36 protein-coding genes (1 of these 36 cut by a window edge) are annotated in these 57,671 nt (G+C 70.4%); 10 read left to right on the top strand and 26 right to left on the bottom strand.

Going from position 1 to position 57,671, the window contains the following annotated elements; translation table 11 throughout:
• The 3 genes in view from ACZ6YV_RS16510 to ACZ6YV_RS16500 are tightly spaced (at most 14 nt apart) and all read right to left on the bottom strand, a layout consistent with a single transcriptional unit that may run on beyond the window.
• Positions 1-5,801 carry the 5' portion of an SDR family NAD(P)-dependent oxidoreductase gene (locus ACZ6YV_RS16510; protein ID WP_465510376.1) on the bottom strand. Its footprint begins 4,009 nt before the window's first position, so only the first 5,801 of its 9,810 coding nucleotides appear in the window; it begins with the start codon at positions 5,799-5,801; the stop codon falls past the left edge of the window.
• Positions 5,802-5,815: 14 nt separating this feature from the next.
• Positions 5,816-6,037: a hypothetical protein gene (locus ACZ6YV_RS16505; protein WP_465510375.1), complete on the bottom strand. Its 222-nt coding sequence runs from the start codon at positions 6,035-6,037 to the stop codon at positions 5,816-5,818.
• On the bottom strand, positions 6,037-12,429 hold the full coding sequence (locus ACZ6YV_RS16500) for an SDR family NAD(P)-dependent oxidoreductase (protein WP_465510374.1): 6,393 nt from the start codon (positions 12,427-12,429) through the stop codon (positions 6,037-6,039). Before ACZ6YV_RS16500 ends, ACZ6YV_RS16505 begins: the two co-directional genes overlap by 1 nt.
• A gap of 322 nt (positions 12,430-12,751) precedes the next feature.
• Between ACZ6YV_RS16500 and ACZ6YV_RS16495 the strand changes: the two genes are divergently transcribed.
• The 5 genes from ACZ6YV_RS16495 (at position 12,752) to ACZ6YV_RS16475 (ending at position 21,381) form a co-directional block, all read left to right on the top strand.
• Positions 12,752-14,443, top strand: a complete 1,692-nt coding sequence (locus tag ACZ6YV_RS16495) for a flavin monoamine oxidase family protein (protein ID WP_465510373.1) — start codon at positions 12,752-12,754, stop codon at positions 14,441-14,443.
• Between the two features lie 19 nt (positions 14,444-14,462).
• Positions 14,463-15,875 (top strand): class I adenylate-forming enzyme family protein, encoded by a 1,413-nt coding sequence (locus ACZ6YV_RS16490; protein ID WP_465510372.1) that lies wholly within the window; start codon positions 14,463-14,465, stop codon positions 15,873-15,875.
• Positions 15,876-15,902: 27 nt separating this feature from the next.
• Positions 15,903-16,841 (top strand): ACP S-malonyltransferase, encoded by a 939-nt coding sequence (locus tag ACZ6YV_RS16485; RefSeq protein WP_465510371.1) that lies wholly within the window; start codon positions 15,903-15,905, stop codon positions 16,839-16,841.
• A 29-nt stretch (positions 16,842-16,870) separates the two neighbouring features.
• Positions 16,871-18,394 (top strand): MFS transporter, encoded by a 1,524-nt coding sequence (locus ACZ6YV_RS16480; protein ID WP_465510416.1) that lies wholly within the window; start codon positions 16,871-16,873, stop codon positions 18,392-18,394.
• Positions 18,395-18,597: 203 nt separating this feature from the next.
• Positions 18,598-21,381 (top strand): helix-turn-helix transcriptional regulator, encoded by a 2,784-nt coding sequence (locus tag ACZ6YV_RS16475; protein WP_465510370.1) that lies wholly within the window; start codon positions 18,598-18,600, stop codon positions 21,379-21,381.
• A 6-nt stretch (positions 21,382-21,387) separates the two neighbouring features.
• Here the strand turns inward: ACZ6YV_RS16475 and ACZ6YV_RS16470 are convergent, their stop codons facing one another.
• From ACZ6YV_RS16470 to ACZ6YV_RS16450, 5 genes are all read right to left on the bottom strand, one after another.
• Positions 21,388-24,111: an AAA family ATPase gene (locus ACZ6YV_RS16470; RefSeq protein WP_465510369.1), complete on the bottom strand. Its 2,724-nt coding sequence runs from the start codon at positions 24,109-24,111 to the stop codon at positions 21,388-21,390.
• Between the two features lie 9 nt (positions 24,112-24,120).
• On the bottom strand, positions 24,121-26,871 hold the full coding sequence (locus ACZ6YV_RS16465) for an AAA family ATPase (protein WP_465510368.1): 2,751 nt from the start codon (positions 26,869-26,871) through the stop codon (positions 24,121-24,123).
• Positions 26,868-29,564, bottom strand: a complete 2,697-nt coding sequence (locus tag ACZ6YV_RS16460) for a helix-turn-helix transcriptional regulator (RefSeq protein ID WP_465510367.1) — start codon at positions 29,562-29,564, stop codon at positions 26,868-26,870. The genes ACZ6YV_RS16465 and ACZ6YV_RS16460 overlap by 4 nt, the downstream gene beginning before the upstream one ends.
• A 481-nt stretch (positions 29,565-30,045) precedes the next feature.
• The gene (locus tag ACZ6YV_RS16455) at positions 30,046-30,711 is read right to left on the bottom strand and encodes a response regulator transcription factor (RefSeq protein ID WP_465510366.1); all 666 of its coding nucleotides are present in this window, start codon (positions 30,709-30,711) and stop codon (positions 30,046-30,048) included.
• 528 nt (positions 30,712-31,239) lie between these two features.
• Positions 31,240-31,575, bottom strand: a complete 336-nt coding sequence (locus ACZ6YV_RS16450) for a hypothetical protein (protein ID WP_465510365.1) — start codon at positions 31,573-31,575, stop codon at positions 31,240-31,242.
• Between the two features lie 287 nt (positions 31,576-31,862).
• Here ACZ6YV_RS16450 and ACZ6YV_RS16445 point away from each other — a divergent pair, with 287 nt between their 5' ends.
• Positions 31,863-32,357 carry a beta-class carbonic anhydrase gene (locus ACZ6YV_RS16445; RefSeq protein ID WP_465510364.1) on the top strand — a complete coding sequence of 165 codons (495 nt, stop codon included), beginning with the start codon at positions 31,863-31,865 and terminating at the stop codon, positions 32,355-32,357.
• Here ACZ6YV_RS16445 and ACZ6YV_RS16440 read toward each other — a convergent pair.
• Both ACZ6YV_RS16440 and ACZ6YV_RS16435 read right to left on the bottom strand, forming a co-directional pair.
• Positions 32,344-33,129, bottom strand: a complete 786-nt coding sequence (locus ACZ6YV_RS16440) for an SDR family oxidoreductase (RefSeq protein ID WP_465510363.1) — start codon at positions 33,127-33,129, stop codon at positions 32,344-32,346. The genes ACZ6YV_RS16445 and ACZ6YV_RS16440 overlap by 14 nt on opposite strands.
• Positions 33,126-33,878, bottom strand: coding sequence for an SDR family oxidoreductase (locus ACZ6YV_RS16435; protein ID WP_465510362.1), 753 nt, complete (start codon positions 33,876-33,878; stop codon positions 33,126-33,128). The genes ACZ6YV_RS16440 and ACZ6YV_RS16435 overlap by 4 nt, the downstream gene beginning before the upstream one ends.
• Positions 33,879-34,018: 140 nt before the next feature.
• Here ACZ6YV_RS16435 and ACZ6YV_RS16430 point away from each other — a divergent pair, with 140 nt between their 5' ends.
• Entirely contained in the window at positions 34,019-34,633 is a 615-nt protein-coding gene (locus tag ACZ6YV_RS16430; RefSeq protein WP_465510361.1) for a TetR/AcrR family transcriptional regulator, read from the top strand.
• Positions 34,634-34,791: 158 nt separating this feature from the next.
• Positions 34,792-36,177 (top strand): MFS transporter, encoded by a 1,386-nt coding sequence (locus ACZ6YV_RS16425; protein ID WP_465510360.1) that lies wholly within the window; start codon positions 34,792-34,794, stop codon positions 36,175-36,177.
• On the opposite strand, the gene ACZ6YV_RS16420 is transcribed toward ACZ6YV_RS16425, so the two are convergent.
• Positions 36,136-37,095, bottom strand: coding sequence for a helix-turn-helix transcriptional regulator (locus ACZ6YV_RS16420; protein WP_465510359.1), 960 nt, complete (start codon positions 37,093-37,095; stop codon positions 36,136-36,138). The genes ACZ6YV_RS16425 and ACZ6YV_RS16420 overlap by 42 nt on opposite strands.
• A gap of 132 nt (positions 37,096-37,227) precedes the next feature.
• On the opposite strand from ACZ6YV_RS16420, the gene ACZ6YV_RS16415 reads away from it, so the two are divergent.
• On the top strand, positions 37,228-37,692 hold the full coding sequence (locus tag ACZ6YV_RS16415) for a nucleoside deaminase (protein WP_465510358.1): 465 nt from the start codon (positions 37,228-37,230) through the stop codon (positions 37,690-37,692).
• Here ACZ6YV_RS16415 and ACZ6YV_RS16410 read toward each other — a convergent pair.
• The 3 genes from ACZ6YV_RS16410 to ACZ6YV_RS16400 all read right to left on the bottom strand — a co-directional run bounded on the left by ACZ6YV_RS16410 (position 37,689) and on the right by ACZ6YV_RS16400 (position 41,153).
• Positions 37,689-39,185, bottom strand: a complete 1,497-nt coding sequence (locus ACZ6YV_RS16410; RefSeq protein WP_465510357.1) for an FAD-dependent monooxygenase — start codon at positions 39,183-39,185, stop codon at positions 37,689-37,691. The genes ACZ6YV_RS16415 and ACZ6YV_RS16410 overlap by 4 nt on opposite strands.
• Positions 39,182-39,796: a PadR family transcriptional regulator gene (locus tag ACZ6YV_RS16405; protein ID WP_465510356.1), complete on the bottom strand. Its 615-nt coding sequence runs from the start codon at positions 39,794-39,796 to the stop codon at positions 39,182-39,184. Before ACZ6YV_RS16405 ends, ACZ6YV_RS16410 begins: the two co-directional genes overlap by 4 nt.
• A 91-nt stretch (positions 39,797-39,887) precedes the next feature.
• Positions 39,888-41,153 (bottom strand): GGDEF domain-containing protein, encoded by a 1,266-nt coding sequence (locus ACZ6YV_RS16400; protein ID WP_465510355.1) that lies wholly within the window; start codon positions 41,151-41,153, stop codon positions 39,888-39,890.
• A gap of 227 nt (positions 41,154-41,380) precedes the next feature.
• Between ACZ6YV_RS16400 and ACZ6YV_RS16395 the strand changes: the two genes are divergently transcribed.
• On the top strand, positions 41,381-42,331 hold the full coding sequence (locus ACZ6YV_RS16395) for a chitinase (protein WP_005152102.1): 951 nt from the start codon (positions 41,381-41,383) through the stop codon (positions 42,329-42,331).
• A gap of 272 nt (positions 42,332-42,603) precedes the next feature.
• Here ACZ6YV_RS16395 and ACZ6YV_RS16390 read toward each other — a convergent pair whose 3' ends face one another.
• The 12 genes from ACZ6YV_RS16390 to ACZ6YV_RS16335 form a co-directional block, all read right to left on the bottom strand.
• Positions 42,604-44,172 (bottom strand): amino acid ABC transporter substrate-binding protein, encoded by a 1,569-nt coding sequence (locus ACZ6YV_RS16390; RefSeq protein WP_465510354.1) that lies wholly within the window; start codon positions 44,170-44,172, stop codon positions 42,604-42,606.
• 19 nt (positions 44,173-44,191) lie between these two features.
• Complete coding sequence (locus ACZ6YV_RS16385; RefSeq protein WP_465510353.1) at positions 44,192-46,222, bottom strand: hypothetical protein; 2,031 nt, start codon at positions 46,220-46,222, stop codon at positions 44,192-44,194.
• A 180-nt stretch (positions 46,223-46,402) separates the two neighbouring features.
• The gene (locus tag ACZ6YV_RS16380; protein WP_465510352.1) at positions 46,403-46,942 is read right to left on the bottom strand and encodes a hypothetical protein; all 540 of its coding nucleotides are present in this window, start codon (positions 46,940-46,942) and stop codon (positions 46,403-46,405) included.
• A gap of 124 nt (positions 46,943-47,066) precedes the next feature.
• Positions 47,067-47,336, bottom strand: a complete 270-nt coding sequence (locus ACZ6YV_RS16375; protein ID WP_101606846.1) for a hypothetical protein — start codon at positions 47,334-47,336, stop codon at positions 47,067-47,069.
• Between the two features lie 85 nt (positions 47,337-47,421).
• Positions 47,422-48,063 carry a TetR/AcrR family transcriptional regulator gene (locus ACZ6YV_RS16370; protein ID WP_465510351.1) on the bottom strand — a complete coding sequence of 214 codons (642 nt, stop codon included), beginning with the start codon at positions 48,061-48,063 and terminating at the stop codon, positions 47,422-47,424.
• Positions 48,060-48,911 carry an SDR family oxidoreductase gene (locus ACZ6YV_RS16365; RefSeq protein ID WP_465510350.1) on the bottom strand — a complete coding sequence of 284 codons (852 nt, stop codon included), beginning with the start codon at positions 48,909-48,911 and terminating at the stop codon, positions 48,060-48,062. The genes ACZ6YV_RS16370 and ACZ6YV_RS16365 overlap by 4 nt, the downstream gene beginning before the upstream one ends.
• Positions 48,912-48,922: 11 nt before the next feature.
• Positions 48,923-50,089, bottom strand: coding sequence for an acyl-CoA dehydrogenase family protein (locus tag ACZ6YV_RS16360; RefSeq protein WP_465510349.1), 1,167 nt, complete (start codon positions 50,087-50,089; stop codon positions 48,923-48,925).
• Positions 50,086-52,038: an ATP-binding protein gene (locus tag ACZ6YV_RS16355; RefSeq protein WP_465510348.1), complete on the bottom strand. Its 1,953-nt coding sequence runs from the start codon at positions 52,036-52,038 to the stop codon at positions 50,086-50,088. The genes ACZ6YV_RS16360 and ACZ6YV_RS16355 overlap by 4 nt, the downstream gene beginning before the upstream one ends.
• Positions 52,039-52,043: 5 nt before the next feature.
• Entirely contained in the window at positions 52,044-53,642 is a 1,599-nt protein-coding gene (locus tag ACZ6YV_RS16350) for an acyl-CoA carboxylase subunit beta (protein WP_465510347.1), read from the bottom strand.
• The gene (locus ACZ6YV_RS16345) at positions 53,639-54,787 is read right to left on the bottom strand and encodes an acyl-CoA dehydrogenase family protein (protein WP_465510346.1); all 1,149 of its coding nucleotides are present in this window, start codon (positions 54,785-54,787) and stop codon (positions 53,639-53,641) included. Before ACZ6YV_RS16345 ends, ACZ6YV_RS16350 begins: the two co-directional genes overlap by 4 nt.
• Positions 54,784-56,478: an acyclic terpene utilization AtuA family protein gene (locus tag ACZ6YV_RS16340; protein WP_465510345.1), complete on the bottom strand. Its 1,695-nt coding sequence runs from the start codon at positions 56,476-56,478 to the stop codon at positions 54,784-54,786. The genes ACZ6YV_RS16345 and ACZ6YV_RS16340 overlap by 4 nt, the downstream gene beginning before the upstream one ends.
• A complete protein-coding gene (locus ACZ6YV_RS16335; RefSeq protein ID WP_465510344.1) occupies positions 56,475-57,269 on the bottom strand; it encodes a TIGR03084 family metal-binding protein in 795 nt (264 codons plus the stop codon). Before ACZ6YV_RS16335 ends, ACZ6YV_RS16340 begins: the two co-directional genes overlap by 4 nt.
• Positions 57,270-57,671 lie beyond the last annotated feature (402 nt).

Below are 57,671 nucleotides of genomic sequence, written 5' to 3'. Positions count from 1 at the left end.
TGCGCCTCGATCGGGTCACCCAGCCGCGTGCCCGTGCCGTGCGCCTCGACCGCGTCGATGTCTGAAGTGGACAGACCGGCGTCGGCGAGCGCCGCGTGGATCACGCGCTGCTGTGAGGGCCCGTTCGGCGCGGTGAGACCGTTGGACGCGCCGTCGGAGTTGACCGCTGAGCCGCGGACCACGGCCAGCACCGGGTGCCCGTTGCGCCGGGCGTCCGAAAGCCGTTCCAGCACGAGCACCCCGGCGCCTTCCGACCAGCCGGTGCCGTCGGCGTCGGCGGAGAACGACTTGCAGCGCCCGTCCGGGGAAAGCCCGCGCTGGCGGGAAAAGTCGAGGAACGTCTCCGGCGTCGCCATCACGGTGACCCCGCCGGCGAGCGCCATGTCGCACTCCCCCGCCCGCAGCGACCGGGCGGCCAGATGCAGGGCGACCAGCGAAGACGAACACGCCGTGTCGACCGACACCGCCGGGCCTTCCAGTCCGAGCGTGTACGCGATCCGCCCGGACAGCACGCTGGCGGATGTGCCGGTGCCCAGGAAGCCAGCGACGCTGTCGGGGACGCTGGCCAGTTTCGCGGCGTAGTCGTAGTACATGATCCCGGCGAACACGCCGGTGGCGCTGCCCTTCAGCGACGTCGGGTCGAGCCGGGCACGTTCGAGGGCTTCCCAGCTGATTTCGAGCAGGAGCCGCTGCTGCGGGTCCATCGCGAGCGCTTCACGAGGCGAGATCCCGAAGAACTCGGGGTCGAATTCGCCCGCGTCGTGCAGGAATCCGCCGTGCCGGGTGTAGGTCTTGCCGGGCAACCCGGGCTCGGGGTCGTAGATACCGTCGAGGTCCCAGCCACGTCCACTGGGGAACGGCGAGATCGCGTCGGTACCCGCGTCGACGAGGTCCCACAGGTCCTCCGGCGACCGGACCCCGCCGGGATAGCGGCAGCTCATCGCGACGATCGCGATCGGCTCCTCGGCGGCGCCGCGGCGGGTCACCACCGGACGGGCCGGTTCCGGGGCGCCGAGCAGTTCGGTGCCGAGGAAGGCGGCCACCGCCGCCGGGCTCGGATGGTCGAAAACGAGGGTCGCCGGCAGCCGCAGACCGGTCTCGGCGGTGAGTTCGTTGCGCAGTTCGACCGACGTCAGCGAGTCGAAACCCAGTTCGGTGAACGGTCGCGACGGCTCCACCGTCTCCGCACCCGCCCTGCCGAGGACGGCCGCGACACGAGCCCGGACCAGGTCGATCAACAGCGCTTCGCGGTCGGCCTCGGACAGCCCTGCGAGCCGTCCCGCCAGGCCGGTGTCGGTGCGCCGGACAGCCTCGCGACGGGTCCGGACGCGGACCAGACCGCGCAGCAGGGGCGGGACCCCGGCGTTCCGGACGGCTGCGAGGTCGAGCCGCACCGGAACGAGGACGGCACCGCCCTCGGCCACGGCGGCGTCGAACAGCGCCAGCCCTTCTTCCGGTTCGAGAGCGCCGAAGCCGTCCTTGCCGATCCGGTCCCGGTCGGTGTCGCTCAGCGCGGCACCCATCCCGTCCCGCCACAAGCCCCACGCCAGCGACTGGGCGGGCTTCCCGTCGGCGCGACGCTGCCGCGCGAGGGCGTCCAGCTCGGCGTTGGCTGCCGAGTAGGCCGCCTGCCCCGGTGAGCCGAACACCCCGGCGATCGAGGAGAACAGCACGAAGAAGTCGAGGTCGCCGGTGAGTTCGTCGAGCACGTGCGCGGCGGTCGCTTTCGCCCGGAAGACGCCGTCGAGCCGCTCGGGCGTGAGCGACGTGACGACACCGTCGTCGAGGACGCCCGCCGCGTGGACGACGCCGGTGACCGGCGGTTCGGCGCTGCTCAGAAGCTCCCGCATCTGGTCGCGGTCGGCGACGTCGCAGGCTTCGATCCGGGCCCCGAGTTCTTCGGCGAGTTCCTTGGCGCCGGGCGCGGCCTCGCCGCGACGGCTGACCAGCAGCAGATGCCGGACGCCGTGTTCGGTGACCAGATGCCGTGCGAGTCGGGCGCCGAGCCCGCCGGTACCGCCGGTGATCAGGACCGTGCCGGAAGTGTCCAGTGTGGACTCACCGGTTCCGGCCCTGGCCAGGCGTGGCGCGAACAGCGATCCTTCGAAAGCGTGCACCTCGGGTTCACCGGTGGCGAGCGCGGCGTCGACGTCGGCGTGGCCGCCCCGGACGAGGACGATCCGGTCCGGATGCTCGGCCTGCGCGGCCCGGACCAGGCCTTCGACGGCGCCTTCGTGCCTGGTCAGCACCACCAGCGGGTCGGCTTCGTCCGTGGCCAGGAAGTCCTGCAGCGCGACGAGGGTGGCGTCGAGCGATTCGGCTTCCAGGACCGCGGCGGGCCTGGTGTCCGACGAACCGGCGGGGAGCGGAACGTCCTCGACGCGATAGAGGCCGTCCCGCGCCGAGGCCGTGGCCGTCACGGCGCGGACGCTGAGCCCGCCGATCGTGGCGACCGGCGCGCCCGTCCCGTCAGCCAGGTCGAAGGCGATCGAACCGTCAGTGCCCGGCCGGGCGTGCACGCGCAGTTCGGTCGCGCCCCGTGCGTGCAGAACGACGTCACGCCAGGCGAAGGGAACCGAGCCCTGGGCTTCGCCGGGGACGGCGGTGGCCTGGAGCGCGGCGTCCAGCAAGGCCGGATGCAGGCCGAATTTCGCCGCCTGCCCGGGATCCGGCAGGGCGACCTCGGCGAAGATCTCGGTGCCGCGGCGCCAGACCTTGCGCAAGCCCTGGAACATCGGCCCGTAGGCGAGCCCGGCGGCGGCGAGCCGGTCGTAGGCGTCTTCGAGGCCCAAGACTTCGGCGTTCTCCGGCGGCCAAGGCATGTCCATAGTGGACACCGCCGGGTTGCCGAGGAAGCCGGTGGCGTGGGTGGTCCACGGACGTTCCGGCAGCCGCGAATGGATCGACACCGGTCGTCGGCCGTGTTCGTCGGCGGCGCCCGCGACGACCTGGACTTCGGGCGCGGTACCAGATTCGAGGACGAGCGGTTCCTGCAGGATCAGCTCTTCGACTCCCGTGCAGCCGGCTTCGTCGCCCGCGCGGACGGCGAGTTCGGCGAACGCGGTGCCGGGGACGAGCACGCGGCCCGCGACGACGTGGTCGGCCAGCCACGGGTGCCTGTCGAGAGAAAGCCGTCCGGTGAGCAGGACACCGTCGTCGGCGGCGATGGACACCGCGGCGCCGAGCAGCGGATGGTCGGCGGCGGCGAGCCCGGCGGCGGTGACATCCGCGTCGCTTTCCTGGCCGAGCCAGAAGTATTCGTGCTGGAAGGCATAGGTCGGCAGCTCGGTGAATCGCCCGCTGCCACCGAGGTAGGCGGGCCAGTCGACGGCGACACCGCGCGCGTGCAGCGCGCCGAGCGCGGTGACCAGCTGCCGCGGTTCGTCGTGGCCACGGCGCAGCGCGGGAATCCCGCCGTCGACGAGCGCGCTGAGCACGGCATCCGGCCCGAGCTCGAAGAACTTCGTGACCCCGGCGGCCGTCAAGCGCTCGACCGCGTCGGAGAACCGCACGGTCTCGCGGACATGGGCGACCCAGTAGGCCGGGTCGGTCACGGGCGACATCATCGCGATACGCGGCGGCGAGAACGTCAGTTCTTGGACAACCGCGGCGAACTCGTCCAGCATCGGCTCCATCAACACCGAATGGAACGCGTGCGAAACGTCCAGGCGCTTGGTCTTCCGGTCACTGAACCGGGCCGCGAGCGCGAGCACCGGCCCTTCGACGCCGGACAACACCACCGACGACGGGCCGTTCACCGCGGCCAGCGAAACACCTTCGGGTAGCTCCCCGAGTTCATCCTCGGACGCCTGCACCGCGACCATGACGCCGCCCTCGGGCAACGCCTGCATCAACCGGCCACGCGCCACAACGAGCTTCGCGGCGTCCTCCAACGAGAACACCCCGGCCACGTGAGCCGCCGCGATCTCACCGATCGAATGCCCCGCCAGGTAATCGGGCCGCACGCCCCACGACTCCACCAACCGGAACAACGCCACCTGCAAAGCGAAGATCGCGGGCTGTGCGAACTCCGTCCGGCCGAGGTCTCCGAGCTCCGGCAGCAGCGCACGCACTTCGTCGTACGCCGCCGCGAACACCGGGAACGCCTCGTACAGCTCGGTTCCCATCCCGAGACGCTGCGAACCCTGACCGGTGAACAAGTACGCGAGCCCGCCTACGGTGACCCGGGTGGCGGTGACGTCGGACAGACCCGCCGAGAGGGTCTCCCAGTCCGTACCCGTGACAACGGCTCGATACGGCAGCGCCGCCCGGGTGGTCAGCGTATGGGCGACGTCGATCGGCTCCACGGTTCCGGCGACCGACAGCAGCCGGGACGCCTGAGCGGCCAGCGCGGGTTCCGTGGCCGCGGACAGCAGCAGCGGCACGATGGCGGGCGCGCCCTGGACAGCGACGGTTTCCGCCGGAGGGGCCTGTTCCAGCACGACATGCGCGTTGGTCCCGCTGATCCCGAACGACGACACCGCCGCCGAGCGAGGGCGGCCGGTCTCGGGCCACGGGGTGCGTTCGGTCAGCAAAGAGACCGGTCCGTCCGCCCAGTCGACCTCGCGGCTGGGCGTTCCGACGTTCAGGGTGGGCGGCAGGACGCCGTGGCGCATCGCCTCGACCATCTTGATGATCCCGGCGACCCCGGCCGCGGCCTGCGCGTGCCCGAAATTGGACTTCACCGAGCCGAGGAACAGCGGGTGCTCACGATCGCGGCCGTAGGTGGCCATCAGCGCTTCGGCCTCGATCGGATCGCCCAGCCTGGTTCCGGTGCCGTGCGCCTCGATGACGTCGATGTCCGAAGTGGACAGTCGCGCGTCGGCGAGCGCGGCGCGGATCACGCGCTGCTGCGAAGGACCGTTCGGCGCGGTGAGACCATTGGACGCGCCGTCGGAGTTCACCGCGGAACCCCGCACCACGGCGAGGATCCGGTGTCCGTTGCGCCGGGCGTCGGACAGCTTCTCCAGGACGAGCATCCCGACGCCCTCCGCCCAGGCGGTGCCGTCGGCGTCGTCGGAGAACGATTTGCAGCGCCCGTCCGGCGCCAGGCCACGCTGGCGCGCGAAGTCGACAAAGATCCCTGGCGACGCCATCAGGTTGACGCCGCCGGCGAGGGCGAGGGTGCACTCCCCCGCGCGCAGGCCACGCACCGCGGCGTGCACGGCGACCAGGGAAGACGAGCAGGCCGTGTCGATCGAGACCGCCGGGCCCTCAAGGCCGAGCTGATACGCGATCCGTCCGGAGTGGACACTGCACGTGGTGCCGGTGAGCAGGTAGCCGTCCACCGTGTCACCCGGGTTGTGCAGGCGCGGCCCGTATTCCTGCGCGGAAACGCCGACGTAGACCCCGGTGGGGCTGCCTCGCAACGCGGCCGGGTCGAGACCGGAGCGTTCGACGGCCTCCCAGCCGACCTCCAGCAGCAGCCGCTGCTGCGGTTCCATCGCCAGCGCCTCGCGCGGCGAGATCCCGAAGAACTCGGCGTCGAATCCGGCCGCGCCGGGCAGGAAACCGCCGGTGCGCACGTAGGTGGTGCCGCGGTGGTCGGGGTCGTCGTCGAACAGGCCGGAGGTGTCCCAGCCGCGGTCGGCCGGGAACTCGCCGATCCCCTCGCGGCCCGATTCGACCAGGTCCCACAGCGCGGCGGGCGTGTCGGCCCCGCCGGGGAACCGGCAGGCCATGCCGACGATCGCGACCGGCTCGTGCCGTCCGTCCTCGGCGTCACGCAGCCGTTCCCGCGTCCGGTGCAGGTCACCGGTCACACGCTTCAGCAGGTCGAGGAGCTTCTCTTGGTCCGCCATCACACCCTCGCAGGTCAGAAGATCTCGTCGGTGAGGAAGTCGAAGACCTTGTCGACCGCGGCGTCGAAGAGGAGGTCGTCGAACTCGTCGTCCTTGTCGCCGGCCGCGTAAGCCAGCAGCAGCTTCTTCAGCGGCTTGGCGACCTTCTTGCGGTCTTCGGGGTCCAGGTCGCTCAGTCGTTCGCTGAGCCGCTCGATGTCGGCCAGCACCTTGACGACGGCTTTCTTGTCCGCCATCAGGAAATCCCCAGTTCGGTGGCCAGGAAGTCGACGACTTCGTCCGCTGTCGCGTCTTCCAGCCGTCCGCCGACGTCGGTCCCCGGCGTCGTGATGCCGTCGAGCAGGGCCCGCAGGCGTCCGGCGACCGCCGCCCGGCCGTCGTCGTCGCCGACCCCGGTCAGGCGTGCCTCTAGCTTGTCGAGTTCGGCGAGCACCGCGTCGGCCGCGCTGAGCGACGGCGGTGCCAGTTCGGCCAGCAGATGCGCGGCCAGCGAGGCGACGGTCGGATGGTCGAACACGGCGGTGGCCGACAGGCGCAGTCCGGTGACGCCGTTGATCCGGTTGCGCAGTTCGACCGACGTCAGCGAGTCGAACCCGAGGTCCTTGAACGCGCGTGCCGGGTCGATCATGCCGCCCGCCTCGTGGCCGAGGACGGCGGCGGCGTTGTGCCGCACCAGATCGATCAGCAGGGCCGTGCGTTCTTCGTCGGGCAGGGCCGTGAGCCGCTCGGCGAGACCGGCGCCGCCCGTCGTCGCGGGCCCCGCCGCGCGCCGGGTGGCGACCTTCGCGAGACCGCGCAGGACCGGCGCCACTTCGGTGGTCCGGGCGTGGGCACGCAGCGCGGCCCGGTCGACTTCGATCGGCAGGACGGTGGTGAACCCGCCGTCGAGGGCGGCGTCGAACAGGGTGAGCCCGGCCTCGGCGGTCAGCGGCGGCAGCCCTTCGCGGGCCATGCGGTCGACGTCGTGCTCGGCCAGCCCGCTGCCCATTCCCTCCCGCCAGAGCCCCCACGCGAGCGACACGGCGGGCAAACCGTGCGCGCGACGACGGGCGGCCAGCGCGTCCAGGAACGTGTTCGCGGCCGCGTAGGACGCCTGGCCCGCGGAGCCGACGATCCCGGACACCGAGGAGTAGAGCGCGAACAGCGCGAGGTCGTGGCCGAGGGTCAGCTCGTGCAGATGCCAGGCCGCGTCCACCTTGGGGCGCAACACTTTCGCGAGCCTCGCGGGGGTCAGCCCGGTCAGCACGCCGTCGTCGAGGACGCCCGCGGTGTGCACGACACCGGTCAGCTCGACGCCGTCCAGCAGCGCGGCGAGCGCGTCCCGGTCGGCGACGTCGCAGGCGGCCACTCGGACTTCGGCGCCCAGCCCGGTCAGCTCGGCGGCGAGTTCGCTCGCGCCCGGCGCGTCCGGGCCACGGCGGCTGGTGAGCAGCAGCTTGCGGACTCCGTGTGTGGTCACGAGATGCTTCGCGACGAGCGCGCCGAGTCCGCCGGTGCCACCGGTGACGAGCACCGGCCGCTCCGGGTCGAGTGCCCGCGGCACGGTCAGTGCGACCTTGCCGATATGCCGGGCCTGGCTGACGAACCGGAACGCGTCCGGCGCGTGCCGGACGTCCCAGGTCCGCACCGGCAGCGGAGTGAGCGCGCCCTGGTCGAACAGGGTGATGAGCTCGGCCCAGATCTCGGCGGTGCGCGCCTGGCCCGCTTCGATCAGGTCGAAGGCCCGATAGGCGACGTCTTCGGGGGCGCGGACGTCGGTCTTGCCCATTTCGAGGAAGCGGCCACCGGACGCGGTCACGTCGAGGGAGGCGTCGACGAACTCGCCCGCGAGGGAGTTGAGCACGACGTCGACACCGCGTCCGCCGGTCGCGATCCGGAAGTCCTCGGCGAAGTCGAGGGTTCGCGAGGACGCTATGTGGTCCGCGGGCAGTCCGGCCGCGCGCAGGACGTGTTGCTTGCCCTCGCTCGCGGTGCCGAACACCTCCGCCCCCAGGTGACGCGCGAGCTGCGTCGCGGCCATCCCGACCCCGCCCGCGGCCGAATGGATCAGGATCGATTCGCCCGTCTTGACCCCGGCCAGATCGACCAGCGCGTAGTAGGCGGTCAGGAAGACCAACGGCACGGTCGCGGCCTGCTCGTCGGTCCAGGCGTCCGGGACCCGGGTCAGGAACGGGCGCTCGCCCACGGCGACCGGGCCGATCCCGCCGTGCACCATGCCCATCACGCGGTCACCCGGCGCCAGATCGGTCACCGCGGCGCCAAGGGCCAGCACCGTCCCGGCGACCTCGCAGCCCAGCGGCCCGGCCTCACCCGGGTACATGCCCAGGACGTTCAGCACGTCGCGGAAGTTCAGCCCGGCCGCCCGGACGGCGATGCGGACGTCGTCCGGTCCGAGGTCCGGCTCGTCGATCGATTCCAGGGCGAGGTTTTCGACTGTGCCTTCGCCGGACTTGTCCAGCCGCCACGGCCCGGTGGGCGGAAGCAGGACGCCCGCGCCCGCCTCGGCGATCCGTGGGACGAGCGGGACGCCGTCGCGCACCGCGACCTGCGACTCCCCTGTCGCCACGGCCATCGGGACGTCTTCGGCCTCGCCGTCGACGAGCACGAACCGGCCCTGGTGCTCGGCCTGCGCGCTGCGCACCAGGCCCCAGATCGAGGCGGCCGCCGGATCAGTGGCGTCCGGCCCCGCTGCGTGTCGCGTGTGGACGACCAAAGTGGACTCTTCGCGGGTCACCCAGCCCTGGAGTACTTCCACTACGCGGGCGCCAAGTTCGTGTGCCGAGTCGACAGGGCCGCCTTCGGGCAGCACCGACAGCACGGCGGGTTTGCCCGGGACGACATCCGGATACGCCGTGCACGCCACCGGTTCCACGACCGCGACCGGCGTCCAGTCCACAGTGAACAGTCCAGCGGGAAGTTCCCGTCCTCGTGCGGCCGGGCGGCGGACGACCAGCGAGCCGACGCTCAGCACCTCGGCACCCGACGGATCGACGGCGACCAGCGAAACGGTGTCCTCCGCGTGGAAGGTGATCCGCAGTCGCAACGCGGTCGCACCGCTCGCCAGCAGGCGGACTCCCGACCAGGAGAACGGCAACCCACCGGCGGTCTCCGCCGACTCGCGCAGGAACATCGCGTGCAGACCGGCGTCCAGCAAGGCCGGATGGATGCCGAAACCGCCGTCTTCGTCGCCGGGAAGCTCGACTTCGGCGTGGACGTCGTTCCCGTCGACCCACACCGCTCGCAGGCCGCGGAACACGCCTTCGTAGTCGAAACCAGGCAGATCGTCGTAGAAGCCTTCCAGGGAGTGACTTTTCCCAGGCGGCGGCCACGCGATCTCCGGAGTGGCGTCATCGACTTCGGCGGCGAGGATGCCGTTCGCATGCCGCGTCCATTCCTCGCCGAGCTCCGGTCGCGAGTGGACGGTGATCGCGCGGCGGCCGTCGTCGTCCGCGGCGGCCACCACGACCTGGACCTCGACCGGGGCCGACAGCACGAGCGGCGCGCCCAGGGTCAGTTCTTCGACGCAGCCGCAGCCGGTCTCGGCGCCCGCGTGCAGGGCCAGTTCGAGGAAACCGGTGCCGGGGAACAGGATGGCTTCGCCGACGCGGTGACCGCTCAGCCACGGCTGGTCGGTCACCGAGAGCCGGGCGGTGAACACGGTGTCACCGCCCGGGACCGCGACCACCGCCCCGAGGAGCGGGTGTTCGGCGCGGCGCAGGCCGAGCCCGCGCGCGTTCCCACCGGGACCGGGGGTGAGCCAGTAGCGCGACCGCTGGAACGGATACGTCGGCAGGTCGATCCGTCGTCCGCCCGGGGCGAGCGCGGCGAAGTCGACGTCGACCCCGCGGACGTGGGCGGTGCCCAGCGCGGTCAGGATTTCGGGGACCTCGGGCCGGTCGCGGCGCAGCAGCGGGCGCGCGACACCGTCGTCGACCAGGGCCGACAGAACGCCGTCCGGGCCGAGTTCCAGGTAGGTGCCGCAGCCGGACGCACTCAGGGCACGCAGGGCGTCGGTGAAACGGACGGTCGCCTCGACGTGCCGGATCCAGTAGTCGGCCGAGTCGTGCCCGCCGATCTCGCCGGTGACCGTCGAGACGATCGGCAGATTCGCGGGCCGGTAGTCGGCGAGCCGCGCGATCCCGGCGAAGTCGTCGAGCATGTCCCGCATCAGCGGCGAGTGGAAGGCGTGGCTGACGTTGAGCCATTTGACCTTGCCGTCGAAGCCGGCGATCGCCGCCTCCAGCGCGGCACGCTCGCCGGACAGCACGACGGCTTCCTCGCCGTTGACCGCGGCGATCCCCGCCTCACGCTCGTGCCCGATCAGCAGCGCGCGGGCCGTTTCTTCGTTGGCGCGCAAGGAAACCATCGCGCCACCGTCGGGAAGCTCGCGCATGAGCCTGCCGCGCGCGGCCACCAGCATGGCCGCGTCGGACAGCGACAGCACGCCCGCGACGTGCGCGGCCGCGAACTCGCCGACCGAGTGTCCGCACAGGTAAGCCGGGACGACGCCCCAGGACTCCAGAAGCCGGAACAGGGCGACCTCGACAGCGAACAGCGCGGGCTGCGCGTAGTCGGTGCGGTCCAGCAGCGCCGGGTCCGCGTCGCCGAACACCACCTCCCGCAGCGGCGGGTCGAGCTGCAGGTCCACGTGGGCACAGACCTCGTCGAAAGCCTCGGCGTAGATGTCGTAAGCGTCGTAGAGCTCACGGCCCATCGCGATCCGCTGGGCACCCTGCCCGGTGAAGAGGTACGCGAGTTCGGCGGGCTCGGAAAGCGGGCCGCCCCGCAGGACGCGGTCGTCGAAAGCGGTCAAGGCGTCCGTCAGGCCGGCAGCGTCCGGCGCCAGGACGAAGGCGCGTTCGGCCAGCGTCGCGCGGGTCTTGGCGAGCGAGAAGGCGAGGTCCACAGAGTTCGCTTCGACGGCGGCGAGCTGGGCCGCGCGGGCACGCAAGGCGTCCGGGTCGGCGGCCGAGAACGCGACGGCGATCGGTGAAGACACCGAGGGCGCGGGCTGTTCGGGTGCGGCGGGCGCCGGTTCTTCGAGGATCAGATGGGCGTTGGTGCCGGAGATGCCGAACGACGAGACGGCGGCCCGGCGCGGTTCCTCACCGCGAGGCCACTCCACCGGCTCGGCCAGCAACGAGACAGCGCCCGTGGACCAGTCGACCGTCGAGGTCGGATCGTCGCCGTGCAGGGTGCGCGGCAGCCTTTCGTGCTGCAGCGCCATGATCATCTTGATCACCCCGGCCGCCCCCGCGGCCGCCTGCGCATGCCCGATGTTGGCCTTCACCGAACCCAGCCACAGCGGCGTTTCCCGGTTCCGGCCGTAGGTCGAAAGCAGCGCCTGCGCCTCGATCGGGTCGCCGAGCGTGGTCCCGGTCCCGTGCGCCTCGACAGCGTCCACAGTGGACGCCCCGATCCCGGCGTCGGCCAGCGCGGCGCGGATCACCCGCTGCTGGGACGGACCGTTCGGCGCGGTGAGCCCGTTCGACGCGCCGTCGGAGTTGACCGCGCTGCCGCGGATCACCGCGAGCACCGGATGGCCGTTGCGCTCGGCGTCGGAAAGCTTTTCCAGGACGAACATCCCCGCGCCTTCGGCCCACGCGGTCCCGTCCGCCGCGGCCGAGAACGGCTTGCAGCGCCCGTCCGGCGCCAGGCCACGCTGATGCGAGAAGGCCACGAACGGACCGGGCGTGCCGAGCACGGCCACCCCGCCGGCGAGGGCGAGGCCGCATTCGCCGTTCCGCAACGCGCGGACCGCGAGGTGGAGGGCGACCAGCGAGCCGGAACAGGCGGTGTCGACGGTCAGCGCGGGCCCCTGCAGGCCGAGGGTGTACGCGATCCGGCCGGAGACGACGCTCGGCGCGCTGCCGGTGAGCAGGAGCCCGTCGAGACCTTCGGGCGCGTCGGCCAGGCGGGTGCCGTACTCCTGCGGCTCGGCGCCGACGAACACCCCCGTCCGGCTGCCGGTCAGGGTCCCGGCGTCGATCCCGGCACGTTCCAGTGCCTCCCACGCGGTCTCCAGGACCAGGCGCTGTTGCGGGTCCATCGCCAGCGCCTCGCGCGGCGAGATGCCGAAGAATCCCGCGTCGAATTCGGCCGCGCCGGGCAGGAATCCCCCGTGCCGCACGTAGGTCCGGCCCGGTGTCCCCGGCCGCGGGTCGTACAGGCCGTCGACGTCCCAGCCGCGGTCGCGGGGGAACTCCGTGACGACGTCCCGGCCCTCGTCCACAAGGGACCACAGGGCGGCGGGCGAGTCCGCCCCGCCGGGGAAACGGCAGCCGATGCCGACGATCACGATCGGTTCGCCGGTGGCCGCCCCGCCTTCCGCGACGTCGGTGGCTTCGGCTCCGAAGAGGCACTCGTCGAGGAAGTCCGCCAGCGCTTCCGGCCCAGGATGGTCGTAGGCGAGGGCCACCGGCAGATCGAGCCCGGTCTCGTCGCTCAACCTCGCGTGCAGCTTCACCGCCAGCAAGGAGTCGAACCCGAGGTCGGCGAAGGTACGCCCGGCCGGGAGCGGGCCGTCCAGCACCGCCGACGTCGCCCGGCGCACCAGGCCCAGCAGCGTGCGGCGCCGTTCGGGGCGCGGCCTTTTTTCCAGCCGTCGCAGGGAATCCAGCTCGGTCATGCGCGCACTCGCCACCTCGGGTCGCCTGGCACAGGGAAGTCGCGGTCCAGCTAGCCACAGCGGCCGTCGCGGGCGGGACGGAACTGTTCCACCGCCGGGTAACCGCCCGCTCCCTGCCGGGTTTCCGGGTCGTGGACAAGCGGTGGAAAAGGTATCCAGCGCCCTTGATCGGAATCGTTAACGTGGCTCTCGGCGAACCGGATTTCAGCGCCCGGATTTCAGCGCACAGACCCGTAGCCGCACGAGAACGCCGGCGTCCGCCGTGCCGGCCGGGCCAGCCGGGCCGTCCGCGACGCCAGAACCAGTGCCGGAGGTAACGCCGATGACCATGTCTCCCGTCGAAGAACGCGTCCTGCCCCGCCAGCGAGCCGAGGCGGCGCCACCGACGAGCATGCTGTGCCCCGATTTCCCGTTCGCCTACGACGACTGGATCCGCCATCCCGCCGGCCTCGGCCGGGTTCCGCGCCAGGCGCACGGCACCGAGGTCGCGGTGATCGGTGGCGGCCTGTCCGGGATGGTGGCCGCCTACGAGCTGATGAAGCTCGGCCTGAAACCGGTGATCTACGAGGCCGAACAGCTCGGCGGCCGGATGCGGTCGGTGAGCCTGCCCGGCTACCCGGACGCCGTCGCCGAAATGGGCGCCATGCGCTTCCCGCCGTCCGCCGGGGCGCTGTTCCACTACATCAACAAGGTCGGGCTGGAGACGACGCCGTTCCCCAACCCGCTCTCCCCCGCCTCGCCGAGCACGGTGATCAACCTGCACGGCGAGAACCACTGGGCGCGCACGTCCGCCGACCTGCCGCCGGTGTACCGCGAGGTCAACGACGCCTGGACGAAGACCCTGCAGGAGCAGGCCGACATGTCGCTGATGGAGGACGCCATCCGGCGCCGTGACATCACGACCATCAAGGCGCTGTGGAACCACCTGGTCACCAAGTTCGACAACGTGTCGTTCTACGGGTTCCTGACCTCGTCCCCGCTGTTCTCCTCCTTCGAGCACCGCGAGATCTTCGGCCAGGTCGGCTTCGGCTGCGGCGGCTGGGACACCGACTTCCCCAACTCCGCGCTCGAGATCCTGCGCGTGATCTGCACCGACACCAGCGACGAGCACCACCGGATCATCGGCGGCTGCCAGCAGCTGCCGCTCGGGCTGTGGGCGGACGAGCCCGCCGACCTCGAATACTGGCCGTCCGGTACCTCGCTGAAGAGCCTGCACGGCGACGAGCCGCGCCCGGCTGTCGTGCGGATCGACCGGACCGGCCGCGGATTCACCATCGAGGACGCGAACCGTGACGTGCGCACCTACCCGGCGGCGATCTTCGCCGCGCAGAACTGGAACCTGCTCTCGGGGATGAAGAGCGACGACGCCCTGCTGCCGCAGCCGGTCTGGACCGCGCTGGAGCGCACCCACTACATGGGCGCGTCCAAGCTGTTCGTCATCACCGACCGGCCGTTCTGGCTCGACCAGGACCCGAAGACGGGCCGGGACGTGATGAGCACGACACTCACCGACCGCATCCCGCGCGGGGTCTACCTGATCGACAACGGCCCCGACGAACCCGGCACGATGTTGCTCTCCTACACGTGGAACGACGACTCGCTGAAGGTCGCCTCGCTGACCCCGGACGAGCGGCTCGACGTGATGCTGGACGCGCTGGCCAAGATCTACCCGGGCGTCGACATCCGCTCGCACATGATCGGCCCGCCGATCGCGATCACCTGGGAGACGCAGCCGCATTTCAAGGGCGCCTTCAAATCCTGCCTGCCCGGCAGCTACCGCTACCAGCGGCGGCTGTTCACGCAGTTCATGCAGCGCGGCGCCGCCGACCACCAGCGCGGCTTCTTCCTCGCCGGCGACGACGTCGCATGGATCGCCGGTTTCTCCGAGAGCGCGGTCACCACCGCGCTGAACGCCGTGTGGGGCGTCGTCGAGCACCTGGGCGGCGGCACCCATCCGGACAACCCCGGTCCCGGCGACGTGTTCGACGAGATCGCCCCGGTGAGCCTGGATTGACAGCGGAAAGGACTTCCCCATGTTCGCGAAGATCTATTCCCCCGACGCGGTCACCGGCGGCGCGGCCTTCGAACAGCAGGCCCTCCGCGTCGCCGAAGTGCTGCGGGACCGCGGTGTCGGCTCCGGTGACCGTGTCCTGCTCAAGGCCGACAACACGTTGGCCTATCTGACGATCCTCGTCGCGCTGATGCACGTCGGCGCGTCGGTGGTGCTCGTCGACCACATGGAACACGCCGATCGGACCGCTGAGACGATCGCGGGTTCCGGTGTCGTGCTGGCCGTCGTCGACGACGACGCGCCGATGCCGGTGGACGCGCCCGCGGCCTACACCTACGAGATCATGGTGGCCGCCGCCGACCGGACCCCGACCGATGTCCGGTTGCGGTTCGACGTCTGGGAAAAGCTGCCCGACAGCCTCGTGATGTGGTCCTCCGGCTCGACCGGTGTCCCCAAGGGAGTCGCGAAGAACGGCGCACGCTTCCTGAAGAACCTCGAACGCAACGCCGATCTCGTCGGCCACGTCGCCGAAGACGTCCTCCTGCCGCTGCTGCCGTTCAACCACCAGTACGGCCTTTCGATGGTGATGATCGCGTGGCTGCGGGACTGCTCGCTGGTCATCGCGCCCTACCGCCGCCCCGACCGCGCGCTGCGCCTGGCCGGACGCGCCGGGGCGACGGTCGTCGACGCGACGCCGTCCACTTACCGCAGCTTGTTCAACATCATCGGGAAACGTCCCGCGCTCAAGGAGGAGTTCTCCCGGGTGCGCATGCTGTGCAGCGGCGCCGCCCCGCTCGAACCCGGCGTCGTGGACCAGTCTGAAGAACTGTTCGGCATGCCGCTGCTCGACAGCTACGGCAGCACCGAAATGGGCAACGTCGCCTTCGCCAACACCGGGAACCCGCACGGCTGCGGGCAGATCGTCGAAGGGCTGACGCTTCAGGTTCGGGCCGACGACGGCACCGCGCTGCCCCACGGCGAGGTCGGCGAACTGTTCGTCCTCGACCCGGATCTCATGGAGGGCTACCTCGACGCGACCGGGCAGGTGCTCCTTGTCGACCGCGGCTGGTACGCCACCGGCGACCTCGGCAGGCTCGACGCGGACGGGAACCTGTTCGTCGTCGGGCGCAAACGGGCGGTGCACCGCAACGGGCACACCCTGCATCCCGAAGTGATCGAGCACCGGCTGGCCGGTGAGGGCTGCTCGGCGAAGATCGTCGCGCTGCCCGATCAGCGTCGCGGGTCGAGCCTGGTGTTCGTCGTCGAGGACGACGCGCAGCGGGACTCGCGCTACTGGCGTGACCGGATCTGCGGTGTGCTGCCTCCTGCGGAGCAGCCGAACCGAGTGCTCGTCACCGATCAGTTCCCGTTGAACCGCAACGGGAAGCCGGACCGGAAGCGGCTGGAGCAGTTCGCCGCGGCCGAACAACTCTGATCCCCACCACGAAACTGGGTGTGCACTGTGGACAAGTTCACGGATGCCGTCCTCTTCCCTGGCATGGGCCCCGCCCGCGCTTCGGAACTGGGCCGGTTCCTCGTCATCGATCCCTTGGCCCGGCGCCTGCTCGGGGTGGCCGAGCAGGCGCTCGGGCGTTCCCTGCTGGATCCGCTCGCCAGAACGGGCGAGGAGTACAACGAGCACACCCAGATCGCGTTCGTGCTCGCGTCGCTGGCGCTCGCCGAACGGGCAGAGCGGGAGCACGGGCTGGTGCCGGTCGCGGTCGGCGGCGCCAGCTTCGGTGAACGCGCCGCCGTGGTGCGCGCGGGTGCTCTCCCCGTGGCGGATCTCGTCCGGCTCGTCGAGGCGGTCGCGTGCCGGGAGCGGGCGTATTTCGAGACGGCGCACCAGGATCTCGTCAGCCAGTTCATCGTGCGGACGCCGGAACCGGCGCTCGGCGAGATTCTCGACGGGATCGGCCACGAGCTGTCCGGCCGGTTCGACGACGAGGTCCACCTGGTGACCCTGCGCGAATCCGACCTGGACGAATTCGTCCGGCGGGTGCGGGCGGCGGGCGGGTACGCGCTCACGACCATGCGGCCCGCGGCGCACGCGCGGATGCTCGGCGGCCTGCGCGACAGGCTGGCGGAAGAGGTCTTCGACGGGTTCGGGTTTTCTGACCCGGTCCTGCCGATCGTGTCCGATCAGGACGGAGAGCCGATCCGGACCGGTGACGGGGCGGCGTCGCTCCTGCTGGAGTCGACGGTCAACGCGGTCCGGCTGCCCGGACTGGTCCACCGGTTCGCCGGGTTCGGCGTCGGCCGGGTCCTCGTCGCCGGTCCGGACCACCTGCTGCACCGGCTGCCGGGACTGACGTCGGCGTTCACCCTGCTGCGCGCCGACCTTCGGGACACCCTGAAACCGAGCGCCCGGCCCCGCCTGCCCGAGGCGGTGGCGGCGTGAGCGCCAAGGCCCGCGACATCGCGACGATCATGGTGTCCTGCCTGGCGCAGCTGATGGTCGCGATCGACATGACCGTGCTGCACCTGGCGGTACCGGCGCTGACCACCCAGCTCGGCGCGTCGGCCGAGGAACTGCTGTGGATCGCGGACGTCTACGGCTTCGCCATGGGCGGGCTCCTGGTGACCATGGGCAACCTCGGCGACCGGTTCGGCAGGCGACGGGTCCTGGTGATCGGGGTCGCCGCCTTCGCACTGGGCTCGCTGGTGGCCGCCTACGCCCCGACAGCCGAAACGCTCATCGCGGCCCGCGCACTGCTGGGCGTCGCGGGCGCCGCCGTCCTGCCCTCGACGACTTCGTTGCTGCGCGCGGTCTTCACCACCCAGCGGGCACGGACGGCCGCGGTGGGGGTCACCGCCGGGGTGTCGGCCGCGGGTTTCGCGATCGGCCCGATCGTCGGCGGGGTCCTGCTGGAACATTTCTGGTGGGGTTCGGTGTTCATGGTCAACATCCCGGTGGCCCTGCTGATCCTCGGGGCGGCCCGCGTCGTGCCCGAATCCCGGTCCAGCGGCCGGTTGCGGCTCGATCTGCCCAGCGTGCTGCTGTCCATCGTCGGGGTGGTCGCGGTGGTGTACGCGCTGAAGGGCGCGTTCTACGTCGGCCTCTGGTACCCGGAGGTGCTCGGCGCCTTCGCGGTCGGTGGCGCGTCGCTGTGGTGGTTCGCCTGGCGCCAGCGACGCCTCGAGCAGCCGTTGATCGACCTGGACCTGTTCCGGAGCCGCGGTTTCTCCGCGTCGGTCGGCTCGAACCTGGTGTCGGTGTTCACGATGTCGGCGTTCGCCCTGATCTCCAGTCAGTACTTCCAGCTCGTGCTGGGCTGGAGCCCGCTGCGGTCCGGGCTGGCGTTCGTGCCGGGCGCGATCGCCGCGCTCGTCGCGGGCGGGATCCTGGCGGCCAAGGCGGTGCGCCGGTTCGGCCGGGCGCCGACCGTGTCAGGCGGGCTGGCGCTGGCGTCGATCGGCTTCGGGCTGTTCGGCGCGGTGAGCACGGATTCGTCCTATGTGCTGGTGCTGGCCGCGCAGGTGGCGTTCGGGGCGGGGGCCGGGCTCACGCTGACCGTCACCGGCGACACCATCCTCGGCACGGTCCCCCGTGACCGCGCCGGCGCCGCGTCGGCGATCTCCGCCACCGCCTACGAACTCGGCGGCTCGCTCGGCATCGCGGTGGTCGGCAGCGTCCTGTCGGCGGTCTACCACGCCGAACTGACCCTGCCCGCCGGTGTGCCACCCGAACTGGCCGCCCAGGTGCGGGAGTCGTTCAGCGCCACCGCGGCGGTCGCGACCGGCCTGCCGGAACCGGTGGCGACGGCGGTCCGCCTGGCGGCGGAGGAGTCGTTCGTCGGCGGCATCCGGACCAGCATGCTCGGGAGCGCGGCGGTGATGGTCGTCCTCGCGGTGGTGGCACTGCGGAGCCTGCGCGGAGTCCCGAAGGTGATCGAGACGGACGTACCCCCTCACCCCGATCCCGTCGCCGAGGCCCCAGGCACCCGCATTTAGTCCTCTGGATGCGGTAGTTGCACGCGCAAGGACCGCATCCAGAGGACGAAACGCGAAGTGGTCGACCGTGGTCCGCCGGGGCAACTATGCTGGCCGAAGGTGCCCCGGCCACCTGACCTCCCGACCGAACGGTCCTCCTTGCGCCATGCTCGGAGCGACCGTCGCCCGGCCGCGCCGTGGTCCAGCGCCGGCCGAGGAGGGAAATGGGAGCGACGGCCGTCACGAGCGCCGGACCGGATGACGCGCAGGCCGCTTTGGACCGGGTGCTCACCGGGCCCGGTGCGATCTGGGTGGTGCACGGGCCCGCGGGCAGCGGCCGCAGCACCGCGCTCTCCGGCCAGGCCCAGCGCGGACGCCGTTCCGGGGTCGCTGTCCTGCCCGTGCCCGCCGGCCCCGAGCCCGAAACAATCCTGCTCCGGCTGACGACCCAGCTGGTCGAGCTGATCACCGCGCTCGACAGACCCGAGCTGGTCAGCATGCTCAGTGCCGTCGCGTGGCTACGGGCGCGGTTGGAGTCGGGTTCCGGCGCCGGACCGCAGACGACGGCCCACGATCTGATCACCGTTCTCGCCACCCTCGCCCCGAGCAGCCGGACAGTGCTGCAGTTCGACGACTTCGACCTGCTGCCGCCGGAGCTCGCCACCGTGCTCACCCTGGTCGCCGAGGGGGCCCGCGCCACCGGGACGGTCACCGTCGCGACCGTGACCGGCCGGGATCCCGCGGGCGGCCCGGCGGGCAAGCTGCTCGCCATCGCCGACAGCACGATCGGCCTCCGTCCGTTGACCGCGGCCGAGACGACGGCGCTGTTGCCGGGCTGGACCACCCGGGCGGGCCGGATCGCGAGCGATCCCGCGCTCGTCACAGCGGTGCGCGCCGCGCTCGGTCCGTTGTTCGGCAATCCCGGCACGGTCGGCGCGACGATCGCGGGTCTGCGCGCCACCGGCAAGCTGTCGGTCGTCGACGAACACGTCTGCCTGACCGGTGCGGGGACGCCGATCGTGCTGCCGGACGGGCACGCCGAGACGCTCCGGCTGAAGCTGCTCGGGCCGCGCGCCCGGCGCCTGGCCGCCATCATCGCGGTGCTGAGCGAGCAAAGCGCCATCACTCTCGAAAGGTTGCCGTGGCTGGCTTCCGCGGCGGCGCTTCCGCCGTCCACCGCGGGCCAGGCCCTCGACGAGCTGGTCCGCGCCGGGATCCTTCGCACCGGGAAGGACGGTGAGGTGGAGTTCGCCGTTCCCGCCCTCGCCGACAGGCTCCGCCTGCGGCACGGCGTGCGCTGGCGCACCGTGCTGCACCGGAGGATCGCGCGGGGCCTCCTCGCCACGCCGCCGGTCGATCCCGCCGAAGTCGCCCCGCATCTCGCCGAACTCCCGCCGTCACCACCGGATCCCGCGACGGCGGGTCTCCTGCTCGCCGCGGCCGCGGGCGCGAGCACCGATCTGCCGACGGCTCGCCGCTATCGGCTGACGGCGCTCCGGCTGCTCGATCCGTCCGACGACCGGTTTCCCGAGGTCCTCCAGGCCCTGCTCGCGGACAGCCTCGCGGCCGGTGGCTACGGCGCGCTGGCCGACGACCTCGCCACCGTCGTCGTGCCGCGGCTCGCCGGCGCTTGGCCGTCCGCCCGGCTGTCCGCCACCGTGTTGCTGTGCTGGCTCGGCGCGCTCGCCCACGAACAGCGGCTCGCCGAACTCGACGTCGTGCGACCGCTGGCCGCCGAAGTCGCCCGCGCCCTCGACACGGCTCGCGAATGCCGTCGTCTGCTCGACGCGGTCAACCAGGCCGACAGACCCGTGGCCGCCGAGGCCGTCCGAACGCTCGCGCGTGCTTGCGGCGCCGAAGACGACAGTCTGTTCTCTCTCGGCGCCGGGATCCTGCTGGGCGCGCTGCCCGGCGACGGTGGCAGACCCGCCGAGGACTGGCTGGTACTGACGGAACCGCCGCCGCACGAGGACGTCGCCGAAGCCGCCGAGGTCCTCGACACGGTCAGCGTGCTGAACGTCCTGCTGCGCGGCCGCTACCAGGCTCCGGCGACCGGTTTCTCGGTCGGCTGGCACGCGGTCCGGCAGGCCTACCGCGAGGGCGAGTGGGACGCGGCACTGTCACTGGCACGGCGGCTCGAAGGCGACCGCCTGTGGTGGGACCCGCCCCGCCGCCACCGGTTCGCGAGTGTGTTCGCCGCGGAGATCTGCGCCCAGCGCGACCAGCCGGACCGAGCGGCGGATTGGTTGCGCCGCTTGCCTTTCCGCACTTCGGCCGACGCCTGCGTCGCGTGGGTCCGCTGTCGGCTGCGCCAGTCCGAAGGGCGGCACGACGAGGCCGTGGCCCGCGGCTGGCGGGATTACACCGACTGCCGCGAACGCGGGGTGCGGGCGGGGATGGAACGCCTGCTCGCGCGGCTCCTGCACGGGGCGCGGCGCCAAGGGGACACCGAGACCGTGACCCGCCTGCTGTCCGAACTGGAAGGCCTCGCCGCCCGCGGCCCGACCGCTTCGGTCCAGGAGGCGGCCTTGGTGTGCGGCGGTCTTGTGCGCGGGGACAGGGAATCGGTGCGAGCGGGCGTCAAACTGGCCCGGCAGTCCGGCGACGTGTTCCGGATCGCCGAGGCGTGCGCGGCGTTCGGCGAGGTGAGCCCTGCCCCCGCGCCGTCACTGCTCGAAGCGCACCGGACGTTGCAGCGGCTCGACGCCGTCGCGTCGCTGACGTCCGTCGCGGCGTTGCTCGATCAGCACCGGATCACCTTCTCGCCGGATCGGGCGGACCGGACCGACCGCGCGACACTGGATCCCTTGGAGCGCCACATCGTCGGCCTGATCGCGAACGGCCACACGAACCGGCAGATCGCGGCGGCGCTGCAGGTCAGCGAGAAACGCATCGAAGCCCGGTTGACGTCGCTGTTCGAGCGCACCGGCAGCCATTCCCGGGTGGAGCTGGCCGCGGCTTGGCTGCAGGGCCGCCTCGGCACGGCGGCGGTCCCCGCCGGATCCTGACCGGGCTCAACCCGCCCGGTGGCCGCGCATCGCCGCGGCCAGCTGGGCGCGGCCGCTGATGCCGAGCTTGCGATACGAACTGGTGAGGTGCTTCTCCACCGCGCGCACGGTGACCTCCAGCAGTTCCGCGATGTCGCGGTTGCGGCGCCCGGACACCGCCAGCTCCACCACGCGCTGCTCGGTCGCGGTCAGCAGGCCGTCCTGCTGGTCCGACGGTTCGGCGGACCCGGTCAGCCAGCTCGCCCCGCAGCCGGCCGCCAGGCTGCGGCCCTCCAGCAGCCGTTCGCGGGCGTCGGGTCCGGTGCCGCGTTCGCCGAGCAGGACCAGCGTGCGGGCGAGTTCGAGCCGATCTCCCGAGCGGGCAAGGGTTTCCGCGGCCTCGCGCAGCACCGGGACGGCGTCCTCGTCCCTGTCCAGCAGGGTCGCGCGGATGCGCAAGGCTCGTCCCACCGACGACGGCGCGCCCCACGACAGCGCCCGCTCGACCTCGCCCTGCGCGACCGCTTCGGCCCGCCTCGGATCGTCGGTCGCGGCGAGCAGCAAGGCGATCTGGCAGCGCAGCGGCAGCAGCACGCGGTTCCCGAACCGTTCCAGCTGGTGCACGCAGTCGAGGAAGTACTCGGCGGCGGCGGTGTGATTGGCCTCGGTCAGTGCCAAGGTTCCGTAGGCCAGCGACCGCAACCAGGGGTCGTGGTCGACTTCCAGGTTGTCGACGATCAGCCGGGCGAGCGCCTGATCTCGTTGCTCCATCGCGATTTCGGCCAGCACCCGCATCGCCGTCATGGTGATCCCGACCCGGCTGGGGCCCGCCGAGGTCAGGACGGCCTGTGCCCGGTCTCGGGCCACGCCGAGCAGGCCCGTGGCGGAGGCCACCAGCGCCTGTCCCGCCCAGGCGACCAGTGTCGGCAGGTCCGGATCGGCGGCGGAGCCGCATGCCGCGGCGAGCCAGGAGTCCACCCCGTCGAGCGAGTCCGCGGCCGCGAGCACCAGCACGGTGAGCGGGAGCGTGGTGTACATCTGGTCCGGTGAACCGGGTTCCCGCTCCAGCACCTGCCTGGCGAGGTCCACAATGGACTCCCGGGGCGCGGCGCCCGCGACGGTCATCAGGTACAGCAGGACAGCGACCAGCTCCCGCTGGGCCGAAGAATCCTGGGCGGGCGCGGGACCGAGCTCGGCCAGCCGGTCCGCCGCCGCGTCCCCGGCACCGGGCACTCCCCGCTCGTGGTAACGCAGCCGGGCCTCCATACGCAGGGCCGCGTCGGCCGCGTCCGGACCCGGGACCTCCCGGAGTTCCGCGAGCACCTGCCGGAGACGGCGGGCGTCCGCGGCGAAGCGGACCCCTGCCACGACAGGGAGCAGGCCGAGCGCGAAGGCGCGGTCGACCGGATCCCGCATCAGGCCCAGCGCCTGGTGCAGGTGCCGGTGGGCGGCGGGCAGGTCGTAACCGCGTTCGACGGCGGCGAGATCGACGAGCAGTTCCGCGCGGTCGGCCCCCGGATGCGCCAGCGCGTGCTGCAGGTACTGGGCGGCCGTCTGCGGCGACGAGTTCGCCAGCGCGGCACTGGCCGCGGTCCGCAGCACGTCCGCGGCCCACGGTTCGGGTTCGGCGACCGTGGCCAGCAGCTGCCGTCCGATCTGTTCGACCGGCCTTCCGTTGCGGTACAGGACATTCGCGGCGCGCAGGTGCAGGCGGTCCTGTTCCTCCGCGCTCAGCTGATCCGCGACGAGATCGCCGGCCATCTCCCCGGCGAACCGCAGCAGCCCGTCCGCGGGAGCCTCGACGAGACCCAGCCTCCGCAGCGCGCGCAACGCCGCGTCGAAGTCCGGCGAATCGAGATCGGCGAGCTCGGCCAGGACACCGGCCTCGGTCTCCTCACCGAGCGCGGCCATCGCCTTGGCCACCGCGCGGACGTCGTCCGGCTGGGCGCGCAGGCACCGGTTCAGCCGGGCCGCGGCGGGCGAGGGCCGGAGCGCGGCGAGTTCGGCCGCCGCTGCGGCGACCGGGCGCAGGCCGTGCCCGAGCATCGCGTTGACGAGCGCGTCCAGCAGCATCGGCGAACCGCCGGTGCGGGCGTAGCAGGCGTCCGCGAACTCGGGCGCGGGTTCGGCCCCGCAGCGGGCGGTCAGGTAGGCCCGGACTCCGGCGGCCGAGAGCGGGGTGGCGTGCACCGTGCGCGCCGCGGTGCGGGCGATGTCCTTGACCACGACGTCGTCCGCGGAATCGTCGCCCTCCAGCAGGGTCGCGACGACGAGGACCCGCAGCCTGCTCATCCGCTTGGCCAGATAGGCGAGCCAGCGCGCGGAAGCCGCGTCGGCCCACTGCAGATCGTCCACGAGCAGCGCCACCGGGCCGGTGTCGCGCACCATCTCGGTGAACAGTCCCAGCAGTTCGTGCAGCACGAGGTGAGCACGGCGTGGGTCGGGCGGATCGGCCGGGAATTCGCTGTCGGCCCGGACAGCGGCGAGCAGTTCCCCGCGCCGTCCGGCCTCCAGCAAGGGTTCCAGCAGCAGCCAGGCCACGCCGTGGGCGACACCTCGCTCCAGTGGCGTCGCGGCCGCCCGGACCACGCGCACACCCCGAGCCGCGGCCTCTTCCCCCGCCGCGTGCAGCAGCGCGGACCGGCCGGCGCCGAGCCCGCCGCGGACGACGACGAATTGTCCCGACCCGGCACGGGCCTCGGCGACCGCTCCCGCGATCGCGGCCAGCTGATCCGTTCGCTCGATCATCATGACGACGGATCAGAGCTCCTTGTCCAGCGCGTCGAACAGCTCTCGCAGTTCGGCCCGCCCGGTCACCTCGAGCTGCCGGTAGATCGCGGTGAGCCGGAGCTCGACGGCGCGTTTGCTCACGCCCAGTTCCTCCGCCAGGTCGGCGTTGGAGGCGTTCGAAAGCACTCGGCGGACAAGGTCGGTCGCGGCGGGCGAGAGCGCCCGCCATCGCCGGGACGCCGTGCGGTAGGACCGCCGGGGCCGGTCGGACAGCCGTTTCCCGAGGTCCGCGATGCGGGAGGTCGCCCACGCGAGCTGGTACGCGGTGGCCAGCCGATCGGCCTCGCGCAGCAGGCGCGGCACGCCGCTGGTCTGGCCGCGGTTGACCTGGGCGCCCGCCAGCAGCAGCATCGCCTCGACCAGGAGCACCCTGGCCGGGGACTGCTGAAGCGCGTTGACAGCCTGCGTCAGCCGGAACACCGCGTCTTCGGACCGGACAGCGACACCCGCGCTCAAATGAGTCCGCCCGATCGCGGTGCGCGTGCCCCAATCCTGCGCCAGCCGCCATTCCTCGCTGATCATCGCGGCGGCGGTGTGCTCGTCACCGAGCGCCTGCGCCGCGATGGCGACGTGCGATCGCCACGGCACCAGCCCGGGGTTCAGCCAGCCCGCCGCGGTCATCCGCCTGCCGCATTCCTGGAACAGCCCCAGTGCCCGCCGATGCCGTTTCAGGTCCAGCTCCAGCAGTCCGCGCATGAAGAGCAGATACGGCGTGGCGAACCCCGGCCCGCCCTCGGCGGCCGCCGCGTCGACGGCGCGCTGGGCGGCTTCGAGGTCTCCTCGGGTGAGCGCCGCCGCGATCGCGATCGTGCTCAGCGAGCTTGCCACCGTCGGCGGCCAGCCGTCCGGCGGACCGGACGCGGCGGCCTTGGCGAGCGCCTCCTCGGCGGCCTGCACACGACCGCGTTGCAAGTGGATCCAGGCCTGGCCGGTGAGAGCGAGCACCACCGGCACTCCGGCACCGGCGGCGCTCGCACCCGCGAGCACCTCTTCGTAGATCGAAAGCGCTTCCAGCACGTCGTCGGTCTGGTTGAAGGTGGCGGCCAGCGCCAGCCGCGGCGAGTACAGGGTCATGGGTTCGTGCGACGGATCGGCGGCCCGCCGGGCCAGGCGGCGGGCCGTCCGCCCGTCGCGGCACGCGGTCGTGGCCAGCCAGGACGCGGCGGCCGCCTGTGTCGGGGTCAGCGCGGCCGGGTCGAGGTCCGCCAGCGCGGGGACGCCGAGGAGGGCGGCACCGGCGCCGGTCCCTTCGGCCAGCCAGTGTAACGCCACCAGATCCGCGCGATCCCGCTCGTCGACCGCGGCCTCGCTCAGGACGGCCAGCTCGCGCAACGCGTCGTCCCTGGCGCCTCGCTGCATCATCAAGTCCACAGCGGACAGTCGCGTTCGGACAGTGTCGTCGCCGGAGATCCTGGTGGCCCTTGCCAGTCGCAGACCACCGGTGAACGGGCACGACGACGCCTCGACCGTTTCCAGCTCCAGTTGCAGTCGCGCCGAGATCCCGGGAGACGCCGGTTCGGCGAGCGCCCGCCGGTAGTACCGTGCCGCTTCGGTGTGGTCCCCGGCTTCGCGACGGCGCAACGCGGCCGCGTGCAAAGCCTCCAGCGCCCAGGCCTCGCCGACCGGCTGGGAGCCGAGCAGCAGCCCGGCGACGTCCTCCTCCGGGGCGGCCCGGCGATGCCCGAGTTCGGCGGCCCGGCGGCGCGTGCCCGCCCGCTCATCCGCGCCGGTCGCGGCCAGCACCCAGGTGGCCACCTGGGGGTTCATCGGCTCGGCGGGATCGGTCCCGATCAGGCCGGCGTCCGCCAGCACCCGCAGCGCCCGGCTCAGCGGCATGCCGAGCGGGGCGGCGAGCGGCCGCAGGTAGGCCTCGTCGAGGGTGCCGATCGCGGCGATCGTCCGCACCAGCGCGGCGAGGTCGGACGGCAGCCGGACGAGCAGGTCGAGCACGGTGTCCCGGCGCGCGTCCGCGGTGATGGCGGTGATCTCCGCGCCGGGACCGGCGGACGACCGGGCGAGCACTTCCGCGAGCAAGGCGGGATTTCCCCGCGTGGCCGCGTAAACCTCTTCCACGGGCAGCCGCGGCGCCGGGACCGCGTGCACCAGCCGCCGGACCGCCGCCTCGCTCAGCGGCCGCAGCCGCACGACATGCCGGTTCTCGCCGGGAAGATTGCCGAGGCACAGGCGCGTGTCCTCACCGTCCTCCTCCTGCGGGCCGGAATGCGCGGCGACGAGCAGCACAGGGGCGTTCATCCGGCGTCGCCGCAGAGCGGCCAGCCACACCTCGGACTGCTCGTCGGCCAGGATCAGATCGTCGACGACCAGCAGGACCGGACAGCGCCGGGCCGACTCCAGCAACCGCTGGCAGAGCAGTTCGTGCAGGACCTGCACGTCGGTGCCGTCCGAAAGCGCGGCGCGCAGCCACGGGACGTCCGCGAGCTCCGGGATCGAGGCGAGCAGCTGGGAAAGGAGCCCGTACGGCAACTGTGCCTCGGTGGTCGATCCCCGCGCGGTGAACACCTGCAGGCCCCGCTCGGTGGCCATGGCCGCGGCCTGGTCCAGCAGCGCCGTCCGCCCGCTGCCCGCCGGGCCGAGCACGAGCGCGGAGCCGCCGTGGCCGTGTTCGAGATCCTCGATCAGGCGGGTGAGCAGGCGCAGTTCGGTCTCGCGCTCGACGAGTTCGTCGGTGCCTTCGGCTTCGAGCCGCCGGACCGCGCTCACCGGACACCTTCGAGGACCGCCGGACGGTCGCCGGGATGACCCAGTATCGCGGCCAGTTCGACCCTCCCGGTGATCCGCAGCTTCCGGTACACGCTCGTCAGATGTGTCTCGATGGTCCGGACGGTGACGAAAAGGCGTTCCGCGATGACCCGGTTGCTGGCCCCGCGCCCGGCAAGGCGGGCGATATGCCGTTCGGCGGGGCTCAGCGAGGCCAGCGGGGTCACGTCGCTCGGGATCCCGGCCTCGGCGGCGGTCCGCTGGGCGCGGCGGAGCAGGAAGCGGTCTCCCGTCCGCAAACTCAGTTCGACACAGCGCCGCAGCCGAGTGCGGGCCGCGGCGGTGTCGCCCGCTTCGACGAACGCGCGGCCGAGGTGGAATTCCGCCAGTGCCTCCTCCAGCCGGGCGGGCGATCCGGCCAGGATGGCAGCCGCCTCTTCGATCAGCGCGATCCGCCCCGGCCCCCGGGTGGCGACCGCGGTCGCGAGTCTGGCCATCCCGATCGCCCGCGGGGTACCCCACCGCTGTGCCGGTCCGGTCCCTTCCTCCGCGAGATCCGCGGCGGCCTCGAACCGGCCCTCGTCGGCCAGCAGGCAGGCGGCCTCGAACCACCACGGCGCCAGCAGCGGGTTGGCAATGCCGACCTCGGCGAGACTCTCCCCGCAGCGATGGAAGAGCTTCAGCGCCGCCTCGCGGTCTCCCGCCGCCCAGTGCACGCGCGCGTCGACGAGCTGGAACCACGGGCGCATCACCGTGTGCTCCCACAACTGCGGGGAATCGGCTTCCCGCAACAACTTCATCGCCTTCGCGGTGTCGCCCTGCTGGGCGGCGACGGTCGCGAGCGCGATCCGCGGGACGACACCGCCGGTGCGTCCCTCGGCGCGGCGGCTGAGCGCGTAGGCCTGTCCGGCGTCGGCGGCCGCTGTGGCGAGATCCCCGCACCAATGCCCGAGCAGGCCCCTGAAGGCGAGGTATTCGCTGCGCTGCGCCGGGACCAGCTCGATGGCCCTGGTCAGTTCGTCCCTGGCGACGTCGACCTCGTCGGCCAGCAGCAGGGCCAGTACGGCGGAGCTGACGGCCGAATCGTCGGTGGTCGGGGTGTACCCGCGGATCGCGCGCATCGCCCATTCGGCGGCCTCGCGCGGCCGGGTCCCGTCGAGCGCGGCGACGACGGCGCACACGGCCAGGTGGCGGGCGTCGACGACGGCGTCCTCCGTCCGGGGCTGGATCCGGGTGTCGAGCTTCGCCAGGCTGTCACGGTCTTCGATGCCCACCAGGCACAGCAGCCCTTCGAGGTGGCCCCGCAACTGCTGGTCCATCTCGCCGCCGAGCACGGTGAGCACCCTGTCCAGCACGGTGACGGCGGTCCCGCAGCGGCGGGCGACGAGCGCCGCACGGCCCAGTTTCACCGCGGCCCTCGCCCGGTCGACCGGATCCTGCTGCAGTTCGAGCGCGCGGCGCAGGAGATCGAATCCGCTGTCCGGTTCCAGCAGCGCGACCGTCTCGGCGAGCTGAACCGCGAGGCCGGCGTCGGAGGGCCTGGCCGCCGCGGCAGGCCGGAGGTAGCGCAGCGCGTCCCAGGGCGCGCCCCGCTCGCAGGCACCGCTCGCGGCGTCCCGCAGCAGGTCGACCATCCACGAGTCCAGCTCGGCGAGTTCGAGAAGGTGCTCCGCCACTTCCTCCGGCGATCCGGCAGCGTCGCTCAGCAGGATCGCCGCGGTCCGTCGCCACCGGCCAAGCTCGGCGGGTTCGAGAGCGTCGAGCAGCCCGTCCCGCACCGGGTCGTGCCGGAAGGAAAACCCTTCCGCGGCAAGGATGTGCTGACTCCGCAGCAGTTCGACGGCGGTTCCGGCGGTGCGGGCGGGCAGTTTCGCCAGCCGGGCCACCAGGGACAGGTCCTGCCCGCCGAGCACCGCGATGGCGGTGGCGACCGTCCGGGCGTAGTCCGGGACCCCGGCGAACAGGGAGCGGATCAGCGCGGCGCCCGCCGCGGACCCGGCCACCGGGGCGACCCCGGACGCGACCTTGCCCAGTTCGTCGAGCATCTCCCGCAGCAGCAAAGGATTTCCGCCGGACTGCTCGACGCAGTGCCGCACGAACGGCTCCCCCGGCTCCGATCCGACGGCCTCGCGCGCCAGCGAGGCGACGGCCTCCGCGGGCAGCGGGCCGAGGTCGAGCACCTCGGTGCCGTACCAGGATTCGAGGTCCGCCAACCGTTCCGCCGCGCCGTCCGGGCCGTCTGCGGCCGAACGGACCAGGATCATCCGCACCGGCAGCCTGGTCGAATGCCGGGCGATGAGGCTCAGCCACCGCAAAGTCGGTTCATCACACCACTGCACGTCGTCGACGGCGAGCACGATCGCGGGCTGCCCGCCCGCCCACTCGGCGAAAGCCTCGTACCAGGTGGCGAAGTCGTCCGGCTCCGGGACAAGGGCACCCGCCCGGCGCAGGTCCGCGAGCAGTTCCCGGGAGACCGCTGCCCCGTCACCCGGTACACCGGCGCTCCGGCAGACGACGGAGTCCGTGAGCGTGGCCAGCGCGGCGTGCAGCAGGCTGGACTTGCCGATCCCCGCTTGTCCTCGCACGACGATGACGGAGCCTTCACCCGGCGCACCGGTGCTCAGCCGTGCGGCGAGCCGTCGCAGCTCGTCGTCACGTCCGGCCAGCACGCGTCCGGGTCTGTTGGCGTCCACCATCTCCGCCTCCCTGTCGTCCCATCGGAGTCGCTGCCGTCACACAGAGCGAACAATCGCTTACGTGCTTCCATCTCATCGTGTGATCGTCTTACCGAATAGAGCGTGCAACCTCGATAAGGGTTATCCCTCACTACAGGGATACCAGGCGCTCAGATGAGCAGGATGGCCACCGACGGGAGGTTTCGCGCATGGAGCGCCACGGGCCGGCGCGCCTCCGTGCGCGAGCCCGGGTGAGACGAAGAATGCCAGAAGTCGCCACAGAAGAAAACAGGGCGTTAAGCAGCGGTGCCCTCGGGGTTGCTCCCCGGTGACCGTCGACGCCTTCAGCGCCCGGCCCGACCGCTCAAACGAGCGAAACGCTCTCGAAAGTCATTACGAATTCTGCCGAAATACAGGCAACCAAAGTGGCCGTTCACTGGGACCGCACCGTAATCGCATGAGCACGTCACGCTGCGGTCACCCGCACGTCAGGTCCGGGCGATCAGCTCGCGCGCCGGGACTCCGGCACCCGCGGCGGCCAGGCCGTCGAGTCCAGCAGGCCGGTGGCGAAGGCCCGCGAAACCAGTTCGACCCGGTTGCGCGCCTTGAACTTCCGCTGCAAACGGGCGACGTGGTAGTCGATCCCCTGGCGGCTCAGGTAGAACTTGTCCGCCATTTCCAGGCTGGACAGGCCGCTGGCGATACCCTGAAGGATCTTCGCCTCGATGTCGTTGACCGAGCTCAGCTGCTCGGCGCGGGCCACGGCGGGCCCCGCCTCCGGGAGCATGGTCAGCAGGATCGCCGTACCCGGCGCCCGCATCCGGCCAGCCACGATGGTCAGCCTGTCGGCACCGTCGGAGCCGAGTCCGGTGACACTTCCGCGGAACCGCTGTTCCCAGCCTTCGGCGACCCGGTTCAACCGGTCGCGCAGGTGATCGGGACCGGTGGTGACGAGCTCGGGGAACGATTCGCCGAGCACGTCGGCGGGACGGCGGCCGAGCAGCCGGTAAAAGGCGGCGTTGCCGCCGCCGAGCCGCAGTCCGCCACTGAGCGCCGCCAGCGGCATGTCGGCGACTTCCACGAATTCACTGATGATTCCGGGCCGTGCGGTACGACCCGCGTCGAAAGACCGCTTGCCGATCGGGGAAATCGTTCGGATGCCGGCCATGGAAAGCCCCCTTCTGCCTGAGCCAAATGTGTCCACCAAAGCCGTCCCTGCCCAAGACTCGGCAAACACTACGAACCGGCTGTCGACGGGGTCAACGAATTCCGCAGCAGTTCGTGGCCACCGAACCCACCATGCGGACAGGCCGTACCGAAGGTTCGGTATCGGGGTTGCAGCGGGAGAATCCTCAGCTCAGCGGCCGATTCGGTGACCGAACCTCCACCGCGGGCCCACACCACGGGGGCCGGAAAGCGAATTCCACGTGAAGAACTTCTCGCGTTTCGCTCAGTCAAGATAGCACCAAATCCGCCGATCCTTAACATTGATTTAAGGTAGATCTCGGCGCCGCACGATCGGATTCGGAACCCGGTGACCGGTGATCGGGACACGACCGCTCCCACCTGTCGATCGACCGAATCGCGAACCCTCGTCAAAGCGATCGCTTGACCGGAATCAGGAAGTCCATTGTGGACATCAGAAAGTGACAGGGCCGCCCCCGGTGTTTCACACCTGGGGCGGCCCCGCACCGGATCAGACGGTTTCGCGCGTGGTCGCCGCGTCCTTCTCGGCGGCCAGCGCGGTGCAAGTACGCACCCACAACTCCCAGCCCGCCAGCGCCCGGTTGCAGTTCCAGCCGGTCCAGCGCCCCGCCTGGGCGCCTTCGTTGCCGGCGCGGTTACAAGCGGTTTTGCTGCTCCAGCCCTCACTCGACTTGCGGTACGGCGTACAGGAAGCCGCCGCGACGTCACCCGACGCCCCGACCGCACACGGTTCCGCGGTGCTCGCCATCGCCGATCCCGCGGTGAGCACCGATCCCGCCAGCGTCGCGGCGAGAACGGCACCTCGGAGCACGAAGCGCTTGTCCATTGCGTTTTCCTTACCGCGAGCAAGACCCCACGACCACTCTGGCCGATCCCCCGGCGAAGATCAACTGCCTTACGCGGGACGCGCCCAACCCCGGAACTCGCGTGATCCGCTCCCGCACACCCGAGTTCCGTCTCCAATCACGCGAGTCACGTCTCCAATCACGCGAGTTCGGCGTCTGATCACGCGAGTCACGTCTTCGGACCCGCCGGTCCCAAGTCATGGGCGCGGTTGCGCATGCGTGCATCCCAACGGTCCACTCATCGATACGCCAACCGGAAGGGATCACCATGTCGGTCACCGACGAACTCCTGGCCAACAACGCCGACTACGCCGCACGCTTTTCCGGGCCGCTCCCCTTGCCGCCCGCCAAACACGTCGCCGTACTCGCCTGCATGGACGCCCGGATCAACGTCTACGGCGTCCTCGGTCTCCAGGAAGGCGAAGCGCACGTCATCCGCAACGCGGGCGGCGTCGTCACCGAGGACGAAATCCGTTCCCTCGCGATCAGCCAGCGGCTGCTCGGCACGCGCGAAATCATCCTCATCCACCACACCGACTGCGGAATGCTGACTTTCACCGACGACGGTTTCAAGAAATCCATCCAGGAGGACGTCGGCGTGAAGCCGCCCTGGGCCGCCGAGGCCTTCAGTGACCTCGACGAGGACGTCCGTCAGTCGATCGAACGCATCGCGAACAGCCCGTTCATCCCCGAGAAGGACTCCGTCCGCGGCTTCGTCTTCGACGTCGCCACCGGGAAGCTGAACGAGGTCATTCGCCGATGACCTGCTCCACCTTGCGCTGCAGCTTGTTCATCCCGCCGAGCCAGCGGTCGGTCTGCGTCGCCCGCGCGGCGTAGTACTCCGCGACCTCGGGGTGCGGCAGCACCAGGAACCGTTCGGCGGCGATGGCCTCGAACAGCGCGTCCGCGACCTGCTCGGGCTGGATCGCCGAGGCACCCATCAGCAGTTCGCCCGCGGGGCCGGTGTTCTCCAGCATCGCCGTCCGGACGCCTTGCGGGCAGATCGCCTGCACGGTGATCCCGCGGTGCCGGTAGGTCGCCGAAAGCCATTCGGCGAAGGCGAGCGCGCCGTGTTTGGTCACCGAGTACGACGCCGAACCGAGGCTGGTCAGCAGGCCCGCCGCCGACACCGTCGAGATGAAGTGCCCGCGGCCGCGTTCGAGCCACGCCGGCAGCAGCAGCCGCGACGCGCGTACGTGCGCCATCACGTTGACGTCCCAGATCCGCGCCCAGTCCTCCTCGGGCGCGTCCACTCCACCCATCGGCGCGATCCCGGCGTTGGCGCAGAAGACGTCGATCTCGCCGAGGGTTTCGCGCGCGGTCTCGATCAGCGACGCGACACCCGCTTCGCTCGCGGCGTCGCCGGCGACGGCGGTCCCGCCGATCTCCTTCGCGACTTCGGCCGCGGCGTCACCGTTCAGGTCGCCGACGACGACCCGTGCCCCTTCGGCGGCGAACCGGCGGGCGAGGACGGCACCGATGCCGCCTCCTCCGCCGGTGACGACGACACCGGCTCCGGTGAACGACGCGGTCACAGGCCACCCGCCAGCGTCACGCCGCCGTCGAGGACGACCGTCTGCCCGGTGATCCAGCCCGCCTCTTCCGAAAGGAGGAACGACACCGCGCTCGCGATGTCGGACGGCATCCCGAGACGCTTCATCGGGTAGGCCTCCGAGACCTCTTCTTCGCGACCTTCGTACAGCGCAGTCGCGAACTTGGTCTTGACCACGGCCGGCGCGACGGCGTTCACCCGGATCTTCGGGCCGAGTTCGAAGCCGAGTTCCTTGGTGAGCCGGATCAGCGCGGCCTTGCTGACGCCGTACATGCCGATCCCGGGGGACGCGCCGAGCCCGGCGACGGACGCGACGTTCACCACCGCGCCGCCGTGCTCCCCCATCCACGCGTCACGCGCCCGGCGGGTCCACGAAAGCGGCGCGAGCACGTTGACGGCGAAGATCTTCGCGGCGGCTTCGGGGTCGATGTCCAGGGTCGGCCCGTACACCGGGTTGATGCCGGTGTTGTTGACCAGCATGTCCAGCCTGCCGAAGGCCTCGATGGTCTTGGCGACGGCCTCGTCCTGGTGCGCGGCGTCGTCGGCCTTGCCGGGCACGGCGATCGCGACTGCCTCACCACCCAGTTCGGCCACCGCCTCGGCCAGCGGCTCGGGCTTGCGCGCGGTGATGCACACCTTCGCGCCGCGCTCGACCAGGTCCTTGGCGATCCCGAGGCCGATACCCCGGCTGGCGCCGGTGACGATCGCGACGCGATCCTTGAACGAGTTCACTGTTCGATCTCCTCTTTGTCCACCGGCGAGCGTGTTCACCGGCGAGCGCGGGCACTAAGCGAGCGCTCACTTACAATGGGAAGGTCCGGAGATGGTGTCAAGCCCACCATCGGAGTACGAGCGTCTGGGAGGATCTGCGGATGACCATGTCGCTGTCGGCCGAACTGTGGCCCGACGTCCAGCCCGAGACGGCACGACGGCTGATGCTGGCCGGCGTCGAATCCTTCGCGCGGCGCGGCTACCACGCGACCACCACCCGGGACATCGCCTCGGCGGCGGGCATGAGCCCCGCGGCGCTGTACGTGCACTTCCCGTCCAAGGCCGCGCTGCTGTTCGCGATCTCGAAGTACGGCCACGAGCAGACTCTCTCACTGGTCGAGAGCGTCGTGGCGCGCGAGACCGACCCTGTCGAGCGGATCCGGCTGCTGGTCGAGGACTTCGTCGCCTGGCACGCGCGGCGGCACACGGTGGCCCGCGTGGTGCAGTACGAACTGCACGCGCTGCCGGACGAGGAGTTCGAGATCGTCGCGAAACTGCGCCGCCGCATCGAGCAGGTCGTGCGTGAGGTCATCACCGAAGGCTCGGAGGCGGGCGTGTTCAGCGTCGGCGACCCGCACACCGCCGCGCGCGCCGTGCTCTCGCTCGGCGTCGACGTCTCCCGCTGGTACAGCGACCGGGCCCGCCAGACGCCGAAGAAGCTGGGCCAGGAGTACAGCGAGCTGGTGCTGCGCATGCTCGGCACGAAACTCTCCTGACCAGTACTGATCGACCTTCCTCGGCGAAACCGCCACCAGAGTGACATACCAACCGGTCGGTATCGAGAATTACCCGTTGAGACGTTGACCACATACTAAGCGGTTGTTAACTTGCCCGGACTGCATCGCCGCAGCAGCGCCGAGCGAAGGGCATCCAGATGGCCGACAGTGCTCCGAACGCCCCTGAAACCTCCGCCGAACCGACGATCACCGTGTCCCAGCGCAGGAGGGCCGCGACCGCGGCGGCGCTCGCGTCGTCGGTCGAGTGGTACGACTACTTCGTCTTCGGGATCGCGGCCGCCTTGGTCTTCGGGAAGACCTTCTTCCCCACCACCAACGCGGCGGCCGGCGTCCTCGCCTCGTTCGCGACCTTCGCGGTGGGCTTCCTCGCCCGACCGCTCGGCGGGATCATCGCGGGCAGCATCGGCGACAAACACGGCCGGAAACCCGTGCTGGTACTGGCGATCGCGCTGATGGGCGCGGCGACCACGCTGATCGGAGTGCTCCCCACCTACGACACGATCGGCATCGCCGCGCCGATCCTCCTGGTGCTGCTGCGGCTCGTGCAGGGGGTCGCCGTCGGCGCCCAGTGGGGTGGCGCGATGCTGCTCGCCACCGAGTACGCGCCGCCTGGCAAACGCGGCCTCTACGGCAGCCTGGTCCAGCTCGGCGTCCCGATCGGCGTGGTGCTGGCGAACACGGTCTTCCTGATCGCCGCGCAGGTCGCGCCGCCGTCCGACTTCCTCACCTGGGCCTGGCGGATCCCGTTCCTGGTCGGCATCCTCGTGCTCGGGCTGGCCTGGTACATGCACGTCAAGATCGACGAAACGCCGGAATACCGCCGTGCCGAAGCGAAACTCACCGCCGAGGAACGCGGCCGCGCCAAGTCGCCGCTGCGCGACGTCCTACGCGATCACAAGGGCACGGTGCTGCTGGCCGGCGGCTCGTTCATGGTCAACACGGCCACCTTCTACATCCTGCTCAACGGCGTCCTCGACTACGCCACCCGCCATCTGGGGATGTCGAGGACCACCGTGCTCGTCGCGACCCTGCTGATCAGCACGCTGCAGCTGGCGATCATCCCGTTGTCGGCGAAGCTGTCCGACCGCATCGGCAGGCTCAAGATCTACACCTTCGGCGCGGCGGGGGTCGCGCTCTGGGCGATCCCGATGTTCCTGCTGATCGACACGGCTTCGCTGCCGCTGTTCGTGGTCGCCTCGTTCGTCGGATCGCTGTTCCTCGGCATCATGTACGGCCCGCAGGCGGCGCTGTTCGCCGAACTGTTCACCGCCGAGATGCGCTACACCGGCGCCTCGCTCGGCTACCAGATCAGCGCGGTCGTCGGCGGCGGGCTCGCGCCGTTCATCATGGTGCTGCTGCTGGAATCCACCGGGACCTCGATGTCGGTTTCGCTCTACATCATCGTGCTGGCCCTGATCTCACTCGGCTCGATCGGCCTGCTGGCCAAACGCGCCAAGCGCGCCGCACAGTCCACTTCGGACTCACTCGACGGCACGCGTGAAGCGGTCGGCGACCAGCCGTAGCCGCTCCTTGACCTCGTCCGGCGCCTCCTCCACCACGAAGTCGACCTCCCACTGGGCGAGGTAGAACGGCACCACGGATAGGTTGTTGGATCCGACGCTGACGCGGCAGGTGTGCTCGTCGATGGCCTCGATCGTCCCGACGGTCGGTGGCACGTTCGCGGCGAGCGCCTCCGCCGAGGCGTTCACCCGCAGCACCATCTGATGCGGATACGGCGACGACGAGATCCCGCGGGAGACGTAGGCCGCGAGATCCTCGGCGGGCGGTTCCCTCGGCGTGAAGCGGAAACCGGTGTCGGGGACGCCGTCGATGCGGTCGACCCGGAAGGTCCGCCAGTCGTCGCGGTCGACGTCGAACGCGACGAGGTACCACCGGCGCCCGGTGTGCACCAGGCGCAGCGGCTCGACGCGCCGCTCGCTGACCTCGCCGTGGTAGCCGCTGTAACCGAACCGGAGCCGCTGTTGGTCGCGGCACGCGGTCGCGATGACCGTCAGCGTCCCCGCGTCGATGATCGGGCCGGCGCCACCGAGCGGGATCATCGCGGTGTTCAGGGCGGCCACCTGGTGCCGCAGCCGGGCGGGCAGCACCTGCTCCAGTTTCGCGAGCGCGCGCACCGAGGTCTCCTCGATGCCCGACACCGTCCCGTTCGCGGCCGTGCGGAGCCCGACGGCGACCGCGACGGCCTCCTCGTCGTCCAGCAGCAGCGGCGGCAGCGCGGCCCCCGCACCGAGCCGGTAGCCGCCCGCGACGCCGGGAGTGGCGTGCACCGGGTAGCCCAGCTCCCGCAGCCTCTCGACGTCGCGCCGGACCGTGCGGACGTCCACCCGCAGCCTGTCGGCCAGGTCGGCGCCCGGCCAGTCGCGCCGCGCCTGGAGCAGGGAGAGCAGCCTCAGCAGCCGTGCCGACGTGCCCGTGGTCATCGGTTCGCTCGCTTCATGAGGCGAGTGTGGCAGAGATCGAGGACAGGTTCCGTCCGCATTGTCCTGGTGAGCGCTAACCTCGTGAGTGGCTACAACGGTTCTAACCGTCGTAGCCACTCACGAGTCCGTAAGGTGAGCCCCGTGATCGATCCCGCGCAGCTGCTGTCCGTCGCCCGTGAAGAGGCCGAGCTCGGCAAGGCCGAGGGCGGGGTCCCGATCGGCGCCGCGCTCTTCGACACCGCCGGCGTCCTGCTCGGCCGCGGCCACAACCGCCGGGTCCAGGACGGCGACCCGTCGATGCACGCCGAGACCTCCGCGTTCCGGAACGCGGGCAGGCGGCCGCACTACCGGGACACGATCATGGTCACCACCCTCTCCCCCTGCTGGTACTGCAGCGGGCTGGTGCGCCAGTTCGGCATCGGCCGCGTGATCATCGGCGAAGCCACCACGTTCGAGGGCGGGCACGGCTGGCTCGAGGAGAACGGCGTCGAGATCACCTTGCTCGACGACCCGGCGTGCACCGCGCTGATGACCGAGTTCATCCAGGATCATCCGGAGCTGTGGTTCGAGGACATCGGGGTCCCGACCGAGAGCTAGATGCGTTCACCCGGGTGCAGTGCGTGGTCGATGGCGTTCTTGAGATCGACCGCCGAAGCAGACCCGGTGGAGTGCCAAGCGATATAGCCATCGGGGCGGATGAGCACGGCACCGCGCCCGTAGTGTTGCGACCAGCCATCGGCGTTTTCGGCGCGGTGGGCGCGTACCGGCACCGTTCGAGCCGCGTCCATCCACTCAGGACTGTCGCAGAGCAGGACGAAATCGCCGACGCACAGGTCGTGCAGGGCGGTATCGCCGAGCCAGAGATGCGGCGCCCTCCTGCCGACACTCGCGCGCGGGCCGTGCCCGGAGTCGAACACCGGACCGGAGCCGTAACCGGCGCCGTAACCGGCGCCGAGGGTTTGGGCGCGCACGTCTGTTTCTTCCGGTTCGGGCGCGCCGCTGTACCTGGCCTGCTGGTGGGCCACGATCATGGGCGCCAGGGTTTCGGCCAGTGGCCGGCGTTCGGCATCGTAGGTGTCCAGTAGGTCGTCACCGGCCCGGCCGCCCAGGACGGCGGCGAGCTTCCACGCGAGGTTGTGCGCGTCCTGTACGCCGGTGTTCGCGCCGAGCGCGCCCGCGGGTGGCCACACGTGGGCGCTGTCCCCGACCAGGAACACCCGCCCGGCGCGATATCTCTCCGCGACGCCGACGCTTTGCTCCCAGGCGGCGACCCCTTCGATATCGACATCGACGTCCTTGCCCACGGCCGCGTGGACGAGCCGTACACACCGCTCACGCGTGAAGTCGGCACTGGACTCTGACGTGGGGTCGTAGCCGACGGACGCCTGCCAGCGATCCGGGTCGGCGGTGCTGACCAGCCCGCCGAAGAACCCGTCCGGGTTGGCGATCATCCAGAAAAGGGCCCGGCGAGGAAGGAATTCGGACAGGTTCGCGCGGAACACGATGTTCATGGAGTGCTGGAACGTCATCTCGCCGGTACGAGCGATACCCAGCCGCTGCCGGATCGGGCTCCGGTTGCCGTCGGCGGCCACCAAGTAGGCGGCCCGCACGACCTGCCGATGACCGGTGTCGCGGTCTTCGATCGTCGCCCGCACCCCCTCGCCGTCGGTGTCGAAGTCGACCAGTTCGGTGTTGAACAGGTGCTCGGCTCCTGCCCTCCAGGCGGCGTCGATCAGGATCGGCTCGACCGTGTTCTGATCGGCCATGCAGAACACGCCGGCGGTCACCTCGGGCCAGGCCCGCGACTCCTCGGCGTCGAAGATCCATTCCCATTCGCCCGCGAGCGAGGTGCAGCGGGCGACCCCCGATTCGGCGTCGAACGGCGCGCCTGCCCGCTCGATCGCGTCGGCGACCCCGTAGGCGCGGTAGATCTCCATCGTCCGCTGGTTGATCCCCCGTGCCCTGCCGTGGATCGACACCCCCGCGTGCCGGTCCACCAGCAGGGACGGGATGCCCTGCCTGGCCAGGAAGAGCGAACTGGTGAGGCCGGCGAGGCCACCACCGACTATCAGGACGGGCACGGTTTTCACGGCTGTTCTTTCTCCTGTCGAGCGTCGAACTCCGCGGCGGCCTGCCGCAAGGATTCTTCGGACCACGTGAGGGATCCGGTGTGCAGATCGGCGACGAAGGCGCGGAGCCAGCGCTGCTCGGTGACCAGCAACGCGTGCCGGTATTCCTCCTCCACCAGGAAGATCCGGGCCACACCGGCGGAGCCGCCGAGCACGGGCGCGATCTCGGCGAGCCGCGCGTCGACAGCGGCCAGCCGCGTCTGGAGCTGCTCCGCCGCTTCTTCCGGGGTCAGCATCATCAGGAAGGACAGGCCGACCGGAAACTCCGGGAACTCGTTCCCGGTCGTGGCGAGCATGTCCTTGACCCACGCCTTCGCGGTCACCAACCCGGCGTCGGTGATGCCGTAGACCGTGCGTTCCGGATGCCCCTCGACCCGGTCGACCCTGATCAGCTCCAGCTTCAGCAGCCGCTCGATCGCCTGATACACGCTCGCGCGCTGGCGGACGTTGACGACACGGTCCTTGCCGTAGTCCTTGATCAGCTTCTGGATCCGGTAGGCGTGCATCGGCTCCCCCGAGAGGATGCCGAGCACCGTCAGACCCAGCGCGGAACGTTTGTCGGTCGCACTCATAGTCATGACATTACTAGTCATGTCATGACTATGCAATGCGGCCGCGTAAGTACGGCAGCCCCGCGCGTGAGGACCGCGAACAGGACAGTGGCTAAGCCGATTCCTCGGTCTCGAAAACGACGGTCCGGTTGCGCCCGGCCCCCTTCGCCGCACGCAGCGCCTGATCCGCCGCACCGACGAGCCTGTCGAGCGTCTCACCGCCGGCGGGATGCGACGAGACCCCGATCGAGACGGTCGCCCCGGCGAACGTCCCACCCAGTGAGACGAAGGTCGAGGCGATCCGCAGCCGGATCCGCTCGGCGATCGCGTGCGCGTCGAACCGGGTCGTACCGGGCAGCAGGACGACGAACTCCTCGCCGCCGAACCGGCCGACGAGGTCCGCCGCACGGACCTCCGCGCGCAAAGTGTCCGCCACCGCGCGAAGGACGTCGTCCCCGACGCTCCTGCCGTGCCGGTCGTTGAGCCGGGCGAAGTGGTCGAGGTCAAGCAGCAGCAGCGAAAGATCGGCGCCACGGCCGCGAAGCAGATCGAACTGGGTGCGCGCACCGTCCAACCAGGACGACGCGGTGAGCAGTCCGGTGCCGGAGTCCGTCCCCGCGTGGCCGCGCAGGGCGCGCATCGTCCCCGCCCGGTGCAGCACCACGAGTGCCCCGGCGAGTACCACGGTCACGAACGGCCAATCCACCGCCGACCACGCGAGCAGCAAGCCGAACGCGACCATCGCCGCGTCGAAGGCGAATCCCGACGGTTCCGCCCCGAATTCGGCCGCCGGCGCGGCCAAAGCGGCGTCGACGGACAAGAACACCAGCCCGGTCGCGAAAACCAGGGCGAAACTCTCGAAATCCCTTGTCCCGTCGGCGAACGGCGGGGCGCCCAGTAACAGAGGAATAAGCGAGGCCCCCAGTGCCGACAGCATGGTGGCGGAAGCCGCGAACACCTGGCGATGCGGGATTCCGCGCCGGATCCGGAACCAGCGGTACCCCGCGGACGCGACGACGAGCATGGCGGCCAATCCCGGTGGCAGCAGCAGCGCGCCCGCGAAGATCCAGGCCGCGTCCAGCCCGGCACCGAGGCGGGTGTCGGCACGGGACCGCTCAACGGAACGCGAAAGCTCCGAGCTGAGGATCATTCCCGCCAGCAGAGCGGAAAACGGAAGCAGTGACGACGGCGCGGGCGGCCGCAGCACGAAGAGGTAGGCAGTGGCGGCGAAAGCGGCGGCGTCGACGAGGAGCAGGTACCCGATCAGGCCCCGCCTGGGTAGTTCCCACAGGCTCCAGGACCCCAGTAGCCGACGCGGCACGGCGAGCCGGTCTCTCCGGCCGCGGCTTCCGGTCACCATCAGGGAGTCCCCCACCATTTCGGCAAACTAGCCGGTAATCGCGGTGCTGTCGATCCTCTTTCCGGGTCATGACCCCCCTACTAAGGTCGGTCCTTTCGGCGCGGAATTCCGGTGAATTCTTGACAGTCCTCAATGGTCTAGTCCACCGTGAGGGAGCACACAGTGACCTCCCGGTTGATACGCCGCGTCAAGACGGAGGTGCTCCACACCTGCGCGCATCGGCGCGCGTACCAGTTGGAGGACCTATGAAATCCCTACGACGCTGGGCAACACTGGCCACCACCGTCGGCGCCGCTCTCGCCACGGCCGTCGGCCTCGCCCCCGTCGCCTCGGCGGCCCCGGACGCGGTGCTCGCCTCGCCCTATCTATACCAGTGGTCGGGACAGACGGACCCGATCGCGGCGATGAACGCCACCGGGGTCAAGGCCTTCACCCTCGCGTTCATCCTCTCCGACGGCGGCTGCAACCCGAAATGGGACGGCAGCCGCTCACTCACCGGCTCCGACGCCACGATGATCAACAACATCCGGGCCAAGGGCGGCGACGTCATCCCGTCGTTCGGCGGCTGGTCCGGCACGAAGCTCGGCACGAAGTGCACGACACCCGCCGCCCTCGCCGGCGCCTACCAGAAGGTGATCGACGCCTACAAACTCAAGGCGATCGACCTCGACATCGAGAACACCGACGAATTCGAGAACAACACCGTCCAGGACCGGATCCTGAACGCCATCAAGATCACGAAGCAGAAGAACCCCGGCCTGCGCGTGGTCATCACCATCCCGACCGAGGTCGGCGGCCCCAACGCGACCGGAAAACGGCTGATCAACCAGTCGAAGGTACTCGGCGCGGGCGTCGACGCGTGGTCGGTCATGCCGTTCGACTTCTCCAGCGGCGGTGACATGGCGGGCAAGACCCGCAGTGCCGTGGACGGACTGAAGAACGTCGTGAAATCCACCTTCGGCCTGAGCGACGACGCGGCCTACCGGCGCAGCGGACTCTCGTCGATGAACGGGAAGACGGACGTGGCGGGCGAGACCGTCAGCGTCGCCGACTTCCGCGCGATCCGCGACTACGCGGCGAGCAAACATCTCGCCCGGCTGTCGTTCTGGGCCGTGAACCGCGACTGCAACAACTGCGCGGGAATCTCGCAGGGCAAGTACGACTACACGAAGATCGTGGCGGGTTACACCGGCTGACTTCCGTTCCCCACCGGTGTCAGCGTTCCGTGAAGGCCTCCTTCGCAACGGCGGAGGGCCGTGAAAGTGGCGGTGAGGCGTCGGTACAGGTGGTCGTGAGTGGCAAGTGTCGTTCTAACCCCACTTGCCACTCACGACCAACCCGACCCACTCGGTACCGCCGCGCCACCCCCTTGCGGGTACGTGAAGGCCCCCTTCATTGCGCTAGGCGCAATGAAGGGGGCCTTCACGTACTTGGCCGCGAACAACCGCAGCCAAAACCAGTAGCCACCTCAGCGCCCACAGTCCGGCGCCGTATTCAACGGCCGTCCCCGCGACCACACCAGGTCGACCGGATGCACCGAACCGTCCGGGTCGATGGACAGGATCGGCAACGCCTTGTCGAGCTGGTTCCCCGTCGTCTGGTCGAACGCGACGAACCCGGTGGCGCCGGGCACCGACGAGTTGCAGTCGATGCTGCGCACCATGTTCGCCATCGAGACCGGATCCGCCGACACGTTCCGCATCGCGGCCTCGACCGCCGCCGCGACAGCGTCGTGTTCGATCATCGCGGCGCCGTCCCACAGTTCCCGTTTGGGGAAACCGTGGGTGCCGGTGAATTCGGCGATGAAGTTGTCGTGGTTCTTCTTGTACGTCGGATGCGCCGGATCGCCGGTGAACATATCCCACTGGTCGGGATAGGCGAGTGCCGTGTAGCGGAGCCGGACACTGATGTCCTTGTTCAGTTCCAAGGGTTTCCCGGCGAGGGTGCTCGCGTCGTCCCCGGTCATCACGGTCACCGAATCGACTCCCTCGCAAGCGCCGTCGTCCGCCAGCGCCGCCACGAGAGCGCCGAGATCGAGGCCACGGCCGGCGAAGTAGATCAGATCGGGTCTCGCACCGCAGATGTCGTTGTGCCAGCTTCTGAACAGGCCCCGGAGATAAGCCTCGCGCGACTTGTCGGCGAGCGGTTTGACGTCGTAGGTCTTCGTGAAGATGACCGGGACCTTCGACGAGTTCAGGAAGGCCTCGGCGAGCGTGGTCGCGTAGGTGTCCTCCTTGCTGACTCCCTGGATCATCATCACGCGCTGGAAGCCATGCGTGGCGATGTACCCGGCGGCGGCGCGGGCCTCGTCGGTGTTGGTCGGGCCCACGCGGAAGAAGTTCTCGATCCGCGCGCCTTTCGGGTCGATGTTCATGTTGTCCGCGGTGACGGTCGCGCCGATCGTGGCGATGCCGTGCCGGGACAGCTCGGCCACCAAAGCCCGGCTGTTCTCCGAGCTGGTGCCGACGTCGGTGACCGCCGCGATGCGCTGGGCGGCGGCCGCGGCGATGATCTCGTCGGCGACGACGCGCCAGTGGTCGGCGTTGCTCCCGTAGTTCGCCAGCAGCAGTTTGATCCCCGGGGGCCCGTTCTTCGGCCAGGCGCCGGTGATCGCCCCCTGGACCTCACGCTGCACGAACAGGAACGGCTGGCTGTCGACCTTCGGATCGGGGGCAAGGTTCTCCAGCACCACGATGGTCTTGAAGTCGGCGCCCGCCTTTTCGTTGCGGGCCTTGACGAGCTTCTCCAGCTGGCCGAGCGGATCGTCGTCCCGCACCGGACCGGAGTCGAGGTTCAACCCGACACAGACGTACGACGAGCCGACCGACTCCTTGTTCGCGCTCACCGAGTGCAGGCCGGCCCCGCAGGACTCCCACGGTCTGAGCCCCACCAGCGCGGCACCGGCCAGCAGGACCACGACCGCGATCAGCAGCGCTCGATGACGGCGTGCCCAGCCGCGGGGCCGCACCGGCGGGCCCGTCGCCGCGTGTTCACGGGCCTCGGACATACGGGTTCTCAACGCATCGAGCCAGGACATGACGAGGTTCCGTTCAGGTTCAGGGGAATTCGCCGCGACGGGCGAGTTCTTTGGCCGACACGAGCGCGCCGACGTCGGGCTGGTGCGAGGTGGTGGCCAGCGCGGCGAAGGCGTTCGCGATCACCTGGTGCTGGACAGGGCCGCGGACCGCGAAGGGGTTGGCGGTCAGCCAGCCCGCCGCGACGAGCCGGGCGACGTTGTTCCGGATCTCGGAGCGGTCGGCGGGACGGCGCGCGTTGTCCAGGTTCACCAGTTCGTCGTACAGCTCCGCGTGGTCCCGCTCGGGTGGCAGATCGTCCGGCGCGTTCAGGACCAGCTCGAGCTTCGCGACCCACTCCGCGTGCGGGATCCGGTTGAACTCCCGCTCGAAGAAGGTGACCACCTCGCCGATGTCGCCCAGCGCGAGGTTGCAGTAGGCCAGGCGCACCGGGTCCTGCGCGGTGTCCGGGTCGTCGCGCAGGGCCTTGAACTGGTCGGTGTAGGTCGGCCCGTCCCCGTCGCCGCGCCGGGCCAGCGCGGACACCAGGTTCGCGGCGATCCACGGGTGCAGGGCCGCCTGGTCCTCGGTCGTGCCCGCCGAATTCCTCGCCGTCACCCACAACGAGGTGCGCAGCTCGGTCAGGATCCGCCCGACGTGCGGCTGGTCGATCCGGCTCTGCGCGGCGTCCGGGATCAGCCAGGGCGCGGTCGCGAACGGGGCCGCGGTCACGAAGTCGTCGAGGTGGACGTCGTCGAGGTGCTCGGTCAACCCGAGCTCGGCCAGCCTGCGATAGCAGGGATCCTGCTCGCCGCCGGGATCGGTGGTGAGCAGATCGCGGTCACCCTCGCGCACGAGGCTCGCCCGCAACCGCACCGCGAGCTGCTCGACCGCCGACGGCAACCCGCCTGTCGCCCGGTGCGCGAGCGTGACCTGCGGGGAACCCACTCCGGAATCGAGGATCCGCGCGATCCGCCCGCTCGGCTGGGGTGAGATCCGGACGGGGTAGTAGGGCGAATCGAGCGCGCCGTAGCCCGGGTTCGCCCAGTCTTCATACGAGGCCTCGTCGCAGTCCGCCATCGGCCGGACGGTCCGCGGGGCGCCGGACGCGGGTTTCCATGGCGCCAGCCAGGCGGTTCCCCAGTCGTCGTGCCAGCGCCCGCTGGTCGCGATGACCAGCAGCGCGTCGTGGGCGTCGCGGTCGTTCGGATGCTGCACGGCGTACCGTTCCCGCGCGGCGACGAGGTCGGCGAGGAACTCCGTTCCGCCCGCGTGGTCCACGTCGTCGAGCACGATCACCCAGTTGTGCCAGTGCCTGCGCTGCTGCGAGATGTCGCAGGCGCAGGGGCTCTTCTCCTCCGGCTTGGCCAGCCGCGGATGGTTCTCCCGGACATCGCCGAGGAACGCCGCCATCAGCCATTCGGTGACGGCCTTCGCGTCACGGGCGCTGCCGTGCGCGAGCCGGTTCAGTTCGAGCAGCGCGTCGAACGGGGATCTTCCCTCGGCGTTGGGGAAGTCGGCCAGCGACCGCAAAGCCTTGCCGAGCCTGGGCCGGATGTTGCGGACCAGATGCGGGAACGTCTGGCGGAACAAATCCGCGTACGGGGGTTCGACGAGACCTGTCGCCTTCGCCGTCTCGGTCAGCGTGTCGAGCGCTTTGTCCAGCGCCGGCGTCCAGATGATTCCGTGGAAACTGCCGATCAAGGACTTCAGTTGGCCCAGGTCTTCGTCACGATTTCGCCCGGACAGCTCCGCCTGGACTGCGATCAACGCGATGGTGAAACGCACGAACTGCGGTTTCGGTCGATTTCGCCATTTACTCGACAGTCCGTAGGCCAGTTTCGTGAGCACGTCGATCGTGCCCGCTCTGCCGCCCTGCCCGAAATCGAATCCGGCGTGCACGACACCCCAGCCCAGGTCGCGACGGATCGCTTCCAAGGCCGTGGTCTTCCCCGAACCCACCGGTCCGAGCAGCAACGTCACCGGCTGCTGGCGGGACGGATTCCCCGTCTCGCGGTTGATCAGCATTCTCCGGGCGAGCTGCACCGCGGGAGAATGTCGGTCCACACTCATTTTTCCTGTTCAGCCCCTAGCTGTGCTCCGGGAGGGAAAGGGAGAGAGTGCGAACTATCGTAGGTAACCGGCCGAAGCCAGGACACAGGAAAAATGACACCAGACACGAAAGGACGAAATCCGGCGAGAATCGTAATTATCGTTCGACGGCGAGCGACACCGCCACTCACCCGATCGGCGCTATCCGCCCCATTGCGGCTGACGACCGCCGCCCCGATAACCACCGGGATATCCGCCGCCGTAGTACCAGTCGTAGTACCAGTCGTGGTCGTGGTGACCGGCACGCGGATCCTGCCGCGCCTCGGGAGCGGGCGTCGGAGTGGGGGACGGCGTCTCCGAGCCGTGCATCGACGCGGTCATCGGCGGCGGGGGCGCGACACTGCCGCCCGACGGCCCCGACGGGACGGGTGGGGGCACCGCGTCGTCCGGGACCTCGATCGCCTGCGGGGCGATGGTCAGCGACGGCGGCGGGAGCGGCATCCCCGGGATGACCTCGGCCGAGTCAGCCGGGGTGAGCAGCACGGCCAGCAGCCCGCCGACGACGACACCGCCCGCCGAGAGCGCCGAAATCCGCCGGAACCTGCCCTTGCCGGGAAGGACGGCGATCGGCGCCCGGTGCTTCGGCCCGCGTGGTCCCCGGCGACGGGGCGCCGCACCGGCGGCCCGCATCAATTCGCTCAGGGCGTCCCCACCGGCCTCGCGGCGAGCCGTCCGTGCCATCGGCACCTCCCAAACCCCGGTCCGCCGATCGACGCGGCGGCCTCAACCCGGGGAGGATCCTAGGAACGCGGGAGGCGCTTGTAAACGGCCGTCGTCCACAGCGGACAGACGGTGCGGCGAAAGGTCAGGCCGCTGCGGTGACCGCGATCGCGGCTTCGCCCGCTTCGGTCAGCTCGGCGGGCACCCGGCCGGTGACCGCGGAGAGCCCGGTGGACTCGGCGGGGCGAATGTAGCCGCCGTGAGCGAGGGCGTGCGCGGTCATCTGGTCGCAACAGGCGAACCCGTCGATGAAGAGGTCCGGCTCGCAGCTGCACGACATCTGGGCTCGGCGGGCCGCGACCGCTCGCAACATCGCCATGGCTCGATGGGACAACTCGACCTCTGAACCGGACACCGGACCGCACCTTTCGATCAGCCACCTGAACCGGCAGCACTTACACCGTGTTATCGGCCGCTGCTCCATCAGTGTTAACAAGATCTCAGACGTTCTCGGGATTATCCAGGTTCCGTTCGATCTTCTGGCTTTTCGCCAGTGCCAGGGTGGGCTCCAAAACGCCTGCCCACTGGGCGATGATCTGTTTGCGGCGCTTGGTGTCGTCGGTCAGCAGATTGGCGAGGCCCAGGCCGCGGGCAAGATCGAGAGTGGCCTGGACCAGCTCACGGACGCCCTGGTGGGATTCGTCGACGCCGAGGAGTTCGACGGTCACCCGGTGTGCTTCCCTGCCGACCCGCGCCTCCAGCGGCACCAGGGTGGCGCGCAGCCCCTCGTCGGTCGACGCTGCGACCCACAGGTGGAGCGCGGCGCGGAACATCGGCCCGCTGTAGAGGTTGAGCACCATGTCGACCGCCCGCTCGATCCGCGACCGCCCGGACGGCAGTTCCGCCGCGCGGGCGCGCAGCTCCACGATCTGGATCTCGCCGACGTGCTCGACCGCGGCCGCGACCAGGTCCTCCCTGGTCGGGAAGTGGTGCTGGGCGGCACCGCGCGAGACCCCGGCGCGTTCGGCGATGACCGCGACCGTGGTCCCGTTCCAGCCCAGCTCCCCGATCGTCTCGACGGCGGCCTCGACCAGCCGCCGCCGGGTCGTGCGGCTGCGCTCCTGTTGCGGTTCGCGGATCATGGCCTTGATTCTGGGGTACGGCCTTCGACCCAGAAATCGAGCTGCAGGTCTTCCTCCCGCCCGCCGACGCGGTACTTCGCGAAGTCCGTGACGCCCTCGGCGGCCAGCACCTCGTCGTCGAGGTAGAAATTCCCCGACGCCTCGGTGCTCGGTTTGGTGAGGATCGCGTGCGCGGCGTCCGCCATGATCTCCGGCGTCCGCGACTTCGCCGCGAGTTCGGCGCCGACGACGTTGCGGATGGCGGCGGTGTCGATCGTGGTGCGCGGCCACAGCGAGTTCGCCGCGATCCCGTACTGCCGCAGTTCCGCGGCGAGCCCGACGGTCACCAGGCTCATCGAGTACTTCGCGATGCTGTACGCGAGATGCCCGGCCTGGAACCACTTCTCGTCGAGGCTGATCGGCGGCGAAAGCGTCAGGATGTGCCCGTTGTCCGCCAGTTTCAGATACGGGATGGCGAGTTTCGACAGCAGGAACGACCCTCGCGCGTTGATGTCCTGCATCAGGTCGTAGCGCTTCATGCTGACCGCTTCGGTCTGCGTCAGGTCGATCGCGCTGGCGTTGTTGAGCACGATGTCGATACCGCCGAACTGCTCGGCGGTCCGCGCGATAGCGGCCTCGACCGACGTGTCGTCGCGGACGTCGCCGACGATCGGCAGCGCCTGCCCGCCGGCGTCCTCGATCGCCTTGGCCGCGGTGTAGACCGTTCCCGGCAGCTTCGGGTGCGGCTCGGCGGTTTTGGCCAGCAGCGCGATGTTCGCCCCGTCGCGGGCGGCGCGGACCGCGATGGCCTCGCCGATCCCGCGGCTGCCGCCGGAGATGATGATCGTCTTGCCGTGGAGCGTGCTCATGCGTCCGCCTCTCAGTAGGACCGGGGCAGGCCGAGGCTGTGCTGGCCGACGAAGTTGAGCACCATCTCGCGGCTCACCGGCGCGATCCGGCCCAGCCGGACGGCCGCGACCAGCGTGCCCAGCCCGTATTCGCTGGCAAGGCCGTTGCCGCCGTGGGTCTGCACGGCCTGGTCGACGGCGCGGATCGCGACCTCGGCGGCCGCGTACTTCGCCATGTTCGCCGACTCGCCCGCGCCGAAGTCGTCGCCGGAGTCGTAGAGCGACGCCGCCTTCTGCGTCATGAGCTTGGCCAGTTCCAGCTCGATCTTGATCTCGGCCAGCGGATGCGCGAGCCCCTGGTGGGTACCGATCGGCGCGCCCCACACCTTGCGCTCGTTGGCGTAGGCCACGGCCTTCCTCTGCACGTACCGGGCGATGCCGAGCGAGAACGACGCGCCCATGATGCGCTCGGGGTTGAGCCCGGCGAACAACTGCGCGATCGCCGCATCCTCCTCGCCGACCAGCGCGTCGGCGGGCAGGTGGACGTCGTCGAGGAACAGGCCGAACTGCTTCTCCGGCGAGACGATGTCCATGTCGATCTGCTTGTACTCGAAGCCGGGCGCGTCGGTCGGGACGATGAACAGCGCGGGCTTGAGCTTGCCGGTCTTGGAGTCCTCGGTACGGCCGACGACCAGGACCGCGTCCGCCTCGTCGACGCCGGAGATGTAGACCTTCCGTCCACTGAGGACCCAATCACCGCCGTCGCGTTTCGCGGTGGTGGTGATCTTGTGCGAGTTCGACCCGGCGTCGGGCTCGGTGATCGCGAAGACCATCCGCCTGCTGCCGTCGGCGATGCCGGGCAGCCAGCGCTTCTTCTGCTCGTCGGTGCCGAACCGCGAGATGACCGTGCCGCAGATCGCCGGCGAGACGACCATGAGCAGCAGCGGGCAGCCCGCCGCGGCGAGTTCTTCGAGCACCGCGGCGAGATCCGCGATCCCCGCTCCCCCGCCGCCGTACTCCTCGGGCAGGTTCACGCCGAGGTAGCCCAGCCGTCCGGCCTCGGCCCACAGTTCTTCGGTCTTGAGCCCTGCGCGGGCCTGCTTGCTGTAGTACTCGTGCCCGTACTTCTTGCCGAGTTCGGCGACCGCCGCCCGCAGCGCGGCGCGCTCCTCGGGCTCGGTGAAGTTCATCGCGTTCATTCGTCGTCTCCTACCACCGCGAGGATCGTGCCCACTTCGACCTGCTGTCCGACCACCACCGGGAGTTCGGTCACGACGCCGTCGGCGGGCGCCGCGATCCGGTGTTCCATCTTCATCGCTTCCAGCCACAGCAGCGGATCACCGGCCTTGACGGTGTCACCGGCCTCGACCGCGAGCCGGACGACCGTGCCCGGCATCGGCGCCACGAGCGAACCGGCGGCGAGCGCCGCGTCGGGATCCGGGTACCTCGGCACCACGTCCAGTTCGACGGTGCCGTCCGGCGAATCGACATACACCGCGTCGCCGTACCGGGCGACAGCGAACTTCCGCCGCACCCCGGAAACCTCCAGGACCACGCTGCCGCTTTCCGCGGAAACCAGCTCGACGCCTTCGAAACCGTCGGCGCGCAAGCCGTCACGGGTGAGCGTGTAGACGACCTCGATCTCGTCTTCTCCCTGACGAAAACGTTTGCGCTGCCCTTGCGAGCGCACATTTCGCCAGCCGCTCGGCAGTCGTCCCTGCACCTGGGCGCCCGTACGGTTCACCGCGGCGCCCGCCAGCGCGGCGGCCAGCGCGGAAATCCGTACAGTGTCCACAGTGGCCAGTGGCTTCGCCAGGGTTTCGAGCCCGTGCCGGTCGAAGAACGCCGTGTCGGTCTCGCCCGCGAGGAAGGCCTCGTGGCGCAGGATGTTCACCAGCAGGTCGCGGTTGGTCACCACGCCGTGGATCTCCGCGCCGGCCAGCGCTCCGGCCAAGGCCCGCGCCGCGCCGTGGCGATCCGGGGCGAAGGCGATGACCTTGGCGAGCATCGGGTCGTAGTGCACGCCGACGGTCTGGCCGCTGACGAAACCGGAGTCGAGCCGGACGCCCGGGCCCACTTCGAATTCCCGTTGCGCGGCGGGAAGCTCGAAACGGTGCAAGGTGCCGCTCTGCGGCTGCCAGCCCGCGGCCGGGTCTTCGGCGTAGAGCCGGACCTCGATCGCGTGGCCCCGCGTCTCCGGCTCGTCGATCGGCAGGTGCTCGCCCTCGGCGATCCGCAATTGCAGCGAGACGAGGTCCAGTCCTGTCGTGGCCTCGGTGACCGGGTGCTCCACCTGGAGCCGGGTGTTCATCTCCAGGAAGTAGAACCGTCCGTCCGGACCGGCGAGGAACTCGACCGTCCCGGCACCGACGTAGTCGATCGCCTGCGTGGCCTTGCGCGCGGCGTCGAACAGCGCTTCCCGCATGGCGTCGTCGACGAACGGCGACGGCGCCTCCTCGACGACCTTCTGGTGACGGCGCTGGATCGAGCACTCCCGCTCACCCACCGCCCACACCGTGCCGTGGGTGTCGGCGAGCACCTGGACCTCGATATGCCGTCCGGTCTCCAGGTACCGCTCACAGAACACTGTCGGGTCGCCGAACGCCGACGCGGCTTCCGCGCTCGCTCCTTCGACTGCCTCGGCGAGTTCGCCGAGCGAGCGCACGACGCGCATCCCGCGTCCACCACCACCGGCGGACGCCTTGACCAGCAAGGGAAGGTCGGCTTCGGTGACCTCGGCCGGGTCCAATTCGGACAGGATCGGGACACCGGCGTCGGCCATCATCCGCTTGGACTCGACCTTGGAACCCATGCTCTCGATGGCTTCCGGCGGCGGGCCGACCCAGGTGAGCCCGGCGTCGATCACGGCGCGCGCGAACGCGGCGTTCTCGGACAGGAAGCCGTAACCGGGGTGGATCGCGTCGGCGCCGGTCTCGACGGCCGCCTTGATCAGCAGTTCGGCCCGCAGGTAGGTGTCGGACGGCGCGTTGCCCGGCAGCCGGACGGCGACGTCCGCTTCGGCGGTGTGCGGCGCGTCGGCGTCCGCGTCGGAGAACACCGCGACCGTGCCGATCCCGGCGTCGCGGCAGGTGCGGAACACGCGGCGGGCGATCTCACCGCGGTTGGCGACCAGGAGTTTCTCGATCATGCCGCTCACATCCTGAAGACGCCGAAGCCCTCGGCGCCCTTCACTGGTCCATTGTGGATCACGGACAGGCTGAGCCCGAGCACCGTGCGGGTGTCGCGGGGATCGATGATCCCGTCGTCGTAAAGCATCCCGGAGAGGAACATCGGCATCGACTCCAGCTCGATCTGCCCCTCCACCATGGCGCGCATGGCGGCGTCGTGCTCTTCGTTGTAGTCCTGCCCTCGCGACGCGGCGGCGGCGCGAGCCACGATGGACAGCACGCCCGCCAGCTGCTGCGGCCCCATGACCGCGGATTTCGCGCTGGGCCAGGCGAACAGGAAACGCGGATCGTAGGCACGGCCGCACATGCCGTAGTGCCCGGCGCCGTACGAAGCACCCATCAGCACCGACAGATGCGGCACCTTCGAGTTCGACACGGCGTTGATCATCATCGCGCCGTGCTTGATGATGCCGCTCTGCTCGTACTCCTTGCCGACCATGTAGCCGGTGGTGTTGTGCAGGAAGACCAGCGGCGTGTCGATCTGGTTGGCCAGCTGGATGAACTGCGCCGCCTTCTGTGATTCCTCACCGAAGAGCACGCCCTGCGCGTTGGCGAGGATGCCGACCGGGTAGCCGTGGATGTTCGCCCAGCCGGTGGCGAGACTGCTGCCGTACAAGGGTTTGAACTCGTCGAAGTCCGAACCGTCGGCGACCCTGGCGATCACCTCGCGCGGGTCGAACGGCACCTTGAGATCGGTGGGCACGATGCCGAGCAGATCTTCGGCGGAGTACAGCGGCTCGGCGTAGTCCGGCTTCGGCGTCGGCCCCTGCTTGGTCCAGTTGAGCCGCTTGATGATGCTGCGGCCGAGCCGGATCGCGTCCTCTTCGTCCGCCGCGAGGTAGTCGGCGAGGCCCGAGGTGCGGGCGTGCATTTCGGCGCCGCCGAGCGATTCGTCGTCGGACTCCTCACCGGTGGCCATCTTGACCAGCGGCGGCCCGCCGAGGAAGACCTTCGCGCGTTCCTTGACCATCACGACGTAGTCCGACATGCCGGGAAGGTACGCGCCGCCCGCTGTCGAGTTGCCGAACACCAGCGCGATCGTGGGCACCTTCGCCGCCGAAGACCGCGTGATGTCGCGGAAGATCCGGCCGCCGGGGATGAAGATCTCCTTCTGCGTCGGCAGATCCGCACCGCCGGACTCGACGAGGTTGATCACCGGCAGGCGGTTCTGCGCGGCGATGTCCGCGGCGCGATAGCTCTTCTTGGCCGTCCACGGGTTGCTCGCTCCGCCTTTGACCGTGGGGTCGCTCGCCGAGATCATGCACTCGACACCCTCGACCACGCCGATCCCGGTGATCACGCTGGCGCCGACCTGGTAGTCCGAACCCCAGGCCGCCAGCGGCGACAGTTCCAGGAACGGAGAGTCCTCGTCGAGGAGGAGTTCGATCCGCTCGCGGGCGAGCAGCTTGCCGCGTTTGCGATGCCGGGTGACGTACTTCTCGCCGCCGCCCGCGATCGCCTTGGCGTGCTCGCCGTCGATCTCGGCCAGCTTGCCGAGCATGGACTCGCGGTTGGCCGCGAAGTCTTCACTCCGTTCGTCCACAGTGGACCTGATCGTGCTCATGCGGTGTATCCCAATCGCTTCGCGGCCAAGCCGGTGAGGATCTCGTTGGTGCCGCCGCCGATGCCGAGGATGCGCACGTCACGGTAGTGACGCTCCACTTCGGACTCCCGCATGTAGCCGAGTCCACCGTGCAGCTGCACGGCCTCGTTGACCACCCATTCGGCGGTCTCGACGGCGGTGTTCTTCGCGAAACAGGCTTCGGCGATGACCTCTTCGCCCGCGACGTGCCGCTGGGCGACCTGCCGGGTGTACGCGCGGGCGACGTCGATCTTCCGCGTCATCTCGGTGAGCTTGTGCTGGACCAGCTGCCGGGAGATCAACGGGCGGCCGAAGGTCTCGCGCAGACGGCACCAGTCGAGCGTCAGGTCGAGCGCTCGCTGGGCGTGCGCGTAACCCTGCACCGCCAGCGAGACCCGCTCGGTGACGAACTGGGTGGCGACCTGCGCGAAACCGCTGTTCTCGGCACCGATCAGGTTCTCCGCGGGCACCCGGACGTCCACATAGGACAGCTCGGCGGTGTCCGAGCAGAGCCAGCCCATCTTTTCCAGCTTGCGGGAGACGCTGAAACCCGGCGTGCCGCGTTCGACCACGATCAGCGAGATGCCGTGCGCGCCGGATTCGCCGGTGCGCACGACGGTGGTCACGAAGTCGGCGCGGCAGCCTGAGGTGATGAAGGTCTTGGCACCGTTGATGACGTACTCGTCGCCCTCGCGGACCGCCGTGGTGCGGATCCCGGCGACGTCCGAGCCGCCATCGGGTTCGGTGACCGCGAGCGAGCCGATCTTGGCGCCTTCCAGCGCCGGCCGGACCCAGCGTTCGATCTGCACCGGATCGCCGGCCGCCGCGATGTGCGGGACGGCGATGCCGCAGGTGAACAGCGAGGCGAAGAGCCCGCCGGAACCGCCCGCGTAGTGCAGTTCCTCGGCGATGACGACGGCGTCGAGGTAGTCGCCGCCCCCGCCACCGACCTCCTCGGGGAAGCCGACGCCGAGCAGCCCGAGTTCCCCGGCCTTGCGGTGCAGGTCGCGCGGCAGCTCGCCGTCACGCTCCCAGTCTTCGAGGTACGGCAGGATCTCGGTTTCGGCGAACCGCCGGACGGTTTTGCGCAGCTCGACGCGTTCCGGCGTGGAGAAGGGGTCGGTCACAGGAGAGCCTCCGGGATGTCGATCTCGCGCGAGCGCAGCCATTCCCCGACCGCCTTGGCCTGCGGGTCGAACCGCGCCTGCGACGCGACACCCTCGCCGAGGATGCCTTCGACGACGAAGTTGAGCGCCCGCAGGTTCGGCAGAAGATGCCGCCGGACTTCGAGGTCCGCGGTCTCCGGGAGCAGCAGTTTGAACTCGGTGACGGTGAGCCGGTGCGCGAGCCAGCGCCACGCCTCGTCCGAACGCGCCCAGACACCGACGTTCGCGTTGCCGCCCTTGTCCCCGCTGCGCGCGCCGATCACCTTGCCGAGCGGTGCCCTGCGGACCTCGGTCTGCGTGAACGGGGCGGGCAGCTGCTCATCGTCCACATCGGACAGAGGCAGCGTTTCGGCGGCGGGCGCGATGTCGCGACGCGTTCCGTCCGGCAGTACGGCGACGTGCGGAACCTCTTGCGCGTCAACGTAAGCGGCCCGGTAGACGCCGTAGGGCGACGCCGCCGCGGGTGGCGCGGTGACGTGGAAGCCGGGGTAGCTCGCCAAGGCGAGTTCGATCGCCGCACCACTGAACGCGCGTCCGGCGACCTCCGGATCGGCGTCCTTCACCGCCACGTGCAGCAACGCGCTCGCCTGCTGCTCGGTTTCGGCGTCGGGCCGGTCGGTGCGGGCCAGCGTCCACTGGACGTCGGCGGGCGGGCGGGCCTTGAGCGCGCCTTCGAGTTGTTCCTTGACCAGCGCGGCTTTCGCTTCGACGTCGAGTCCGGTGAGGACGAACGTCGTCTCGTTGCGGAAACCGCCGAGGCCGTTCAGACAGACCTTGAGCGTCGGCGGCGGGGGTTCACCGGTGACGCCGCTGATGCGGACGCGGTCCGGGCCGTCCTCGGCCAGGGTCAGCGTGTCGAACCGCGTGGTGACGTCCGGCCCGGCGTAACGAGCGCCAGTGATTTCGTAAAGCAGTTGTGCCGTAACGGTTCCGGCGTTCACGATGCCGCCGGTACCGGGATGTTTGGTGATCACGCTGGAGCCGTCGGCGGAGATCTCGGCGATCGGGAAGCCGGGGACGCCGATCTCGTGCTCGGTGAAGAAGGCGTAGTTGCCGCCGGTGGCCTGCGTGCCGCATTCGATCACGTGCCCGGCCGCGACCGCGCCGGCCAGCGCGTCGTAGTCGTCGCGGGCCCAGCCGAAGTGCGCGGCGGCGGGTCCGACGATCACCGAAGCGTCGGTGACGCGGCCGGTCACCACGATGTCGGCGCCCGCGTTCAGGCAGTCCGCGATCCCCCACGCGCCGAGGTAGGCGTTGGCGGTCAGCGTCTTGCCGAAGCCGAGCTCTTCCGCGCGCTGGAGGAGGTCGTCGCCCTCGACGTGCGCGATGGCGACGTCGACACCGAGTTTCGCGGCCAGTTCGCGGAGCGCGTCGGCGAGCCCGGCGGGGTTGAGCCCACCGGCGTTGGCGACGATCTTGACGCCCTTTTCCTTGGCCAGTGCGAGGTTCGCCTCCATCTGGCGGAGGAACGTCTTGGCGTAGCCGCGGTTCGGGTCCTTCATCCTGTCGCGGCCGAGGATGAGCATGGTCAGCTCGGCCAGGTAGTCGCCGGTCAGCACGTCGAGCGGGCCGCCGGTGAGCATCTCGCGGACGGCGGAGAACCGGTCGCCGTAGAACCCGGACGCGTTGCCGATCCTGATGTGCGCGGTCACGCGAACTGCCCCGGCTGCCGCCCCGCGCCGGGAGGCCCGGCGAACGCCTGGGCGATGCCGAGCCATTCCTCGACGTCGGCGCCGGTGGCGACCAGGTCGGTGTCTTCGGGGTGGCGGCGCTGGGTGATGACGAGGCAGAAGTCGACCGCGCTCCCGGTGAGCCGCTGCCCGGCGTCCTCGGGCCCGAAAGCCCAGGTGGTGCCGTCCGGCGCGGCCAGCTCGACGCGGAACTCCTCGGCGGGCGGGGCGAGCGAGTTGAGCTTGTAGGCGAAGTCGCGGGTGCGGGTCCCGAACCGGGCGATATGCCAGATCCTGGCCGAGTTCTCACGCGGGACGCCGAGCGCGTCGAAGATGTCCTGGCCGTGCGCCCAGGTCTCCATGAGCCGCGCTGTCACCATGGACGCGGCGCTCATCGGGGGACCGTACCAGGGGATCTTCTGTCCGCTGGGGACCTCGTCGAGCGCCTTCGCCAGCTCCGCGCGGCCGGACCGCCATTCGGCCAGCAACTGCCGGGGCGGCGTCTTCGCGCCCTCGGCCGCGCCGTCGTCGACGTAGGTCTCCCCTGTCGCGAGGAGCCCTTCGATCTCGGCCTGCCATTCAGCCTCGGAGCCGCGCGCCGCGATCAGCGCCTTCTTGTCGGTCCAGGCCAGATGGGCGATCTGATGGGCGATCGTCCAGCCTTCGGCCGGGGTCCGCCGTGCCCAGTCCGACGCGGGCAGATCCGCCACCACGTCGTCGATGGCCTGCGATTCCGCCGCGAGATCCCCAAGGATCACGCCCAGGTCAGCCATGCCCGCCTCCTCGCGTCCTCCTCAGGCTCGCACCCTCCGCCAGAAAAATCAAGCACGCCTGATTGTTTTACTCGCCGACCGCTCTGCCCCGCACCAGCCCGCATCCAGAGAACCAAATGCCCGGGTTCAGCGTCGTGAGTGGCGATTCGGGTTATTGAGAGGTAAGGCAAAGGTGGCATGATCAGCCTTGGTCGCGAAGGAGCTTGCCGCCCGCTGAGTGTCCACAAGGGACGATTCTTGCGGCACAGTGTCCATCTGATGCCCATATGTCCAGTTTGCCCGAGGGGTGGGGGGGGGGGGGGGGGGGGGGGGGCTACACATGCCACCACAACCCCCACGCCCAAAAGCCCGCCAAAACCAAAAAAAGCGCCCGCCCGCCCAAAACCGGGGCCCCAGTCACAT

The sequence above is a fragment of the Amycolatopsis sp. NPDC102522 genome (genome assembly GCF_055584485.1).
The sequence above is the reverse complement of the archived record's forward strand: the minus strand, read 5'-3'. Positions and strand labels throughout refer to the sequence as shown.

Coding starts and splice junctions, on each gene's coding strand:
- ACZ6YV_RS16355 (WP_465510348.1), bottom strand. CDS start 52,038: ATGATCGAGAAACTCCTGGTCGCCAACCGCGGTGAGATCGCCCGCCGC.
- ACZ6YV_RS16495 (WP_465510373.1), top strand. CDS start 12,752: ATGACCATGTCTCCCGTCGAAGAACGCGTCCTGCCCCGCCAGCGAGCC.
- ACZ6YV_RS16490 (WP_465510372.1), top strand. CDS start 14,463: ATGTTCGCGAAGATCTATTCCCCCGACGCGGTCACCGGCGGCGCGGCC.
- ACZ6YV_RS16400 (WP_465510355.1), bottom strand. CDS start 41,153: ATGGTGGGGGACTCCCTGATGGTGACCGGAAGCCGCGGCCGGAGAGAC.
- ACZ6YV_RS16470 (WP_465510369.1), bottom strand. CDS start 24,111: ATGATGATCGAGCGAACGGATCAGCTGGCCGCGATCGCGGGAGCGGTC.
- ACZ6YV_RS16475 (WP_465510370.1), top strand. CDS start 18,598: ATGGGAGCGACGGCCGTCACGAGCGCCGGACCGGATGACGCGCAGGCC.
- ACZ6YV_RS16335 (WP_465510344.1), bottom strand. CDS start 57,269: ATGGCTGACCTGGGCGTGATCCTTGGGGATCTCGCGGCGGAATCGCAG.
- ACZ6YV_RS16425 (WP_465510360.1), top strand. CDS start 34,792: ATGGCCGACAGTGCTCCGAACGCCCCTGAAACCTCCGCCGAACCGACG.
- ACZ6YV_RS16500 (WP_465510374.1), bottom strand. CDS start 12,429: ATGACCGAGCTGGATTCCCTGCGACGGCTGGAAAAAAGGCCGCGCCCC.
- ACZ6YV_RS16450 (WP_465510365.1), bottom strand. CDS start 31,575: ATGGACAAGCGCTTCGTGCTCCGAGGTGCCGTTCTCGCCGCGACGCTG.
- ACZ6YV_RS16505 (WP_465510375.1), bottom strand. CDS start 6,037: ATGGCGGACAAGAAAGCCGTCGTCAAGGTGCTGGCCGACATCGAGCGG.
- ACZ6YV_RS16445 (WP_465510364.1), top strand. CDS start 31,863: ATGTCGGTCACCGACGAACTCCTGGCCAACAACGCCGACTACGCCGCA.
- ACZ6YV_RS16350 (WP_465510347.1), bottom strand. CDS start 53,642: ATGAGCACGATCAGGTCCACTGTGGACGAACGGAGTGAAGACTTCGCG.
- ACZ6YV_RS16420 (WP_465510359.1), bottom strand. CDS start 37,095: ATGACCACGGGCACGTCGGCACGGCTGCTGAGGCTGCTCTCCCTGCTC.
- ACZ6YV_RS16430 (WP_465510361.1), top strand. CDS start 34,019: ATGACCATGTCGCTGTCGGCCGAACTGTGGCCCGACGTCCAGCCCGAG.
- ACZ6YV_RS16370 (WP_465510351.1), bottom strand. CDS start 48,063: ATGATCCGCGAACCGCAACAGGAGCGCAGCCGCACGACCCGGCGGCGG.
- ACZ6YV_RS16405 (WP_465510356.1), bottom strand. CDS start 39,796: ATGAGTGCGACCGACAAACGTTCCGCGCTGGGTCTGACGGTGCTCGGC.
- ACZ6YV_RS16390 (WP_465510354.1), bottom strand. CDS start 44,172: ATGTCCTGGCTCGATGCGTTGAGAACCCGTATGTCCGAGGCCCGTGAA.
- ACZ6YV_RS16365 (WP_465510350.1), bottom strand. CDS start 48,911: ATGAGCACGCTCCACGGCAAGACGATCATCATCTCCGGCGGCAGCCGC.
- ACZ6YV_RS16480 (WP_465510416.1), top strand. CDS start 16,871: ATGGTGTCCTGCCTGGCGCAGCTGATGGTCGCGATCGACATGACCGTG.
- ACZ6YV_RS16460 (WP_465510367.1), bottom strand. CDS start 29,564: ATGGTGGACGCCAACAGACCCGGACGCGTGCTGGCCGGACGTGACGAC.
- ACZ6YV_RS16385 (WP_465510353.1), bottom strand. CDS start 46,222: ATGAGTGTGGACCGACATTCTCCCGCGGTGCAGCTCGCCCGGAGAATG.
- ACZ6YV_RS16395 (WP_005152102.1), top strand. CDS start 41,381: ATGAAATCCCTACGACGCTGGGCAACACTGGCCACCACCGTCGGCGCC.
- ACZ6YV_RS16360 (WP_465510349.1), bottom strand. CDS start 50,089: ATGAACGCGATGAACTTCACCGAGCCCGAGGAGCGCGCCGCGCTGCGG.
- ACZ6YV_RS16455 (WP_465510366.1), bottom strand. CDS start 30,711: ATGGCCGGCATCCGAACGATTTCCCCGATCGGCAAGCGGTCTTTCGAC.
- ACZ6YV_RS16380 (WP_465510352.1), bottom strand. CDS start 46,942: ATGGCACGGACGGCTCGCCGCGAGGCCGGTGGGGACGCCCTGAGCGAA.